The organism is Pseudomonas sp. KH_024_B2, from assembly GCF_057839965.1.
This window is the reverse complement of sequence record NZ_CM174502.1, coordinates 2544526-2601563: the sequence shown is the minus strand read 5'-3', so window position 1 is coordinate 2601563 and position 57038 is coordinate 2544526. Positions and strand designations below refer to the sequence as shown.

The 57038-nt window shown below is 56.0% G+C and carries 51 protein-coding genes and 2 pseudogenes (1 of these 53 running past the window's edge); 27 read left to right on the top strand and 26 right to left on the bottom strand.

Features of this window, described 5'->3' with window-relative positions; genetic code table 11:
• Nucleotides 1-126: 126 nt before the first annotated feature.
• Together AC3I0A_RS12205 and miaE are read right to left on the bottom strand one after the other, a co-directional pair.
• A complete protein-coding gene (locus AC3I0A_RS12205) occupies nucleotides 127-732 on the bottom strand; it encodes a MiaE family protein (RefSeq protein ID WP_489378051.1) in 606 nt (201 codons plus the stop codon).
• Entirely contained in the window at nucleotides 722-883 is a 162-nt protein-coding gene (miaE, locus tag AC3I0A_RS12200; protein WP_489378050.1) for a tRNA isopentenyl-2-thiomethyl-A-37 hydroxylase MiaE, read from the bottom strand. Before miaE ends, AC3I0A_RS12205 begins: the two co-directional genes overlap by 11 nt.
• Before the next feature lie 227 nt (nucleotides 884-1110).
• Between miaE and AC3I0A_RS12195 the strand changes: the two genes are divergently transcribed.
• Complete coding sequence (locus AC3I0A_RS12195; RefSeq protein WP_489378049.1) at nucleotides 1111-1974, top strand: universal stress protein; 864 nt, start codon at nucleotides 1111-1113, stop codon at nucleotides 1972-1974.
• A 158-nt stretch (nucleotides 1975-2132) separates the two neighbouring features.
• Here the strand turns inward: AC3I0A_RS12195 and AC3I0A_RS12190 are convergent, their stop codons facing one another.
• Nucleotides 2133-2603: a DUF1289 domain-containing protein gene (locus AC3I0A_RS12190; RefSeq protein WP_489378048.1), complete on the bottom strand. Its 471-nt coding sequence runs from the start codon at nucleotides 2601-2603 to the stop codon at nucleotides 2133-2135.
• Nucleotides 2604-3009: 406 nt separating this feature from the next.
• On the opposite strand from AC3I0A_RS12190, the gene acnB reads away from it, so the two are divergent.
• A complete protein-coding gene (gene acnB, locus AC3I0A_RS12185; protein WP_489378486.1) occupies nucleotides 3010-5610 on the top strand; it encodes a bifunctional aconitate hydratase 2/2-methylisocitrate dehydratase in 2601 nt (866 codons plus the stop codon).
• A 312-nt stretch (nucleotides 5611-5922) separates the two neighbouring features.
• On the opposite strand, the gene AC3I0A_RS12180 is transcribed toward acnB, so the two are convergent.
• Nucleotides 5923-7203, bottom strand: a complete 1281-nt coding sequence (locus AC3I0A_RS12180; protein WP_489378047.1) for an HAAAP family serine/threonine permease — start codon at nucleotides 7201-7203, stop codon at nucleotides 5923-5925.
• Nucleotides 7204-7684: 481 nt separating this feature from the next.
• Here AC3I0A_RS12180 and AC3I0A_RS12175 point away from each other — a divergent pair, with 481 nt between their 5' ends.
• From AC3I0A_RS12175 to AC3I0A_RS12160, 4 genes and pseudogenes are all read left to right on the top strand, one after another.
• Nucleotides 7685-8635, top strand: a complete 951-nt coding sequence (locus tag AC3I0A_RS12175) for a 2-hydroxyacid dehydrogenase (protein WP_489378046.1) — start codon at nucleotides 7685-7687, stop codon at nucleotides 8633-8635.
• Between the two features lie 248 nt (nucleotides 8636-8883).
• Nucleotides 8884-9951 (top strand): phosphotransferase family protein, encoded by a 1068-nt coding sequence (locus AC3I0A_RS12170; protein WP_489378045.1) that lies wholly within the window; start codon nucleotides 8884-8886, stop codon nucleotides 9949-9951.
• Between the two features lie 38 nt (nucleotides 9952-9989).
• Nucleotides 9990-10757 carry an SDR family oxidoreductase gene (locus tag AC3I0A_RS12165; RefSeq protein ID WP_489378044.1) on the top strand — a complete coding sequence of 256 codons (768 nt, stop codon included), beginning with the start codon at nucleotides 9990-9992 and terminating at the stop codon, nucleotides 10755-10757.
• 281 nt (nucleotides 10758-11038) lie between these two features.
• Nucleotides 11039-11248, top strand: a pseudogene (locus tag AC3I0A_RS12160) (gfo/Idh/MocA family oxidoreductase); the annotation flags it as partial.
• Between the two features lie 70 nt (nucleotides 11249-11318).
• Here AC3I0A_RS12160 and AC3I0A_RS12155 read toward each other — a convergent pair.
• Nucleotides 11319-12602, bottom strand: a complete 1284-nt coding sequence (locus tag AC3I0A_RS12155; RefSeq protein ID WP_489378043.1) for a Zn-dependent hydrolase — start codon at nucleotides 12600-12602, stop codon at nucleotides 11319-11321.
• A gap of 141 nt (nucleotides 12603-12743) precedes the next feature.
• Nucleotides 12744-14228, bottom strand: coding sequence for an NCS1 family nucleobase:cation symporter-1 (locus AC3I0A_RS12150; protein WP_489378042.1), 1485 nt, complete (start codon nucleotides 14226-14228; stop codon nucleotides 12744-12746).
• 621 nt (nucleotides 14229-14849) lie between these two features.
• Here AC3I0A_RS12150 and hydA point away from each other — a divergent pair.
• From hydA to preA, 3 genes are all read left to right on the top strand, one after another.
• On the top strand, nucleotides 14850-16289 hold the full coding sequence (gene hydA / locus AC3I0A_RS12145) for a dihydropyrimidinase (RefSeq protein WP_489378041.1): 1440 nt from the start codon (nucleotides 14850-14852) through the stop codon (nucleotides 16287-16289).
• A gap of 153 nt (nucleotides 16290-16442) precedes the next feature.
• Entirely contained in the window at nucleotides 16443-17810 is a 1368-nt protein-coding gene (locus AC3I0A_RS12140; RefSeq protein ID WP_489378039.1) for an NAD(P)-dependent oxidoreductase, read from the top strand.
• On the top strand, nucleotides 17811-19085 hold the full coding sequence (gene preA, locus AC3I0A_RS12135) for an NAD-dependent dihydropyrimidine dehydrogenase subunit PreA (protein ID WP_489378038.1): 1275 nt from the start codon (nucleotides 17811-17813) through the stop codon (nucleotides 19083-19085). It begins immediately after the preceding gene.
• A gap of 155 nt (nucleotides 19086-19240) precedes the next feature.
• On the opposite strand, the gene AC3I0A_RS12130 is transcribed toward preA, so the two are convergent.
• The 10 genes from AC3I0A_RS12130 to AC3I0A_RS12085 all read right to left on the bottom strand — a co-directional run bounded on the left by AC3I0A_RS12130 (nucleotide 19241) and on the right by AC3I0A_RS12085 (nucleotide 31470).
• On the bottom strand, nucleotides 19241-19861 hold the full coding sequence (locus AC3I0A_RS12130) for a TetR/AcrR family transcriptional regulator (RefSeq protein WP_489378037.1): 621 nt from the start codon (nucleotides 19859-19861) through the stop codon (nucleotides 19241-19243).
• Between the two features lie 47 nt (nucleotides 19862-19908).
• The gene (locus AC3I0A_RS12125; protein ID WP_489378036.1) at nucleotides 19909-20619 is read right to left on the bottom strand and encodes a GntR family transcriptional regulator; all 711 of its coding nucleotides are present in this window, start codon (nucleotides 20617-20619) and stop codon (nucleotides 19909-19911) included.
• Between the two features lie 45 nt (nucleotides 20620-20664).
• Nucleotides 20665-21369, bottom strand: coding sequence for a FadR/GntR family transcriptional regulator (locus AC3I0A_RS12120; RefSeq protein WP_489378035.1), 705 nt, complete (start codon nucleotides 21367-21369; stop codon nucleotides 20665-20667).
• Nucleotides 21370-21433: 64 nt separating this feature from the next.
• Entirely contained in the window at nucleotides 21434-22747 is a 1314-nt protein-coding gene (locus AC3I0A_RS12115) for a C4-dicarboxylate transporter DctA (RefSeq protein ID WP_489378034.1), read from the bottom strand.
• A gap of 479 nt (nucleotides 22748-23226) precedes the next feature.
• On the bottom strand, nucleotides 23227-23574 hold the full coding sequence (locus AC3I0A_RS12110) for an ATP-binding cassette domain-containing protein (RefSeq protein WP_489378032.1): 348 nt from the start codon (nucleotides 23572-23574) through the stop codon (nucleotides 23227-23229).
• Between the two features lie 296 nt (nucleotides 23575-23870).
• A complete protein-coding gene (locus tag AC3I0A_RS12105) occupies nucleotides 23871-25004 on the bottom strand; it encodes an SGNH/GDSL hydrolase family protein (protein ID WP_489378031.1) in 1134 nt (377 codons plus the stop codon).
• Nucleotides 24991-26823, bottom strand: a complete 1833-nt coding sequence (locus tag AC3I0A_RS12100; RefSeq protein ID WP_489378030.1) for a carbamoyltransferase family protein — start codon at nucleotides 26821-26823, stop codon at nucleotides 24991-24993. The genes AC3I0A_RS12105 and AC3I0A_RS12100 overlap by 14 nt, the downstream gene beginning before the upstream one ends.
• Entirely contained in the window at nucleotides 26820-27437 is a 618-nt protein-coding gene (locus AC3I0A_RS12095; protein WP_489378029.1) for a LysE family translocator, read from the bottom strand. Before AC3I0A_RS12095 ends, AC3I0A_RS12100 begins: the two co-directional genes overlap by 4 nt.
• Entirely contained in the window at nucleotides 27434-29641 is a 2208-nt protein-coding gene (locus AC3I0A_RS12090) for an iron-containing redox enzyme family protein (RefSeq protein WP_489378027.1), read from the bottom strand. The genes AC3I0A_RS12095 and AC3I0A_RS12090 overlap by 4 nt, the downstream gene beginning before the upstream one ends.
• A gap of 1028 nt (nucleotides 29642-30669) precedes the next feature.
• Entirely contained in the window at nucleotides 30670-31470 is an 801-nt protein-coding gene (locus AC3I0A_RS12085; protein ID WP_489378026.1) for a sulfite exporter TauE/SafE family protein, read from the bottom strand.
• A 165-nt stretch (nucleotides 31471-31635) separates the two neighbouring features.
• Here AC3I0A_RS12085 and AC3I0A_RS12080 point away from each other — a divergent pair, with 165 nt between their 5' ends.
• Nucleotides 31636-32499, top strand: coding sequence for an MBL fold metallo-hydrolase (locus tag AC3I0A_RS12080; RefSeq protein WP_489378025.1), 864 nt, complete (start codon nucleotides 31636-31638; stop codon nucleotides 32497-32499).
• Between the two features lie 155 nt (nucleotides 32500-32654).
• Here the strand turns inward: AC3I0A_RS12080 and bkdR are convergent, their stop codons facing one another.
• Nucleotides 32655-33143, bottom strand: coding sequence for a Bkd operon transcriptional regulator BkdR (bkdR, locus tag AC3I0A_RS12075; protein ID WP_007895124.1), 489 nt, complete (start codon nucleotides 33141-33143; stop codon nucleotides 32655-32657).
• 185 nt (nucleotides 33144-33328) lie between these two features.
• On the opposite strand from bkdR, the gene AC3I0A_RS12070 reads away from it, so the two are divergent.
• The 5 genes from AC3I0A_RS12070 (at nucleotide 33329) to AC3I0A_RS12050 (ending at nucleotide 39536) form a co-directional block, all read left to right on the top strand.
• Nucleotides 33329-34564 carry a 3-methyl-2-oxobutanoate dehydrogenase (2-methylpropanoyl-transferring) subunit alpha gene (locus AC3I0A_RS12070; protein ID WP_489378024.1) on the top strand — a complete coding sequence of 412 codons (1236 nt, stop codon included), beginning with the start codon at nucleotides 33329-33331 and terminating at the stop codon, nucleotides 34562-34564.
• Nucleotide 34565: 1 nt separating this feature from the next.
• Entirely contained in the window at nucleotides 34566-35624 is a 1059-nt protein-coding gene (locus tag AC3I0A_RS12065; RefSeq protein WP_489378023.1) for an alpha-ketoacid dehydrogenase subunit beta, read from the top strand.
• The gene (locus tag AC3I0A_RS12060) at nucleotides 35625-36896 is read left to right on the top strand and encodes a dihydrolipoamide acetyltransferase family protein (RefSeq protein WP_489378022.1); all 1272 of its coding nucleotides are present in this window, start codon (nucleotides 35625-35627) and stop codon (nucleotides 36894-36896) included.
• 3 nt (nucleotides 36897-36899) lie between these two features.
• The gene (gene lpdA, locus AC3I0A_RS12055; protein WP_489378021.1) at nucleotides 36900-38282 is read left to right on the top strand and encodes a dihydrolipoyl dehydrogenase; all 1383 of its coding nucleotides are present in this window, start codon (nucleotides 36900-36902) and stop codon (nucleotides 38280-38282) included.
• A 234-nt stretch (nucleotides 38283-38516) separates the two neighbouring features.
• Nucleotides 38517-39536, top strand: coding sequence for a branched-chain amino acid aminotransferase (locus AC3I0A_RS12050; protein ID WP_489378020.1), 1020 nt, complete (start codon nucleotides 38517-38519; stop codon nucleotides 39534-39536).
• Between the two features lie 94 nt (nucleotides 39537-39630).
• Here AC3I0A_RS12050 and AC3I0A_RS12045 read toward each other — a convergent pair whose 3' ends face one another.
• The gene (locus AC3I0A_RS12045; RefSeq protein ID WP_489378019.1) at nucleotides 39631-40545 is read right to left on the bottom strand and encodes a WaaS/CpsH family glycosyltransferase; all 915 of its coding nucleotides are present in this window, start codon (nucleotides 40543-40545) and stop codon (nucleotides 39631-39633) included.
• Nucleotides 40546-40646: 101 nt separating this feature from the next.
• Nucleotides 40647-41561, bottom strand: coding sequence for a LysR substrate-binding domain-containing protein (locus AC3I0A_RS12040; protein WP_489378018.1), 915 nt, complete (start codon nucleotides 41559-41561; stop codon nucleotides 40647-40649).
• A 104-nt stretch (nucleotides 41562-41665) separates the two neighbouring features.
• Here AC3I0A_RS12040 and AC3I0A_RS12035 point away from each other — a divergent pair, with 104 nt between their 5' ends.
• The 3 genes from AC3I0A_RS12035 to AC3I0A_RS12025 all read left to right on the top strand — a co-directional run bounded on the left by AC3I0A_RS12035 (nucleotide 41666) and on the right by AC3I0A_RS12025 (nucleotide 43540).
• Nucleotides 41666-42274: a LysE family translocator gene (locus tag AC3I0A_RS12035; protein ID WP_489378017.1), complete on the top strand. Its 609-nt coding sequence runs from the start codon at nucleotides 41666-41668 to the stop codon at nucleotides 42272-42274.
• Nucleotides 42275-42428: 154 nt separating this feature from the next.
• Nucleotides 42429-42968, top strand: a complete 540-nt coding sequence (locus AC3I0A_RS12030) for a cytochrome b (RefSeq protein ID WP_489378016.1) — start codon at nucleotides 42429-42431, stop codon at nucleotides 42966-42968.
• Nucleotides 42969-42976: 8 nt separating this feature from the next.
• Complete coding sequence (locus AC3I0A_RS12025) at nucleotides 42977-43540, top strand: YceI family protein (RefSeq protein WP_489378015.1); 564 nt, start codon at nucleotides 42977-42979, stop codon at nucleotides 43538-43540.
• Between the two features lie 7 nt (nucleotides 43541-43547).
• Here AC3I0A_RS12025 and AC3I0A_RS12020 read toward each other — a convergent pair.
• Both AC3I0A_RS12020 and AC3I0A_RS12015 read right to left on the bottom strand, forming a co-directional pair.
• Nucleotides 43548-43724 (bottom strand): annotated as a pseudogene (locus AC3I0A_RS12020) (FKBP-type peptidyl-prolyl cis-trans isomerase); the annotation flags it as partial.
• A complete protein-coding gene (locus tag AC3I0A_RS12015) occupies nucleotides 43715-44260 on the bottom strand; it encodes a hypothetical protein (RefSeq protein ID WP_489378013.1) in 546 nt (181 codons plus the stop codon). The gene AC3I0A_RS12015 and the pseudogene AC3I0A_RS12020, both read right to left, overlap by 10 nt.
• Nucleotides 44261-44767: 507 nt before the next feature.
• On the opposite strand from AC3I0A_RS12015, the gene AC3I0A_RS12010 reads away from it, so the two are divergent.
• From AC3I0A_RS12010 to AC3I0A_RS11995, 4 genes are all read left to right on the top strand, one after another.
• The gene (locus AC3I0A_RS12010; protein WP_489377235.1) at nucleotides 44768-45745 is read left to right on the top strand and encodes an IS5 family transposase; all 978 of its coding nucleotides are present in this window, start codon (nucleotides 44768-44770) and stop codon (nucleotides 45743-45745) included.
• 923 nt (nucleotides 45746-46668) lie between these two features.
• Nucleotides 46669-46806 carry a hypothetical protein gene (locus AC3I0A_RS12005; protein WP_489378012.1) on the top strand — a complete coding sequence of 46 codons (138 nt, stop codon included), beginning with the start codon at nucleotides 46669-46671 and terminating at the stop codon, nucleotides 46804-46806.
• Nucleotides 46806-47279 (top strand): hypothetical protein, encoded by a 474-nt coding sequence (locus tag AC3I0A_RS12000; RefSeq protein WP_489378011.1) that lies wholly within the window; start codon nucleotides 46806-46808, stop codon nucleotides 47277-47279. The genes AC3I0A_RS12005 and AC3I0A_RS12000 overlap by 1 nt, the downstream gene beginning before the upstream one ends.
• A 440-nt stretch (nucleotides 47280-47719) precedes the next feature.
• The gene (locus tag AC3I0A_RS11995) at nucleotides 47720-48922 is read left to right on the top strand and encodes a hypothetical protein (RefSeq protein ID WP_489378010.1); all 1203 of its coding nucleotides are present in this window, start codon (nucleotides 47720-47722) and stop codon (nucleotides 48920-48922) included.
• Nucleotides 48923-49023: 101 nt separating this feature from the next.
• Here AC3I0A_RS11995 and AC3I0A_RS11990 read toward each other — a convergent pair whose 3' ends face one another.
• Nucleotides 49024-49395 carry a hypothetical protein gene (locus AC3I0A_RS11990; protein ID WP_489378009.1) on the bottom strand — a complete coding sequence of 124 codons (372 nt, stop codon included), beginning with the start codon at nucleotides 49393-49395 and terminating at the stop codon, nucleotides 49024-49026.
• A gap of 514 nt (nucleotides 49396-49909) precedes the next feature.
• Here AC3I0A_RS11990 and AC3I0A_RS11985 point away from each other — a divergent pair.
• On the top strand, nucleotides 49910-50479 hold the full coding sequence (locus tag AC3I0A_RS11985; RefSeq protein ID WP_489378008.1) for a recombinase family protein: 570 nt from the start codon (nucleotides 49910-49912) through the stop codon (nucleotides 50477-50479).
• A gap of 312 nt (nucleotides 50480-50791) precedes the next feature.
• Nucleotides 50792-51244: a hypothetical protein gene (locus tag AC3I0A_RS11980; protein ID WP_489378007.1), complete on the top strand. Its 453-nt coding sequence runs from the start codon at nucleotides 50792-50794 to the stop codon at nucleotides 51242-51244.
• A 136-nt stretch (nucleotides 51245-51380) separates the two neighbouring features.
• Here the strand turns inward: AC3I0A_RS11980 and AC3I0A_RS11975 are convergent, their stop codons facing one another.
• From AC3I0A_RS11975 to AC3I0A_RS11965, 3 genes are read right to left on the bottom strand one after another with little or no spacing between them, the layout of a single operon-like run.
• On the bottom strand, nucleotides 51381-52313 hold the full coding sequence (locus tag AC3I0A_RS11975) for a hypothetical protein (protein ID WP_489378006.1): 933 nt from the start codon (nucleotides 52311-52313) through the stop codon (nucleotides 51381-51383).
• Nucleotides 52314-52356: 43 nt separating this feature from the next.
• Complete coding sequence (locus AC3I0A_RS11970; protein ID WP_489378005.1) at nucleotides 52357-52545, bottom strand: hypothetical protein; 189 nt, start codon at nucleotides 52543-52545, stop codon at nucleotides 52357-52359.
• Nucleotides 52546-52560: 15 nt separating this feature from the next.
• Nucleotides 52561-53595 (bottom strand): hypothetical protein, encoded by a 1035-nt coding sequence (locus tag AC3I0A_RS11965; protein ID WP_489378003.1) that lies wholly within the window; start codon nucleotides 53593-53595, stop codon nucleotides 52561-52563.
• A 132-nt stretch (nucleotides 53596-53727) separates the two neighbouring features.
• Between AC3I0A_RS11965 and AC3I0A_RS11960 the strand changes: the two genes are divergently transcribed.
• The 3 genes from AC3I0A_RS11960 to AC3I0A_RS11950 all read left to right on the top strand — a co-directional run bounded on the left by AC3I0A_RS11960 (nucleotide 53728) and on the right by AC3I0A_RS11950 (nucleotide 55515).
• On the top strand, nucleotides 53728-53952 hold the full coding sequence (locus tag AC3I0A_RS11960; RefSeq protein WP_489378002.1) for a hypothetical protein: 225 nt from the start codon (nucleotides 53728-53730) through the stop codon (nucleotides 53950-53952).
• A gap of 75 nt (nucleotides 53953-54027) precedes the next feature.
• Nucleotides 54028-54777, top strand: a complete 750-nt coding sequence (locus AC3I0A_RS11955; RefSeq protein WP_489378001.1) for a hypothetical protein — start codon at nucleotides 54028-54030, stop codon at nucleotides 54775-54777.
• A gap of 6 nt (nucleotides 54778-54783) precedes the next feature.
• Nucleotides 54784-55515 (top strand): hypothetical protein, encoded by a 732-nt coding sequence (locus AC3I0A_RS11950; RefSeq protein WP_489378000.1) that lies wholly within the window; start codon nucleotides 54784-54786, stop codon nucleotides 55513-55515.
• A gap of 271 nt (nucleotides 55516-55786) precedes the next feature.
• Here AC3I0A_RS11950 and AC3I0A_RS11945 read toward each other — a convergent pair whose 3' ends face one another.
• Nucleotides 55787-57038, bottom strand: the 3' portion of a protein-coding gene (locus AC3I0A_RS11945) for a recombinase family protein (protein ID WP_489377999.1). It continues 380 nt past the right edge of the window; 1252 of the gene's 1632 nt are visible here — the last part of the coding sequence; the start codon falls outside the window, past its right edge; its stop codon occupies nucleotides 55787-55789.

The window sequence follows — 57038 nt, the reverse complement described above, 5'->3', positions numbered from 1 at the left end:
CTAAATAATTTCCCAGTGAAAATTACGTACAACGTCTACGTACAATGAAAAAACAAAAAAACCGCGTAGAGCTTAATCTACGGGGCTTTCATTTGTATGGCGGAGAGATACTGGCTTATACCCAGATCATACCATTGTCGGAACACCACTATGAAATCTGAATTCGCTATCCGGGCTGTCAATCAAATCAGCCTCAACCGCCCTAACCTTTTCGATCACACGGTCCACGTCCGCTGGGTCCCCGTACTGATAAGCAAGCTTCAGATAGCCTTGGAAATGCCGTGCTTCGCTTTTCAGCAACCCGTAGTAGAACCGTCCCAACTCCTCGTCCAAATGCGGCACAAGAGCTTCGAAGCGCTCACAGCTACGAGCCTCGATAATGGCCCCCACCACCAACGTATCAACGAGCTTCACTGGTTCGTGACTGCGTACAACCGCTCGTAGCCCAGACGCATACCGACTAGCTGACAAAGGCCGCCATTCGATTTTGCGCTTCTTCATCAACCTCAAAACCTGCTCATGATGCACAAGCTCTTCACGGGCCAGCCGAGACATCATGATTACCAGATCAGAATATGCACCGTACTTAGCAATCATGCTCAGTGCAGTGCTAGCGGCCTTGAATTCACAATTCTTGTGATCAATCAGCATCACATCTTGCTGGCTCAGAGCTGCTTCGACCCATGCGTCGGGGGTCCGGCACCCTAGGAATTCATGGACTTCAGGCAGCATTGAGATTTCTCGCATTTCGTAGTTGTATTGCCGACTTTTTCTCGCAGTTCTTGTGGTCGATCAGCAGGGTTTCCTGATCCGCCAGTGCGGCCTGGACCCAGCCGTCCGGGGTGCGGCAACCCAAAAACTCATGAATTTCGGGAAGAATCATCGGGACACTTCCGCACGTTCAGGAGCGTGGCAAGGCAGGACGGCAGCGACTTCAGGGATCAGTAACATGAGGCTCACGAGAGAAAGGTTCACAGCGAAGGGCGACGATTATACCGGCCGGGCCGCAGACCACCAGTCGGCCGACTTGATGCGCATCAACATCACGGTCTGCCCGCAGCAACTATAGTTGTCCAACGCAGCGTCTTTCACTCTCTGGAGATCCCGATCATGCAAGCCATTCGCAGCCTTCTGGTGGTCATCGAGCCCGAGCATTCGGAAAGCCTCGCACTCAAACGCGCCAAGTTGATCGCCGGGGTCACCCAGGCGCACCTGCATTTGCTGGTGTGCGACAAAAAACATGATCATGCAGGCCTGCTCAGCGGGCTCAAGAGCGCCTTGCTGGAGGAAGGCTACAGCGTCACCACCGAACAGGCCTGGAATGAAAGCCTGCACGAAACCATCATCGACGTGCAGCAGGCCGAAGGCTGCGGGCTGGTGATCAAGCAGCATGTCCCGGACAACCCGCTGAAAAAGGCCTTGCTCACACCCGCAGATTGGAAACTGCTGCGTTATTGCCCCACGCCAGTGTTGCTGGTCAAGACCTCCAAACCCTGGACCGGCGGCGTCATTCTGGCCGCCATCGATGTCGGCAACACCGATGGCGAACACCGCACCCTGCACGCCGCTATCGTCGATCACGGTTTCGACATCGCCAGCCTGGCCAAGGCGCAGCTGCATGTGATCAGCGCCCACCCGTCACCGATGCTGTCGGCGGCCGACCCGGTGTTCCAGCTCAGGGAAACCATCGAAGCCCGCTACCGCGAGCAGTGCAAGGCGTTTCAGGCCGAATTCGACATTGATGACGACCATCTGCATATCGAGGAAGGCCCGGCAGACGTATTGATTCCACACATCGCCCACACATTGCAGGCATCTGTCACCGTCATCGGCACGGTGGCGCGTACCGGATTGTCAGGTGCGTTGATCGGCAATACCGCGGAAGTGGTGCTCGATTCGCTGGAAAGCGACGTGCTGGTGCTCAAGCCGGACGTGATCATGGACCATCTGGAGGAGATTGTTACGCAGCATTGAGGTAGTGATCACCTGTGGCGAGGGAGCTTGCTCCCGCTGGAGCGCGAAGCGGTCCCAAAATCGGCAAACACGGTTTTTCAGATAAAACACATTCGCCGGATTTACGACTGCTGCGCAGCCGAGCGGGAGCAAGCTCCCTCGCCACAAGGTCTCAAGAATCAGGCGCCAAAGGCATCCTTGAGAAACCCCGGCGCGATGTAACGCTGATAATGCGCTTCGGACAGCAGGAAAAATTCCCGATCAATGGCGTCCCGCAGCTCCGGCAGGTTCCAGTCGCGAAACTCCGGCAACAACACCATCCCGTAGGCATCCAGATTGTTGATGACCCGCGCGCCACGGGCGATCAACTGGTACGCCCAGCAATATTCAGACTGATGGGGCACGAAGCGGATTTTTCGCTGCTCCAGCTGCTGGCGCAGCCGTTTTGGGTCGAAAATCTCCAGTTTGCCGGCCATCACCTGCACCAACAGCTGCTCCAGGCGCAGCCAGACCGCACGTTTTTCTTCCTCGTTGTAGCCGTTCCAGCGAATCACTTCATGGTGAAAACGCTTGCAGCCACGGCACACCAAATCACCGTAAACAGTGGAGCAGAGGCCGATGCAGGGGGTCTTGATAGTCTGATTGGGCATAGGTAAGCAGAACGTGAGAAGCAAAACAGGTCGGCATGTTAGTCCTTTGTCTAACATTCATCACCCCCTCAAAATTCGGGGGCTAACTTACCTTTAAATTTTTTTTGCCGTAGAATCAGCCAGCCTTTTAAGGCGCCAATGTCCGTTAGAAGCTGTTTTCAAAGCGTCACGAGCACAGTCGTTCCTTCAGAGCGGTGTTGGCGAAGGGTTTTTCCAGCGGGGAAAAACTCAGCGCCAACCCTCATCAGCTCCGTTCTGCAGGCGTAAAACTTTGAAAGCAGCTTCTGTAAGGAATTGTCGGTAATTCTGGCTAAGCGGCCCACAACGCCACGCAGCGCATGAGTACGGCAATTTCGGGATGAGCGTCCCGGACACCCATTTGGGACCACTGATGAGGGTAATAACTGTGCTTGAAGCCTACCGCAAACATATCGAAGAGCGCGCAGCACTGGGTATCGTTCCCCAGCCGCTTAACGCCGAACAAACTGCAGGCCTGGTCGAGCTGCTGAAGAATCCCCCGGCTGGCGAAGAAGCTTTCCTCGTTGACCTGATCACCAATCGCGTGCCGCCTGGCGTCGACGAAGCTGCCTATGTAAAGGCCGGTTTCCTCTCCGCACTGGCCAAAGGCGAAGCCAACTCCCCTCTGATCGACAAGAAACGCGCGGTTGAACTGCTCGGCACCATGCAGGGCGGCTACAACATCGTCACTCTGGTCGACCTGCTGGACAGCGCCGAACTGGCGCCAGTCGCTGCCAAGGAACTCAAGCACACTCTGCTGATGTTCGACGCCTTCCACGACGTCGCGGAAAAAGCCAAGAACGGCAACGTTCACGCTCAAGGCGTACTGCAATCCTGGGCTGACGGCGAGTGGTTCCAGAAGCGCCCGGTGCTGGCCGACAAGATCAGCCTGCGCGTATTCAAGGTCACCGGCGAAACCAACACCGACGACCTGTCCCCTGCTCCTGATGCCTGGTCCCGTCCGGACATCCCGCTGCACGCCCTGGCCATGCTGAAAATGGCCCGTGACGGCATCGTTCCGGATGAGCAAGGCGTCACCGGCCCGATGAAGCAAATCGAAACCATGCGCGGCGAAGGCTTCCCGATCGCCTACGTCGGCGACGTGGTCGGTACCGGTTCTTCGCGTAAATCGGCGACCAACTCGGTGCTGTGGTTCTTCGGCGACGACGTTCCTTACGTGCCGAACAAGCGTGCCGGCGGTTTCTGCTTCGGCAACAAGATCGCTCCAATCTTCTACAACACCATGGAAGATGCCGGCGCACTGCCGATCGAATTCGACGTTACCAACATGAACATGGGCGACGTGATCGACCTGTACCCGCATGCTGGCAAAGTCTGCAAACACGGTACCGACGAAGTCCTGACCACCTTCGAAATGAAGACCCCGGTTCTGTTGGACGAAGTCCGTGCTGGCGGTCGTATTCCGCTGATCATTGGCCGTGGCCTGACCGAGAAGGCTCGCGCCGAGCTGGGTCTGCCACCTTCGACTTTGTTCAAGCTGCCTGAAGCACCGGCTGAAAGCACCAAGGGTTACACCCTGGCGCAGAAAATGGTCGGCAAGGCGTGCGGCGTAGCTGGCGTTCGTCCAGGTACCTACTGCGAACCGAAAATGACCACCGTCGGTTCCCAGGACACCACCGGTCCTATGACCCGTGACGAACTGAAAGACCTGGCGTGCCTGGGCTTCTCGACCGATCTGGTAATGCAGTCCTTCTGCCACACCGCGGCCTATCCAAAGCCGATCGACGTGACCACCCACCACACCCTGCCAGACTTCATCATGACCCGCGGCGGCGTTTCCCTGCGTCCGGGCGACGGCATCATCCACAGCTGGCTGAACCGCATGCTGCTGCCGGACACCGTCGGCACCGGTGGTGACTCCCACACCCGTTTCCCGATGGGGATCTCCTTCCCGGCCGGTTCCGGCCTGGTGGCTTTCGCCGCCGCCACTGGCGTCATGCCGCTGGACATGCCGGAATCGATCCTCGTGCGCTTCAAAGGCAAGATGCAACCGGGCGTCACCCTGCGTGACCTGGTTCACGCCATTCCTTACTACGCGATCCAGGCTGGCCTGTTGACCGTAGAGAAGAAAGGCAAGAAGAACGCATTCTCCGGTCGCATCCTGGAAATCGAAGGCCTCGATAACCTGAGCATCGAGCAAGCGTTCGAACTGTCCGACGCCTCCGCCGAACGTTCCGCTGCCGGCTGCACCATCAAGCTGTCGAAAGAGTCGATCACCGAGTACCTGAGCTCCAACATCACCCTGCTGCGCTGGATGATCGGCGAAGGCTACGGCGATGCACGGACTCTGGAACGCCGCGCTCAAGCGATGGAAGCCTGGATCGCCAACCCTGAGCTGATGGTTGCCGATGCTGACGCCGAATACGCTGAAACCATCGAAATCGACCTGGCCGACATCAAAGAGCCGGTGCTCTGCGCGCCGAACGACCCGGACGACGCCCGTCTGCTCTCCAGTGTTGCTGGCGAGAAGATCGACGAAGTGTTCATCGGTTCGTGCATGACCAACATCGGTCACTTCCGCGCTGCCGGTAAACTGCTGGAAAAAGTCGAAGGTTCGCTGCCAACGCGTCTGTGGCTGTCGCCGCCGACCAAGATGGACGCTCACCAGTTGACCGAAGAAGGCTACTACGGCATCTACGGCAAGGCTGGCGCGCGCATGGAAATGCCGGGCTGCTCGCTGTGCATGGGTAACCAGGCTCGCGTTGAACCGAACGCCACCGTGGTGTCGACTTCGACCCGTAACTTCCCGAACCGTCTGGGCGATGGCGCGAACGTTTACCTGGCTTCGGCCGAGTTGGCGTCGGTTGCTTCGATCCTGGGTCGCCTGCCGACCGTCGAGGAGTACATGGCCTACGCGAAAGAAATCGACACCATGGCCAGCGATGTTTATCGCTACCTGAGTTTCGACCAGATCGCCGAGTTCCGTGAAGCTGCAGCGAATGCCAACATTCCGGTCATTCAAGCCTAAGGCCTGTGGCGAGGGAGCTTGCTCCCGCTCGGCTGCGGAGCAGTCGTAAAATCAGCCCTCGCATTCTATCTGAATACTCGCGGTGGCTGATTTTTGGGCCGCTTCGCGACCCAGCGGGAGCAAGCTCCCTCGCCACAAAAAAACGCCGCCCATCGTGAGATGAGCGGCGTTTTTTTATGCCTGGATAAAGATCAAATGTGGGAGCGAGCTTGCTCGCGAAGAGGTCAGCACATTCAACATAGATGTTGGCTGAGTGACCGCTATCGCGAGCAAGCTCGCTCCCACAGGATCTTAGGATTGGCTGACCTGTGCTCAGGCTGTCAACGAATAAATCAACGCCGATATCGCCACCAGCCCCACCAGCGTCACAAAAACGTTGGAGGCCTGCCCACGATAGCGCGCCATGGCCGGAACCTTGCGAATCGCATACATCGGCATCAGGAACAGAATCGCCGCGATGATCGGGCCACCGAGGGTCTCGATCATGCCGAGGATGCTCGGATTGAGGGTCGCGACGATCCAGCACACCACCAGCATGAAGGCTGCGGTCATGCGATCCAGAGCCTTCGGCGTCGGGCGACGACCGCTCTTGACGATCAAGCCCTTCAGGCCTTCGCTGGCGCCAATGTAATGCCCCAGGAACGACTTGGAGATGGCCACAAAGGCAATCAGCGGTGCGGCGAACGCGATCGTCGGGTTGCTGAAATGGTTGGCCAGGTAAGACAGGATCGACAGGTTCTGCGCCTTGGCTTCAGCCAGTTGCGCCGGCGACAAGGTCAACACACAGCTGAAGACGAAGAACAGCACCATCACCACCATCAAACCGTGGGCGCGCGACAGGATCTGCGAGCTGCGCTCTTCGGCGTGGACGCCATAACGGCGCTTCTGGTCCACCGCAAACGCCGAGATGATCGGCGAGTGGTTGAACGAGAACACCATCACCGGAATCGCCAGCCACAGAGTGTGCAGCAGGGCCGAAGGTTCAGGCAGCGTGGTCGCGGTCGCGAGAATGCCGCCGTTCCAGTGCGGAACCAGAAACACCGCCAAAAACAGCAAAGCGACGATGAACGGATAGACCATCAGGCTCATGGCCTTGACGATCGCCTGCTCTCCGCAACGCACCACTGCCAGCAGACCGACAATCAGTATCAACGACAGAATCGCCCGTGGCGGCGGCACGATGTGCAGCTGGTGCTCGAGGAAACTGCCCACGGTGTTGGTCAGGGCTACGCTGTAGATCAGCAGGATCGGGAAGATCGCGAAGAAATACAGCAAGGTGATCAGCGCGCCGGCCTTGATCCCGAAGTGCTCTTCGACCACTTCCGTGATGTCCGCACCCGCGCGACCGGAAAGCACGAAGCGAGTCAGCCCGCGGTGCGCATAAAAAGTCATCGGGAACGCCAGCAGCGCCAGGATCAACAACGGCCAGAAACCGCCGATGCCGGCGTTGATTGGTAAAAACAGCGTTCCCGCACCGATCGCCGTGCCGAACAGGCCCAGCATCCAGGTGGTGTCATGGCGATTCCAGCTACTGAGGCTGGCTGGTGGAGCCGCTTCATAGCGTTCGTCGACGCTATTGGCTTGATCATTCATCCGGTCGGATCTCCGCATTCCGGTCATTTGCCACACAGCCGGAACGAGTCAGAAAAAGCTGACAGGCAGCGCCCCGGCCGTAACAGGGGCGCGATTGTCCGGGATTAAGTAACAGAAGCAAAGACTTAGCTGAGGAGTGGTTATGCGGACCAGCGTTCTCGCCGCAGATTTTGCGTGACAGTTCAGTCCTCTTCGCGGGCAAGCCACGCTCCCACAGTTGATCGCGTTCCCCTGTAGGAGCGTGGCTTGCCCCAATGCCAGTCAGTCAGGAAAAAATGCGCCGAACGCAAAACTTGTGGCGAGGGGGCCCGACACAGCCTGCGATCTTTTGATCTTGCTCCTGCGATCGTCGGGGCCAGCTACCATTGCTAAACACCTGCGCAGCCAGCAATCTTGAGTTTTTTCAGATTTGACCAAGGAATGGGCAAATCACTATTTCCAGCATCGGCATATCCACCCTTTGAGTCCTCAGGAGCGCAGCATGCCCATCACCGTTCTGGTACTGGTTGAAACCATCAACGACTATCTGCCGATTCTTGAAAGCCAGGGGTTTCACCTGATTCTTGCGCCAACACCCGCCGAGCGGGCCCAGGCCATTCAGACCCACGCCGGCCAGATCCAGGCGGTACTGACGCGCGGTCCGCTCGGGTTGTATGCCGACGAAATCGCCGCTCTGCCGCTATTGGAAATCATCTGCGTGATCGGCGCAGGCTATGAACATGTCGACCTGCAGGCCGCCAGTAATCGGGGCATTACCGTGACCAACGGCGCGGGGGTCAACGCTTCTTCGGTGGCCGATCACGCCATGGCGCTCTTGCTGTCGCTGGTACGGGGCATCCCTCAGGCCGATGCAGCCGTCCGGCGAGGCGAGTGGCCGAAAATCATGCGGCCCTCGCTGACTGGCAAACGCCTGGGCATCCTCGGCCTGGGCGCGGTGGGTCTGGCCATCGCCAAACGCGCCGCCCAGGGCTTCGATATGTCGGTGTATTACCATAGCCGCAGGGCGCTCAGCGACATCCCTTATAACTACTGTGTTTCGGCGACCGAACTGGCACGAGCGTCAGACTTCCTGATCATCGCCACGCCCGGCGGGGACGGCACTCGCCATCTGATCGACAAAAAAGCCCTCGATGCCCTCGGACCGAACGGTTTCATCGTCAACATCGCCCGGGGCAGCGTGATCGTCACCGACGAGCTGATCAATGCCCTGGAACATCGGCGCATCGCCGGCGCGGCGCTGGATGTCTTTGATCACGAACCACAGGTACCGAACGCCCTCAAGGTCTTGAGCAATGTGGTACTGACACCCCATGTCGCCGGACTATCGCCGGAGGCGACGCAAGCGACCGTGCAATTGGTGGGCGAAAACCTGCTGGCGTTTTTCTCCGGCAAAGCGGTCCTTACTCCGATCCCGTTGCCAGCCCCTCTCTAATTAAGACCCTGACACTAATTGGCTCCGCGCATTCCCTCATAGCAGCTGCCGAAGGCTGCGTTCGGCAGCTGCTATGCGCAATATGCGTCGCACGGCCTGCACGGCTGAACGCCAATCAGCACATCAAGAACACTGATTATCCGGCAACACGCTAACCTATAAGACCTTGCGGCACTTGTGAGCACAGCACCGCGCGAATTAGATTAGCCAATAATGTCGGGCCTCCAAAATAAGCAGAAGGGATAAGCATGGCGCTTACTGACCAGTCCACCCGTATCCGCTCCGGCGAAGAACTCGATGTCAGTCGCATCGATCCATACCTCAAGGCGCATATTCCTGGCCTCAGCGGAACGCCGCAGATCAGCCAGTTTCCGGGCGGCGCTTCGAACCTGACTTACCTGCTGGAATACCCCGGGCAAGAGTTCGTCCTGCGTCGACCACCGTTCGGCCACAAGGCCAAATCCGCCCACGACATGGGCCGTGAATACCGGATTCTCAATCAGCTTAAAGACGGCTTCCCGTATTGCCCTAAGGCTTATGTGCATTGCACCGACGAGTCGGTGATCGGCGCCGAGTTCTATGTGATGGAGCGGGTCAACGGCATCATCCTGCGTTCCGACCTGCCGCCGGAACTGGGCCTCGATGCGCAGAAAACCGAAGCCCTGTGCAAGAGCTTCATCGACAAATTCGTCGAACTGCATCGGGTCGATTACAAGGCCTGCGGCCTGGCTGATCTGGGCAAGCCCGAAGGCTATGTCCAGCGGCAGATTCGCGGCTGGAGCGATCGCTACGACAAGGCCCTGACCCCCGATGCCCCGAGCTGGGAAGCGGTCAAAGCCTGGCTCAACGACAAGATGCCCGCCGATCACCCGACCTCGAGCATCGTGCACAACGACTATCGCTTCGACAACGTGATCCTCGACCCCAACAACCCGATGCAGATCATCGGCGTGCTGGACTGGGAACTGACCACCCTCGGCGATCCGCTGATGGACCTGGGCAACACCCTAGCCTACTGGATCGAAGCCGCCGACCCGGCGCCGGTGCAACTGATGCGCCGCCAGCCGAGCCATGCACCCGGCATGTTGACCCGCCGCCAGTTCGTCGATTACTACGCCGAACGCGCAGGCATCCAGATCGACAACTTCGACTTCTACTACACCTACGGGCTGTTCCGCCTGGCCGGTATCGTGCAGCAGATCTACTACCGCTTCTTCCATGGCCAGACCCAGGACAAACGCTTCGCGCAGTTCATTCAGATGAACAAACTGCTGGAGCAGATGAGCCTGCAAGTCATCCACACATCCAGCCTCTGACTGCGCGCCCGGCGCCTGGCATACAACAAGGAAAAACCATGTCCAAGACTCAGTTGTTCGACCTCGACGGCAAGATCGCTTTCGTTTCCGGCGCCAGCCGCGGTATCGGTGAAGCCATTGCCAAACTGCTCGCGCAGCAAGGCGCCCACGTGATCGTCTCGAGCCGCAAGCTCGACGGTTGCCAGCATGTTGCCGACGCGATCATTGCCGACGGCGGCAAGGCCACAGCGGTCGCCTGCCACATCGGTGAAATGGAGCAGATCAGCCAGGTCTTCGCCGGGATTCGCGAGCAGTTCGGGCGTCTGGATATTCTGGTCAACAACGCCGCGACCAACCCGCAGTTCTGCAACGTGCTGGATACCGACCTCGGCGCCTTCCAGAAAACCGTCGACGTGAACATTCGCGGCTATTTTTTCATGTCGGTGGAAGCCGGCAAGCTGATGCGCGAGACCGGTGGCGGCAGCATCATCAACGTCGCGTCGATCAACGGCATCTCGCCGGGCATCTTCCAGGGCATCTACTCGGTGACCAAGGCTGCGGTGATCAACATGACCAAGGTCTTCGCCAAGGAATGCGCGCAGTTCGGTATTCGCTGCAATGCCTTGCTGCCGGGGCTGACCGACACCAAGTTTGCTTCGGCGCTGGTGAAGAATGACGCGATTCTCAATACCGCGTTGCAGCAGATCCCGCTCAAGCGGGTGGCTGCACCGAGTGAAATGGCCGGGGCGGTGTTGTATCTGGCCAGTGATGCTTCGAGCTATACCACTGGGGTTTCGTTGAATGTGGATGGTGGGTTTTTGTCCTGATTTCAGTGGGTTTTGGGTGAACACGAGGCAGCCTTCTGGCTGCCTTTTTTGGTTTTGCGCGAGCCATTTCTGCGGTGCCATCCGAATCCCTGGAGCGAGCTTGCTCGCGATATAGGACGTTAACGATAACGCGTGTTTTCTGAATAAACGCGTCGCCCTTGAGTCCATCGCGAGCAAGCTCGCTCCTACAATGGATCGGTGCACATCCCCAAGAGATAGGCCGGCTGTCAGGCCGCCATCGCGGGCAAGCCTCGCTCCTACAAAGGGAATGGTGATCACAACCAGAAAATGCGGCCTTCAGCCCGGCGCCGGGGCATCAGTTGGGGTACAACGAGTTGAAGACGCTGGAGGTGCACGGGCTGCTCATGGCGCTGGCCGGGCAAGGTTCGGAAGGGACCGACTTTGAAGAAGCCTGGGAGGTGGAACGACTGGCAACGGCCATTCGCCTGGCTGCGCTCGAACAGCGTTGGGTCAGGGTGGATGAGGTGTAACTGAGCGCTCTGGCGCGGTGGGCTGCAAATCCCACCCGCCAATCGCTTCAGATTCTGCTAATGACGCCTGTCACACCGCCAACTTGCCGCTGGCAATCGCAGCCGACGCCGCCAACATCGCCCGCAGCAACACCGCGCAACCGGCCGCCAGATCGTCTGGCGCGGCGTTTTCGATTTCGTTGTGGCTGATGCCGCCTTCACAGGGCACGAAGATCATCCCGGCCGGGCCGAGCTCGGCAAGGAAGATCGCGTCATGCCCGGCGCCGCTGACGATGTCCATGTGCGACAGCCCCAGCCCCTGAGCGGCACTGCGTACAGCATCGACGCAGCCCTTGTCGAAATACAGCGGCGGGAAATCGGCGGTCGGCGTCAGTTCGAAGCTCAGGCCGTGTTCGTCGCAGGTGGTGTCGATCACCTGTTTGACCTCGGCGATCATCGAGTCCAGGCGGGCCGGTTCCAGATGACGGAAATCCAGGGTCATGCGCACTTCGCCGGGGATCACGTTGCGCGAGCCGGGGTAGGCTTGCAGGCAACCGACGGTGCCACAGGCGTGAGGTTGATGGCCAAGAGCGGCGCGATTGACCGCACCGACGATCACTGACGCGCCGACCAGAGCATCCTTGCGCAGGTGCATCGGGGTCGGGCCGGCGTGGGCTTCGACGCCGCGCAGTTTCAGGTCGAACCATTTCTGCCCGAGGGCACCCATCACCACACCGATGGTTTTGCGCTCATCCTCGAGAATCGGCCCTTGCTCGATATGCGCCTCAAAATAGGCGCCCACCGCATGACCGCTGACCTTGCGACTGCCGGCATAACCAATGGTGTTCAACGCTTCGCCGACCGTCACGCCGTCGGCATCGGTCTTGGCCAGGGTTTCTTCCAGAGTGAATTTCTCGGCGAATACCCCGGAGCCCATCATGCAGGGGGCAAATCGCGAGCCTTCTTCGTTGGTCCAGACCACCACTTCCAGCGGTGCTTCGGTTTCGATGCCCAGGTCATTTAGGGTGCGCAGCACTTCCAGACCGGCCAACACGCCGAAGCAGCCGTCGAATTTGCCACCCGTGGGTTGGGTGTCGATATGGCTGCCGGTCATCACCGGCGGCAGTTCCGGATTGCGCCCGGCGCGACGGGCAAAAATATTGCCGACCGCGTCGATGCTCACGGTGCAGCCAGCCTCCTCGCACCATTGCACGAAGATGTCGCGAGCCTGGCGATCGAGGTCGGTCAGGGCCAGGCGACAAACGCCGCCCTTGACCGTGGCGCCGAGTTTGGCCAACTCCATTAACGACTGCCACAGACGGTCGCGGTCGATGTGCTGATGGGTGGACTGCAGAACGTCTTGGGCTGCGTTCATGATGATCTCCTCAGGCTGTTTTTATGGGTTTCTTCAGGCAGCTCTTTGGTTTTTTTTAAGCCGTCATCGCGAGCAAGCTCGCTCCCACAGGGGAATGCATTTTAAATGTGGGAGCGAGCTTGCTCGCGATGGGGCCCTCCCTCACACCGCTGTTTTCGCAACAGACGGGCTGGGACGCATCGAGCACAACCCGTAATAAATCAGCCCACCAAGGGCCGAGCCGGTAAACCAACCGTAGCTGTAAAACCAGCTGAATACGTCACTGCCCAACGACAGCACGGTCAGCGCCACCGGGATGCCGAAGGCGATAAAGCCGTTCCAGTTCCACGCCGGGTACACGTCATCGCGATACAAGCCCGCCAGGTCGAGCTGCTGTTTCTTGATCAGGAAATAGTCCACCACCATGATCCCGGCGATCGGTCCGAGCAGGCTGGAATAGCCCAGCAACCAGTTGGAGTAGACGGTTTCCAGGCTGATATCAGAGACCAGCAAACCGAGTTTTTTCAGCAGTTCGTGGGCCATCAATGCCAGGCCCACCAGTCCGGTCAACATCACGGCTTTGGTTCTACTGATCAGTTTGGGCGCGAGGTTCTGGAAGTCGTTGGTCGGCGAAACAATGTTCGCCGCAGTGTTGGTCGACAACGTCGCAATGATGATCACCGCCATGGCCAACGCCACCCAGACCGGGCTTTGAATATGACCGATCAGGGTCACCGGATCGGAGACAGTCACCCCCACCAGCCTGGCCGAGGCCGCCGTCATCACCACTCCCAGCGAAGCGAACAGGAACATGGTCAGCGGCAGTCCGATGATCTGCCCGACGATCTGGTCCTTCTGGCTTTTCGCATAGCGGCTGAAGTCCGGGATGTTCAGCGACAGCGTCGCCCAGAAACCGACCATGGCGGTCAGCCCGGCCATGAAATAGCTGGTCACTCCAGCGCCTTCCGGGCGTTTCGGCGGTTGCGCCATCAATTCGCTCAACGAGACGTTCGGCAGGGCCCAGAACAGCAAGCCCGCACCCACCAGCACCAGCAGCGGCGCGGACAGGGTTTCCAGCCACTTGATCGAATCCGCGCCGCGCAGCACCACCCACAGGTTGAGCGCCCAGAACAGCATGAACCCGATCACCTCACCGGTACCGCCGAGCGCCTTCCAGCCCTCGAATACCGAACCGAGAAACAAATGGATGGCCAGGCCGCCGAACATTGTCTGGATGCCAAACCAGCCGCACGCCACCAGCGCCCGAATCAGACACGGCACGTTGGAGCCGATTACCCCGAACGACGAGCGCAGCAGCACCGGAAACGGAATGCCGTACTTGGTGCCGGCGAAGGCGTTGAGGGTCAGAGGGATCAGAACGATGATATTGGCGAACAGAATCGCCAGCAGCGCCTCACCGACCGACAGCCCGAAATAAGCGGTGAGCACCCCGCCGAGGGTGTAGGTCGGCACACAGATCGCCATGCCGACCCAGAGCGCCGTGATATGCCATTTGTTCCAGGTGCGTTCATGCACTTTGGTCGGCGCGATGTCGTGGTTGTAACGGGGACTGTCGAGTACGTCGCTGCCGGCATCCAGCTCGTACAAGCCGTCGCGTTCGGTCACTTGCGATCTATTCTGTTGCATGGCCGCTCCACTGTTCTTTTGATTATTGTGCTCATCGGCTGGCTGGCGGTTAAGCCGCGAACCGGGCGATGGCCGGAGTACTGACGACTTCTACGGACCGGCCAGCGTGTCAGCGGCGGCACTCAATAAACGTGCCGGGTATCCCTCTGACTCACCTGTCGCTCCGTACAATCCATGTAAACAACTGATGTTTATCAGTTTTATTTAATAGGTTCATTGAGCCTGTGACTACTTGCTCCACCACTCAGGCCGAATGCCAGGCAAGTTGTCCGAACAGTCAGGGCTCAATCTGGTGCATCACTATTTTTTCAAATGATTCCATACGCACATAGGCATAGCTCAAGCAGCTGATTTCACATAGGAAATCTTGACCATATTTGGATCCTGTCAAGTGCGTCAAAATGGTGAGAGGCCTCACCATTTTGGTGATTTTCATATTTAATCGTTTAATTTCAATAAGTTAATGTAGATATAAGCTTATAAAAAATATTCTTGCCGATTCAAAGAACACCAGCTAGCGTTTAATCCTGACAGCGATGACAGGAATCTAACCTCCTCCAGTTGCCGCAACGACAACACCAAGAACTGGCATCAGCCGGTCAAGCCTGTGAGGAAATCGGAATGTCTCTGTTGATCCGTGGCGCCACCGTTGTTACCCATGATGAAAGTTACCGCGCGGATGTGCTTTGCGCTGATGGTCTGATCCAGGCAATCGGCAACAATCTGGGCATACCGGCGGACTGCGAAGTGCTCGATGGCAGCGGCCAATACCTGATGCCCGGCGGCATCGATCCTCACACCCACATGCAACTGCCCTTCATGGGCACCGTTGCCAGTGAGGACTTTTTCAGCGGCACGGCAGCCGGACTCGCCGGCGGCACCACCTCGATCATCGACTTCGTGATTCCCAACCCGCAGCAATCATTGCTGGAGGCTTTTCATCAGTGGCGCAGCTGGGCCGAGAAATCCGCCGCAGACTACGGTTTTCACGTCGCCATCACCTGGTGGAGCGAACAGGTTCGCGAGGAAATGGCCGAACTGGTCAGCAACCATGGGGTGAACAGCTTCAAGCATTTCATGGCTTACAAGAATGCGATCATGGCCGCCGACGATACCTTGGTGGCGAGTTTCGAACGCTGCCTGGAGCTGGGTGCAATACCGACTGTGCACGCGGAAAACGGCGAACTGGTCTATCACCTGCAACGCAAACTGATGGCCCAGGGCATGACCGGCCCCGAAGCGCATCCGTTGTCGCGGCCCTCCCAGGTTGAAGGCGAAGCCGCCAGCCGCGCTATCCGGATCGCCGAAACCCTCGGTACGCCACTGTATCTGGTCCACGTTTCGACCCGCGAGGCACTGGATGAAATCACCTATGCCCGCAGCAAAGGCCAGCCGGTCTATGGCGAGGTCCTGGCCGGGCATCTGTTGCTGGACGACAGTGTTTACCAGCACCCGGATTGGCAAACCGCCGCCGGTTATGTGATGAGCCCGCCCTTCCGTCCTCGCGGCCACCAGGAAGCGCTTTGGCACGGTCTGCAATCGGGCAACCTGCACACCACCGCCACCGACCATTGCTGTTTCTGCGCCGAGCAGAAAGCCGCCGGCCGCGACGACTTCAGCAAGATCCCCAACGGCACCGCCGGTATCGAAGACCGCATGGCCGTGCTCTGGCATGAAGGCGTAAACAGCGGACGGCTGTCGATGCAGGACTTCGTTGGCCTGACCTCCACCAACACCGCGAAGATCTTCAACCTCTACCCACGTAAAGGTTCGATCCGCGTCGGTGCCGATGCCGACCTGGTGCTCTGGGATCCGCAAGGGACCCGGACCATCTCCGCCAAGACCCATCACCAGCAGGTCGACTTCAACATCTTCGAAGGCAAGACCGTGCGCGGCGTGCCCAGCCATACCATCAGCCAGGGCCGGCTGGTCTGGGTCGACGGCGACCTGCGGGCCGAACGCGGCGCCGGGCGTTACATCGAGCGCCCGGCTTATCCGGCGGTGTTCGATCTGCTGAGCAAGCGGGCTGAGTTGCATAAGCCAACTCCTGTGAAACGCTGAAATCGAGGCCTTCGGCCTTCGCGAGCAAGCTCGCTCCCACAGGGGAACGCTTTCAAATGTGGGAGCGAGCTTGCTCGCGAAGGGGCCGGCACAGGCAATACAAAAAACAATGCCCATCAGAGGCAGTACCTCAATAACCGTGAGGCCGACACCGTGATCAAGACCCTGAACCACCTCCCGCATCCCCATGAGGACGCGGCCGCCCTTGCCGGCCATTTCACCGATCTGGCGCCGCCGCTCAACGCCCGTCAGGCCACGCTTGAAGCCTCGCGCTGTCTGTATTGCTACGATGCGCCGTGCGTCAATGCCTGCCCCAGCGAGATCGACATCCCGTCGTTCATCCGCAATATCCATCAGGAAAATGTTCAGGGCGCCGCGCAGAAAATCCTTTCGGCGAACATCCTCGGCGGCAGTTGCGCACGGGTCTGTCCGACCGAAATCCTCTGTCAGCAAGCCTGCGTGCGCAACAACGCTGAGGAATGTGCGCCGGTGTTGATCGGTCTGTTGCAACGTTATGCCGTGGACAACGCGCAGTTCAGCGAACACCCGTTCACACGCGCAGCGTCGACCGGCAAGCGCATCGCAGTGGTCGGTGCCGGCCCGGCGGGTTTGTCCTGCGCTCATCGCCTGGCGATGCACGGCCATGAGGTGGTGATTTTCGAGGCCCGGGAGAAAGCCGGCGGCCTCAATGAATACGGGATCGCCAAGTACAAACTGGTAGACGATTTCGCGCAACGGGAGTTGGAGTTCCTGCTGGGCATCGGCGGGATCGAGATCCGTCACGGGCAAAAACTTGGCGACAACCTCAGCCTGACCGAACTGCATCAGCAGTTCGATTCGGTGTTCCTCGGCCTCGGTCTGGCCGCCAGCAAGCAACTCGGCCTGGCCCACGAAGATGCACCCGGCATGCTCGCTGCCACCGACTACATCCGCGAACTGCGCCAGGCCGATGACCTGACTCAATTACCTCTGGCCGATCGTTGCATCGTCCTTGGCGCCGGCAATACCGCCATCGACATGGCGGTGCAAATGGCCCGCCTCGGCGCACGCGATGTGAACCTGGTGTACCGCCGTGGCCTGGAGGAAATGGGCGCCACCGGGCACGAGCAGGATATCGCCAAGGCCAATCAGGTCCGCCTGTTGACCTGGGCCCGCCCCGAAGAAGTGCTGCTCAACAACAAGGGCCAGGTACGCGGCATGCGCTTTGCCCGCACACGACTGGAGAACGGTCGCCTGCAAAGCACTGGCGAGACCTTCGAGCTGGCCGCCGATGCGATCTTCAAAGCCATCGGCCAGGCCTTCGACGACGTAGCGCTGAGCGATCCACTGGCCCGTGAGCTGAAGCGCCAGGGCGAGCGCATTCTGGTGGACGAACAACTGCGCACCAGCATCCCCGGCGTTTATGCCGGCGGCGACTGCACCAGCCTCGACCAGGACCTCACCGTCCAGGCCGTGCAGCACGGCAAACTGGCCGCTGAAGCCATCAATGTCCAACTCATGCTCAATGTGGAGGCTGCGTAAATGGCCGATCTTTCGATTGTCTTCGCCGGTATCAAAGCTCCCAATCCGTTCTGGCTGGCCTCCGCGCCGCCCACCGACAAAGCCTACAACGTGGTTCGCGCCTTCGAGGCCGGCTGGGGTGGCGTGGTCTGGAAAACCCTTGGTGAAGACCCGGCGGCGGTCAACGTCTCGTCACGCTACTCCGCACACTTCGGCGCCAACCGCGAAGTCATGGGCTTCAACAATATCGAGCTGATCACCGATCGCTCGCTGGAAATCAATCTGCGGGAAATTACCCAGGTCAAAAAGGACTGGCCGGACCGCGCGCTGATCGTGTCGTTGATGGTGCCCTGCGTCGAAGAGTCGTGGAAAGCCATCCTGCCGCTGGTGGAAGCCACTGGTGCCGATGGTGTCGAGCTGAACTTCGGCTGCCCCCACGGCATGCCCGAGCGCGGCATGGGCGCAGCAGTCGGTCAGGTGCCGGAATACGTCGAGCAAGTGACCCGCTGGTGCAAGACTTACTGCTCGCTGCCGGTGATCGTCAAACTGACGCCGAACATCACCGACATCCGCCTGGCTGCCCGCGCCGCCCATCGTGGTGGTGCCGATGCGGTGTCACTGATCAACACCATCAACTCCATCACCAGCATCGACCTGGAGCGCATGGTTGCTCATCCGATGGTCGGCAGTAAAAGCACCCACGGCGGTTACTGCGGCTCGGCGGTCAAACCGATTGCGCTGAACATGGTTGCCGAGATTGCCCGTGACCCACAAACCCATGGCCTGCCGATTTGCGGCATTGGCGGGATTGGCAGTTGGCGTGATGCGGCAGAATTCATCGCCCTGGGCAGCGGCGCGGTGCAGGTGTGTACGGCGGCGATGCTGCATGGCTTTCGCATCGTCGAGGACATGAAGGACGGTCTGTCGCGCTGGATGGACAGTCAAGGCTACGCCAACCTGCAGGAATTTTCGGGACGCGCGGTGAGCAACACCACGGACTGGAAGTACCTGGACATGAACTACCAGGTCATCGCCAAAATCGATCAGGACGCCTGCATCGGCTGCGGCCGCTGTCACATTGCTTGCGAAGACACCGCGCACCAGGCCATCGCCAGCCTCAAGCAACCTGACGGCACCCATAAATATCAAGTGATCGACGACGAGTGCGTGGGCTGCAACCTGTGTCAGATCACCTGCCCGGTTCAGGACTGTATCGAGATGGTGCCCATCGACACCGGCAAGCCGTTCCTGGACTGGAATCATGATCCGAGGAATCCATATTGCGTGGCGGGTTAAATAGACCTGAGGATATGCATCGTCTGTTCCGCCGCTATCGCGAGCAAGCTCGCTCCCACATTTTGATCTAAGTCGTACACAAATTATGTGTTCGCTGAAGATCTAATGTGGGAGCGAGCTTGCTCGCGATGGGGCCCTTAAGCACACCACAACCCTCAAGGCTCCAACCCAATCCCCCTGAGAATCACACTGGTCACCGTCTGCACCGCCCGCTCGAACTGCATGTCCGACAGCGGCTGGTGATCGTTGAGGATCATTATCTGGTGATCGAAGTCGGCGTAATGCTGGGTCGAGGCCCAGATCATGTACAGCAGAGTCGAGGGTTCCACCGCCAGGATGCGTTTGTCTTCCACCCATTGGCGAATTTTCGCTTCCTTCATCTTCGCCCAGTCATACAGGCTGGCATCCAGCGCCACACCCAGGGTCGGAGCGCCGTGGATGATTTCATTGGCCCAGACTTTCGAACCATAAGGCCGGCTGCGGGAGTGGTTCATCTTGGCGCGGATATAGCTGCTGAGCACCACCCGCGGATCATCGAACAGCTCGAAGCACAAGGCGTCCTGCTTCCACACCTCCAGCAGGTCGAACAGCACCGCGCTGTACAGTTCGCTTTTGGTGCTGAAGTAGTAATGCAGATTGGAGCGCGGCAGTTGCACTTCCTTGGCAATATCGGCCATCGCCGTGCTGCCATAACCCTTCTCGGCGAAGATTTTTTCGGCCGCCAGAAGAATTTTCTCGACGTTGCTGCGACGAATTTCGATCTTGTGATTGCCCATGAGGGCTCCCTGACTACAGCGATTGCCAAGACTAGCATCCGCTCCAGTTACCCCGATACGGTGTTCGCCCTGCGCAACCTCTCCTCCAGGTGATCCAGATGCTCGGTCATCAGGCGTACGGCTGTCACGACGTCGTCGCTTTCCACTGCATCGACAATCGCCGCATGTTCCTGCCAGGCGCAATAGCTGCAGGCCTGCTCTTCATATTGGGCGATCACCAATGAGGTCAGCGGCACCAGGCTGCCCAGAAATTGTGCCAGCGGTGCGTTACCCGCCACTTGTGCCAGCAGCAGGTGGAACTCGCCAGACAGGCGAATGGCCGGGCCCCGTTGGTTCTGCTCGATGCAGCGGCGTTCGCGGTCGATCAATTCGCGCAACTGTGGCAGGTGCCGTGAAGTCGGCTGTTGGCAGGCCAGTCGCACCAGGGTGGTTTCAGTCAGCCTTCGGGCGTGGAGTATCTGCAGGGTTTGCCCGGCATCGGGCGCCGCGACTTGCGGGCGATGATTGGGCCGCAGAATGACCACCTGCTGATGGGACAATCGCGCCAGTACCTGGCGGATGATACTGCGGCTGACACCGAATACCTTGCCGAGACTTTCTTCGGTAAAGCGGCTGGCCGGTGCGATACGTTGCTCGAGAATCGCGTCGAAAATCTGCGGGTAGATATCATCGACGCGACGCTTTTTTTTGTTCTGGTGGCGTAATGGCAGGGAGGTAGAAATCGAGAAAGCGGGATTCTTCAAGACGCAGGAATTCATGGCCTGTCTCCAGTCCGGTTGCCAATAGGTTGTTGTCTACATCCACTATTTGCCCAGATTGTCGTCCGGGATGTTCAGCTCGATGCCCATGCGCTGCCCTTCCTGAAGGATGTGCCGGCGCATTTCGGCGCTGGCCAGGGCGCTGTTCTTGTTGCGGATCGCACGAACCACCGCTTCGTTTTCTTCCAGGCGCTCGGCCAGGTGTTCCGGTGAGTTGCGCAGCACTTCGGCGCTCTGCTTGAGGGCGTTGCTGGTTTGTTGCACGACGTTCTGGAAGATCGGGTTCGAGGTCAGGGTGAACAGCTCTTCGTGGAACGCGATGTAAGCGTTCATTCCGGCTTCGCTGTCATTGGCCTCAAGGGCTTCGCGCATGTCCATCAGCGTCAGGCGCAGTTGCCCGATCTCCTTGCTGCTGATGGATTGGGCAACCAGCCCGACAATGAACGGCTCGAGGGTGTAACGCAGTTGCAGTACATCCTCGAGGCTGGCTCCGGCCACACCGCTGTCGGTGGCTGGAGCATCATTGAGGTTGGCTTCCAGCACCACCACACCTTTGCCGGGCATGGAGCGCACCAGACCGAGGGTTTCCAGCACGATCACCGCTTCGCGCAGGCTCGGCCGGCTGATACCCAGTTGCTCAGCCAGTTCGCGTTGCCCCGGCAACATCTCGCCGGAGCGCCACTGGCCACGCGCCAACGCGGCGCGAAGCTTTTCAACCACTGAATTTACAACTGTCGACGAGGTGATCACTGTTCGCTCCATGAGAGTCGGTAACGCGGTGATTGTGCCTGCCGGTGACAGGCACAAGGTTCGGTCAAAAATCTTGCTGATGGGCCGGGGCCGGGGTTTTACGTGTCTGGAAGGTGTAGCCCTGCTGGCCGGTCAATACCTTGTTGGCGCGCTCGATGTCGATGTCTTTTTCCCAGCGAGCGATGGCCACGGTAGCGACGCAGTTACCGATCAGGTTGGTCAGCGCACGGCCGATCCCCATGAACCAGTCCACCGCCAACACCAGCACCAGACCCACCACCGGAATCGCCGGGATCGCCGTCAGTGTTGCCGCCAGAATCACCAGTGCCGAACCGGGAATACCGTGGGCACCTTTGGAGGTGATCAGCGAGACTAGCAGGATCGTTATCAAATCGCTCATGGCCAGTGGCGTACCGGTGGCATTGGCGATGAACACGATGGCCAGGGTCAGGTAGATCGAAAAACCGTCGAGGTTGAATGAGTAGCCGGTGGGAATCACCAGGCCGACGGTCGAGCTGCCAATGCCCAGATGTTCGAGCTTGCGCATGATTTGCGGGAGCACAGCGTCGGAGGACGCCGTGCCCATGACGATCAGCAACTCTTCGCGCAGGTACTTGAGAAACGGCAGCATCCGCAGACCGGAAAGACGCATGACCAAGCCGAGGATCAGCGACACGAACGCCGCACACGTCAGGTAAAACAGACCAATCAGACTGCCCAGGTGTTGCAGGGAATCCACGCCATATTTGCTGGTAGTGAAGGCAATGGCGCCAAACACGCCAATCGGCGCCAGACGCACGATCATGCCCATGATGCGGAAAATCACATGGCTCAGTTCGTTGATCAGTCGGGAGATACCCGACGCTGCTTCACCCACCAGGTTCAGCGCGCTGCCGAACAACACCGAGAACAGCAGCACTTGCAGGATGTTGTTCTCGGCAAAGGCGCCAATCACCGAAGTCGGGATCAGACCCATCAGGAACTGCGTGGTGCTGTGCATCTGTTGGCCACGCTGGGCCAGATCACCCATATCCGCTGCTGCGAGCTGATCCAGATGAATATTGGCGCCACTGCCGATACCGGTCGTGAAGGCGAACACCAGACCAATCACCAGTGCGATGGTGGTCAGGATCTCGAAGTAGATCACTGACTTGAGGCCGATGCGGCCGACTTTCTTCAAGTCACCTGCGCCAGATATGCCACTGACCACCACGCAGAACACGATCAGGCCGATGAGCATTTTGATCAGTTTGATGAAGCCGTCGCCGAGGGGTTTTAGCTGGGCGGAGTATTCGGGAAGGGTCAGTCCGCAGACGATGCCGAGCACCAGTCCAAGGACAACTTGAAGGAAGATCGAACGTGAGCACCATCTGAGCATGGGAGGAATCCTGGTGAGTGTCCTGGTGCCGTGCGCAAGGCGCATCAGATTCAGAACTTAATTATTGTGGTCTTACCGGTATGTCCAGTGCAGGCGCAGTTTAGGCGCTGTTTTCAGGCTTTCGCAAGCAGAAAGTGAGAATATGGCTTTACCGGTCTGACCAGTTGAGTGGCGAGGGCCGGGCTTGAGCGGTTTTTTCAGGTGAAAAAAAATGGCCATCACTGGTTAATGCCAGGCAATCTTTAGTCTGGTGGGCGCTTTTTGTGGCGAGGGGGCTTGGCCCAATGCCATTCAGTTAAGGAGTTTCAGGTTCGCCACATTCCTCGTAGCAGCTGCCGAAGGCTGCGTTCGAGTGCGCAGCGCTCGCAATATGGCAAGCTTCGACCTTTCTGAAAGACCGCATACCGGCTATTTACGACTGCTTCGCAGCCGAACGCAGGCTTCGCCAGCTCTTATCAAACATCCCTAAACCATTGTTTCTAAAGGGTCGAAAAGGCCATCTTTTGGCTATCATGCCGCAACCAAGGGGCGATACGGGCCAACGCCGCGAGGATATGATCGACACCGGCCAGCGCGGCAACGCAGGGATAACGCTCGGGTTCGAGCAACTGGGCCACATGGTAGAAACAGCCCTCGCGACGGACGTTACCGCTGGTGGGCCGCTGCTCTCCTGCCAGAAGCCGGCCAAGCAATGATTTACCGCAGCCATTGGCTCCGACAATGCCTGTAGTCCGAGCACTGAAGGCGTAGTTCAAGTCCTCGAACAGTACACGCCCATCGGGCAGGCTGAATGATAGGTGATCGAGCTGTAGCAACCGATGGGTCATGGCGTTTCCTGAAACTGGCGGGCTGATGAGCAATTGACGGTTGTCTGAAGTGCCGGCTCGGCGGTGGCCAGACGAGATTAATCATTTGATCGGCTCCGCATACCGGGTCGTTCCGAGGTTGGACAGACTCGTCCATGGTTTCAGGGCGTCAAATCGGGCGTCAGTTGAGTTCGCCAGCTGCTTACGCAAAGGTGCGATGCCTGGTCGGATTAGTGCTGCATTTCCGGTCAGGCACCTGATGCCGAGACGATTAACGCAGGGGGTAGATGGAGCCGCGCTTTTTCTTTTTTTTACGTTTAAACAGACTCAAGAGTCTTTGAATGATGCTCATTGTATTGCTCCCGGGAAAGGCCTGGTTGGGCGCTGATGAGGTTGGCAAGTTGTTCATTGCCAAGGTCGTTGAAGTGAACGCGGTCGACAAATAAGGTGTCGTTGAACACCGGAGACTGTTTCAGCAGGGCATTCATGTCCAGGCAAGTAATGTCACCTGCCTTTTCCTGAATGTGCTGGAAGAAAGGGGCATGGACTTCTTTACCGAGTACACCGCTGAATAGCCGGTAAAAATTATTCGGGCAACTGTCGATGGCATGGAAAACGGCTTCCTCGGCGGGCGTCAGAGCATCTCGGCACCAATGGGACAGGGGCTGAAGAACAAAGGTTAAAGTCGCGCTGGTGCCGGATAGCAGCAACTTCCATTGTTTTAATGCGCCAGTAATCGAATCGGCTGCCCGTTCCAGCCGCTCGTCCAAGGATGCATCGGCGTCGGTGATCACCTCGTCGGCCGGGTTCTGGTAGAAAAGCGTGTTTTTCCAGCGCTGGAGCAAGGAATTGCCTCTGGCCGCGCCAAACGAACTCTTCTTGCGCTTCATATCCTCGTTGAACTTGTTCATGTAATGCTGAAACTCATAGGAGTAGTAGTAGCGTCCGTGCTCACTGGCGAACTCGTCAGGGATCCCCTCTAGCGCTAGCGTGTTGATGCCGCTGAAAACCACCACATGACCGATGTCGCCGATCCGTTGCTGATGCATCAGGTACATCAACAGCTCTTGGGTGGCGTTGTAGCCACGTCCAGCGAAGTTCAACCAGACCTCCCCGGTGAGCTCGCTAAGGTGGGATGCCACGGTGTTCTCGTCGCTGGTCGCGCCCACACCCAGCGCTGTGGAACCGCCAACCAGCAGGTTCACTTTTCCGGTGGGAGGGCGTTCGGCCACGGAGTAGCGTTTGCCATTCAGCTGACTGTAGCGAAAGCCTAAAGCGTCGGTATTGACCGTTGCCGAGCGGAAGTTCTTTTCATGGAAATACATGGTGTACGGTACCCAGCGCGCACCGATGTGCATGAAGCTGTCGTAGTCACGAATTTGTGGAGTCCACTTGTAGACCTCCTGCAACGCCTGGTGATGATCCAGAACAGGTTTTTCAATCGAGCGCATATTGCTTCCTCCAGTCAGTATCCTCTTGCCATTCGGGCTGGTCGGACTTGCTTAAAAAGAACTCGCCAATGACCAGGCAATCCATTTCCGTGCGCATAAAACAGCGGTAGGCATCGTCGGGGCTCTCGACTATCGGTTCGCCGCGCACATTGAAGGAGGTATTGATCAGGACAGGACAACCGGTCAGCTGGGCGAAGCCAGACAGCAGTTGCCGGAACAGCGGGTTGTGCTGCCCGTCTACTGTTTGGACCCGCGCCGAGCAGTCAACATGAGTCACCGCCGGTATTTGCGAACGCTTGAGTTTGAGCTTCTCCATGCCGACGTAACCCAGCTCGTCGGGCGCGGGCTCACGCTTTTCCAGCTGCACTGGTGCAACGATCAACATGTAGGGTGAGGGTTGGTCTAGATCGAACCAATGCTCGGCAAATTCGGCCAGCACGGCCGGCGCAAAGGGACGGAATGATTCACGATTTTTGATCTTGAGATTCATGACACTTTGCATTGTCTCGGATTGCGGGTTGCCGAGGATCGAGCGTGCGCCAAGCGACCGGGGACCGAACTCCATGCGTCCCTGAAACCAGCCGACGACCTTGTTTTCGGCCAGCTGGTGTGCGGTCGTTTGGATCAATGCCGTTTGGTCAAGCTTCTGAAAACGGGCGCCGAATCGCGTCAATGCCTGCTCAATCGCGGCGGTCTGATATTCATTGCCCAGATAGCCGCCCTGCATGGCGTCTTCACTGCCATTTACCTTGCGTGAGGCTTGGGTCTTTTCGTAATAACAATGCAGCGCCGCGCCGAGGGAACCTCCCGAGTCGCCGGAGGCCGGTTGGATGAAGATGCTTTTGAAAAGCCCCGATCGAGCCAGCTTGCCGTTTGCGACACAGTTGAGTGCCACGCCACCAGCCAGGCAAAGATGTTCGGCCTGGGTCAGCTCTTTGACTTTACGCGCGAGCCCGAGCATGACTTGCTCGGTTACCATCTGGATTGAAGCCGCAAGGTCCATCTCTCGCTGGGTAATCAGGCTCTCCGCCTCCCGCGCAGGGCCACCAAAGAGCATTTCGAAGGCATCGCTGATCATCCGCTCGCCGACTTCATAGTCGAAGTATTTGCGATTGAGCGTAAAGCTGCCGTCGGCCTCGACCTCGATCAGGTGCTGCACGATGATGTCGACGTAACGTGGGGTTCCATAGGGGGCCAACCCCATCAGCTTGTACTCGCCCGAGTCGACCTTGAATCCGCAGTAATAGGTGAACGCCGAATACAGCAGGCCGAGCGAGTGCGGGAAGCGTATATCAAACAAGGGCTGCAGGCTGGAACCTTGGCCGTACCAAGCGGTGGTAGTCGACCATTCGCCGACGCCATCAACACAAAGCACGGCGGCATTCTGGTAAGGCGAGGGATAAAACGCCGACGCCGCATGGCTCAGGTGGTGCTGGTAAAGGTAGAGTGCTGGGATACTTGCTTCAGGAAACAGCGCGTCGAGTTCTTTCTCGATGATGCTTTTCACATCTTTGCGGGCCAGGAAACGCTTGTACTGTTGCGCGAAACCCAGCGCGCCCTTGGGGAAGTTGTCCTTGTAGGTTTTACAAATGCGCTCGAACTTTATTTCGGGATCTTCATAGTAGGCAATATACGACAGATCGCTGAGCTTGATACCGGCGTGTGCAAGGCAGGCACGCAGGGCATGGCGTGGAAATCCTTTGTCCTGTTTGATCCGCGAAAAACGCTCTTCCTGGAGCGCGCAGACAATCTGACCGTCTTTGATCAGCGTGACAGCACTGTCATGGTAAAAGGCTGAAATTCCGAGGATATAGGTCATGCAACACCCCGAAAAATGGTAAATACAGCAATAGTAAAAAACAGCACTGGCGGAACATAGTCAAACCAGGAGGCGCGCTGGATCGCCGGTTTAAGTGCATGGGCGGTGAGCCCGACGGTCATGTTGACGAGAATGCCACCGATATTAAAAATCAGTCCGTACAGCAAAAAATACAGCCAGGTTGGACTGGCATCGGTTGGTACGAACTGGGGCAACAAGCTGATGAAGAACAACCCGATTTTCGGGTTGGACAAGTTGATCAACATGCCTTTACTGAAAGCGTACTTGGCAGGTTCCACTGTGCGATCGAGAGACGCAGAGTCCTCGCCGGCTTTTCGCCGAGGCCAGGACAGGTAGGCCAGGTACAGTAAATACAAGGCGCCAGCGACCTGGACGGTTTTGTACAGCAGCGGGATTTCCTTGAATATCAGCATCAAGCCAAATGCCGCCAGCAGTACGTAGAAGAACACACCGAACTCAACACCGGCCGCCGCTTTCAATCCCGTGCGAACACCGTGCCGCAGCGACTGGTTCATGACATAGAGCATGGCTGGCCCGGGTGAGAGATTGATGACCAGCACTGCCAATATGAAAGACAAAAAACCGTAGCTCATGATGCGTCCTGCTGTTGAGTGAGTTTATTGAAGGTACGCTGCAAGACGGTGCTCATTGCCGCAAACCACGACTCATCTGGTGGTGTCAGCGAGCGATAACCCACCCACACCCGCTCCCAGTGCTTGGCAAGCTCCTGTTTGCCGCCCTTTTGTAGAATGTCGTCAAGGTGTTGCTTGATTGCCTCTATGGCCCAGGCAGTGTGTCCACTCACAACATTGTCAATGGTGTTATGTAGGTCGGTGAACATTGAACTGAAGCCGTAGTGACGAAGCACATCCGCTGATCTCCGGTATTCGCCGCCTACCCCGGAAAGCTCCATGGCCAGGTTCAAGCCCAATGTTTCAGACTGAAAAGATTGAGGAAACAACGAGACCGCCAGCCAGAACACCGGGACTTTAAGACAGTCTTCGTCAAACAGTTCGGAAGCGGCAAACTGGCTTTCAGTAAAGTTGCCGACTCTCACGCCCATGCTCGCCAGCAACCCTTGATAGATGTTCCCGTGGTGAAGCTCGCAATCGCCCCGACCGAGTTCGTCAATCAGGGTTCGATACTGCAATGCGCCGATATGAGTAGTGACCATGGAGGGTATTGATACATTCCTCAGCCAGGCACCGTCGATCAGCGTCAGGGGCGCCAGTTTCACGGCATCGGCAATGATCTCCTCACGGCTTTCTTGCGGTGCATCAGTCAGTGGCCGGTAGCTGCTCACTTGACGAGCGTGTTGAAAGGCGAGCCAGTGGTCGAGTTTTTCATGGCTGTAAGGGCTGAATGGCAAGCCTGCGCGAAGCACGGAGCGACGATGCGTGGCGATCCACCTGACGGCAAATTGCCTGGCTGCTGGCAGCACGTCAGGCGTTCTGTCGGCGCTCAAAAGCAATGGATACAGCTGTTTCAGCGTATGACCGGCATACTTGTTCAAGGCCTGTTTGTTCACCATGGTCAGCAGCTTTTCGCAGAGTGCGGGGCGATCCTGATCCACAGGTTCTTTCAGCGGATCCTGGATGGCCTGGGGGCTTGCTCTGGTGCTCTCCAGTTCTGCAATCCAGGCCTGAACAACCTCAATGTCCTGTTCCGAAAACACGCCGAACATTGAGCCTTTAGGGTGGCTGATTATCTTCAGCAGTGCGCTCTTGTCCGGCTGACCAGCGCTGACGTAGCGCGAGTCGGCTAGCGCCCTGACGGTCGACTTTGCACAGAATGTCTTGGGGTCCAGCCATTGGTCGATGGATCTGTCAGCCAGCACTCCTCGCCGGTGATAACCGCAGCCGTGGCGGCCAAGTTTGTCTATCAGAGCGATCATGGCAGCCTCGCTGCTGAAGCGATCATCCTCGGCCAGCTCGGTTGCCAACCTGCGTTCAAAGGCATCTATTAGGGTAATCGTGCTGGCATAACCCGTGGTGATCGCGGCTTTTTCCGAGGGGCCGGCCTGACCGATGTATTGATGGATAGCATCGACGGCCAAGTCGCGATAGGAGTCTGGCGACCGCAGGCCGAACACGGCTGTTTCAGTGTGACGCGTGGCATTAAGCGCATCGACGTAAAGTGACATGGCCAAGTTGACGCCTAAGGTCTCAGCGTATAGCGAGCCAGGGAACCGGGCGATGCTCAGCAGAAAAACTGGCAGTGCAAAGGCATACTCCTGGATTTGGCGATTGTTGCTAAAGCTACTGGCAAAGACCTCGGTGAAGTTAACGTCGACTTGCCTTGCTGCCTGCTCGAACAAGTGTCCCTGGCTGCATGACGGGTAGCCGTGACCAACCATTTGTGCATGGGCTTGCAGCAATACGCCGCCCTCCTTGCGCCAGGCATATGTAATAGAGGTGGTGCCCGTCAGCCAGCAGCCGAGTACTTTGAACAATGGTCCGTACTGGTGATAGAAGTAGCGCCAGTGTTTGTCCGTCGTCAGCAGCGCAGGATCGCTCAGCGAGGTCAGTGGCCGTAACATCGCGCCGCCTCCCATGGTCCCTGCCAACAAAGCATCAAAAGCCTGATTGGTAACGAAAGTTTGCACGCCAGCCTGCTTGCCCAGGAATGTGATCACACGCTTCCAGACGGACTCCAGCAGCGGATAACACTCTTCCAGATTGATGAGTTTGAAAAACCACTGACGGTCTCCCAGGCACAAGCGCTCCAGATCTCCCGGGGGAACTGGCAGGAACACTGGTGCGCCAAGAACCGACAGTTTATGGGTGGTGCTCGCCATCACACGTTCTCCCTATTCGATGGTGTTCGTCTGGCGTGCGGTGCAAACGATTCGGTTTAAATGCCCGATTGAAGGTGATCGCATAGATAATGGGAATGCATCATGCGGCTCAACTCAATAACCGTATTGCACTCAGCTCCTGCGGCCGCCCCTTCCAGACAACCCACCGAGACTTGAACTCGACACTTGAACTAATTTATCCGGATTTCTTGGGCATATTCAGCGTACCGCTGGAACATCGAGCTACTCGCCATAAGTGCTGGCACTGCAAACCTAGTGGAGATTGAGACAACTCGTCAAGAATCTATAATATTTTCAGAAATTACTTACAGAAACTTCACACACCACTCCTAAAATCAGGAAAACACCCTTCCCAACAACCTGTAAACCCATTCCTACAATCCAGCTGATTACTCTCCATCTTTTAACTAGTCACGGCACACCTCACTAGTAGCCACCCCTTAAGGTCCAAGTGAGCACTGGACGACAGAGAGAAGTGTAAGTCGTCACTTTATCGGTTCGACTGAAGTTAAAGCGAACCAACGCAGCAAACAACCAGAAAAACAATCGCCGCTGTCATGACTGAAAAAACCGAATTCTCAAAAGCCAAGCGTGCCTTTCGATTTTTTTGTATACGACTCAATCGGCAATACAAACCTAATGCGAACTGAAACAGTTCGTCAAGAGCTCATGGGATTTTCAGAAGTTACTTACAAGCACTGAAAGACAAAGCCCATACAAGGGAAATACTCGTCCTGAAATCATGTAAGCTTTTTCCTACAAGGCATCACATCTGGAAAACGTTCAATACCTTTATTCACCGTAACCATAAAACGCGTTGAGCTGGTTTGAATAATGACCGCGACCTCAACGGCACGACGGGACTTCCCCCCCCAAAACTGCGCTCATGCAGAGCGCACATAAAAAACGAGGAACCAAAGCTCCTCGTTTTGTACCCCGCCAGACTAAGCATGATCATCATGCTCAGCGAAATCCAGCTCCACTGACTGCAAACGCACATCCCGAGCTTATGCCTTAAGCAACATATAACCCGCCACGACCACGCAAATACTGGCGAATCCCAGCTGCAACCCTCTGGCTGGAACATGAGAAGACATCCGCCGGCCAATCAGCATCCCGACGATGCTCGCGACTATGAACACGGCGCCGGTGGCGTTGATGGACACTCCCGCATGGAGCGCGCCGATGACGCCTGTCGCCGAGATCAGACTGATCACCATCAACGAGGTGGCGACGATTCCGCGCATTTGCACGTCGGTCAGTTGCTTGAAGGCCGGGACGATCAGAAAACCGCCGCCGACGCCGAGCAGCCCGGAAACGACGCCCGTGACAGCGCCCAATGCCGCCAGGGTCGCCGAGCATTTCGCAGTCCAGGAAAAGCGTCCGGTCTGCTGATCGAGCATGCAGTTTTTCTGCCCCCACGAAGCGCTGCCATGATCACTCGGCCCGGGATCTCGCGACTCGCGGCGCAGCATCCGCCACGCCACGATCACCATGAGCAGGCTGAACAGAATCATCAGGATTTTTTCTGGCAAACGATGGGCAAAGTAAATGCCTACCGGCGAGAACAGAGCGCCGAGCAACGCGATCAACAATGCTGCGCGGTAACGCACCAGGCCATGTCGCAGGCCGTCGATGGCGCCGACCGCCGCGGCGCTGCCCACCGCAAACAGCGCCACCGGCGCCGCCTGGGTCATGCTCCAGCCCAAACCCAGCACCAAAGCCGGCACTGCGAGAATGCCGCCACCGGCCCCCGTCAAGCCGAGGATCAACCCCATTACCACACCAAAAAATGTTGCCAGCAGCATAAAACGCTCTTGATCTGCTTTAAATAAATCCGGAACAGACCCGGTCCTGGAATGGCGCTCACCATACAGCCCACAATGAGTTACATCACTTAAATCAAATCAAGACTAGTCAGTGTGCGGATAAAGTACCTAACCTTTGAGAACATCCCGAAAGGATCCGCCCTCATGCCTGCCCTGATCGAAGCCTTCCTGGACAAAGCGTCGTCGACCTACACCTATGTGATTTTTGAACAGGATGGCGGGCACTGCGCAATCGTCGACCCGGTGCTCGATTACCACCCGGCATCCGGGCGAACCGGCACCACCGAGGCCGACCGAGTGATCGCCTTCGTCCGCGAACACCGCTTGCAGGTGCAATGGCTGCTGGAAACCCACGCCCACGCCGATCACCTGTCCGCCGCTGCCTATCTACGCAAGGAGCTGGGCGGAAAAATTGCCATCGGTCAGTCGATCAACAAGGTTCAGGAGGTGTTCAAAACCCTGTTCAACCTTGAGCCGGAATTCAAAATCGACGGCTCGCAGTTCGACCACCTGTTTGAGCCGGACGAGGAGTTCGCCATCGGCAACCTCAAGGCCAAGGCATTGCATGTCCCGGGACACACCCCGATGGACATGGCTTACCTGATAGAGGATGAGCTGATTCTGCTGGGCGATACACTGTTCATGCCCGACGTGGGCACCGCGCGTTGCGACTTTCCCGGCGGCAATGCGAACCAGATGTTCGCCTCGATCGGTAAATTGCTGGCCTTCCCTCCCGAAACCCGACTCTATGTCTGCCACGACTACCCCTGCGCCGGCCGCGCCGCGCAGTACCAGACCACGGTCGCCGAACAACGCCAAGGCAATATTCATGTGCGCGACGGCATAGACGAAGCTGCATTCGTCGCCATGCGCACCCAACGCGACGCCGGGCTGGGCATGCCGACGCTGTTGCTGCCGGCGATTCAGGTGAATGTGCGGGCCGGGAATCTGCCGCCAGCCGAAGATAATGGCGTTACTTATCTGAAGATCCCACTCAACCAGCTCTGACCCTGTAGCAGCTGACGAGCTCCGCGAGGCTGCGTTCGGCGGCGCAGCCGTCGTAAAACCTGCAACCGCGTTCTACCAGACACACCGCGTCAGCCGGATTACGACGGCTTCGCCGCCGAACGCTGCCTCGCGCGGCTCGACAGCTGCTACGGGGGTCAGTTAGCGAGCGTCAACCCATTGGCCGGCAACGGCAGCGCGGTTTTGTAGCGCACCTGCTTGAGCGCAAAGCTCGAGCGGATATTGGCCACGCCCGGCACTTTGGTCAGAAAATCCATCATGAAACGCTCCAGCGACTGGATGGTCGGCACCAGTACGCGGATCAGGTAATCCGGATCACCGGCCATCAGGTAGCACTCCATGACTTCCGGCCGATCGGAGATCGCTTCTTCGAAATGCTGCAGGGCTTCCTCCACCTGTTTCTCCAGGCTGACGTGGATGAACACGTTGACGTGCAGCCCCAGCAGCTCAGCGTCGAGCAGCGTGACTTGCTCGCGAATCAGTCCCAGTTCTTCCATCGCCTTGACCCGGTTAAAACACGGCGTCGGCGACAGGTTAACCGAGCGTGCGAGGTCGGCGTTGGTGATGCGGGCGTTCTCCTGAAGGCTGTTGAGAATCCCGATATCGGTACGATCCAGCTTGCGCATGAGACAAAACCACCTGTTTTTTGTGCTTATACAGATTTTTTATCCTGAAACAGCCTAAAGCGCAACGAAACAGAGAGAAATATTCTTCTCGGCGAGGCCTATGATTGTTGTAGGACAAGATTTCTTTTACCAAAGAATGACTGCCAGCTCACTACAAGAAATTCACAAGATCGAGCGTAGAAGCCATGAATCAAGCGTACGAACCGCTGCGCCTGCACGTTCCCGAACCCTCGGGCCGTCCCGGCTGCAAAACCGACTTCTCCTACCTGCGTCTGACGGACGCCGGTACGGTGCGCAAACCCCCTATCGACGTTGAACCCGCCGACACCGCAGACCTGGCCAAGGGCCTGATCCGCGTGCTCGACGACCAGGGCAATGCCCTCGGTCCGTGGGCCGAAGGCGTGCCGGTGGAGATCCTGCGTAAAGGCATGCGCGCCATGCTCAAGACGCGGATTTTCGACAACCGCATGGTGGTCGCCCAGCGTCAGAAGAAAATGTCGTTCTACATGCAAAGCCTTGGCGAAGAAGCCATCGGCAGCGCTCAGGCCCTGGCCTTGAACATCGACGACATGTGCTTCCCGACCTACCGTCAGCAAAGCATCCTGATGGCGCGGGAAGTGCCGCTGGTGGACCTGATTTGCCAACTGCTGTCCAACGAGCGCGATCCGCTCAAGGGCCGTCAGCTGCCGATCATGTACTCGGTTAAAGACGCCGGGTTCTTCACCATTTCCGGCAACCTCGCCACCCAATTCGTACAAGGCGTGGGCTGGGGCATGGCCTCGGCGATCAAGGGCGACACCAAAATCGCCTCGGCCTGGATCGGCGACGGCGCCACCGCTGAATCCGACTTTCACACCGCCCTCACCTTCGCCCACGTTTACCGTGCGCCGGTGATCCTCAACGTGGTCAACAACCAGTGGGCGATCTCGACGTTCCAGGCGATTGCCGGTGGTGAAGCCACGACGTTCGCCGGTCGTGGCGTCGGTTGCGGCATCGCCTCCTTGCGGGTCGATGGCAACGATTTCGTCGCGGTCTACGCCGCCTCTGCCTGGGCCGCCGAACGCGCCCGCCGCAACCTCGGCCCGACCATGATCGAATGGGTCACCTACCGCGCCGGCCCGCACTCGACGTCCGATGATCCGTCCAAATACCGTCCTGCCGACGACTGGAGCTATTTCCCGTTGGGCGACCCGATTGCGCGCCTCAAGCAGCATCTGGTGAACATCGGTCAGTGGTCCGAAGAGGAACACGCTGCTGTCAGCGCCGAACTGGAAGCCGAAGTGATCGCCGCGCAGAAAGAAGCCGAGCAGTACGGCACCCTCGCCGGCGGCCAGATTCCGAGCGCCGCGACCATGTTCGAAGACGTCTATAAAGAGATGCCGGAGCACTTGAAGCGCCAGCGTCAAGAGTTGGGGATCTGACATGAACGATCACAACAATAAAATCGAGTTGGAAACCGCCATGACCACGACCACCATGACCATGATCCAGGCCCTGCGCTCGGCCATGGATGTGATGCTTGAGCGTGACGACAACGTCGTGGTCTTCGGCCAGGACGTAGGCTACTTCGGTGGTGTGTTCCGTTGCACCGAAGGTCTGCAGAACAAGTACGGCACCTCCCGCGTATTCGACGCACCGATCTCCGAAAGCGGCATCGTCGGCGTCGCCGTGGGCATGGGCGCTTACGGTTTGCGGCCGGTGGCCGAGATCCAGTTCGCCGATTATGTTTACCCGGCGTCGGACCAGATCATTTCCGAAGCCGCCCGCCTGCGTTATCGCTCGGCCGGTGAGTTCACCGCACCGATGACCCTGCGCATGCCATGCGGCGGCGGCATCTACGGTGGCCAGACCCACAGCCAGAGCATCGAGGCGATGTTCACCCAAGTCTGCGGTTTGCGCACGGTGATGCCATCCAACCCCTATGACGCCAAAGGCCTGTTGATCGCCTCCATCGAAAACGATGACCCGGTGATCTTTCTCGAGCCCAAGCGCCTGTACAACGGCCCGTTCGACGGCCACCACGACCGCCCGGTAACCCCTTGGTCGAAACACCCGGCAGCACAAGTGCCGGACGGCTACTACACCGTGCCGCTGGACGTGGCGGCCATTGCCCGTCCGGGCAAGGATGTCACCATCCTCACCTACGGCACCACGGTCTATGTGTCGCAAGTCGCGGCGGAAGAAACCGGCGTCGATGCTGAAGTGATCGACCTGCGCAGCCTGTGGCCGCTGGACCTGGAAACCATCGTCAAGTCGGTGAAGAAAACCGGACGCTGCGTGATCGTTCACGAAGCGACCCGCACTTGCGGCTTCGGCGCCGAACTGGTCGCCCTGGTGCAAGAGCACTGCTTCCACTACCTGGAAGCGCCGATCGAGCGCGTCACCGGCTGGGACACTCCCTACCCGCACGCGCAAGAGTGGGCGTATTTCCCTGGTCCGTCCCGTGTGGGCGCGGCTTTGAAACGGGTTATGGAGGTCTGAATGGGCACGCACGTTATTAAAATGCCGGACATTGGCGAAGGCATTGCAGAAGTTGAATTGTCGGTGTGGCACGTCAAAGTCGGCGACATGGTCGTCGAAGATCAGGTGCTGGCCGATGTGATGACCGACAAGGCGATGGTCGACATCCCTTCGCCGGTGAATGGCAAGGTCATCGCCTTGGGCGGTGTGCCAGGCGAAGTCATGGCAGTTGGCAGCATTCTGATCAGCATTGAAGTCGAAGGCGCGGGCAACGTTAAAGAGTCGGCTCAGCCTGCGGCCGTTGCTGTTAAAGAAGCGCCGGTTGCAGCACCGAAAGTTGAAGCTGTTGTGCAAAGCAAACCGGTTGCGGCTCCGCGCCCAGCCGTGTGCCAGGGCCCGATGGTCGCGCGCGAAGCCGATGAGCGTCCGCTGGCCTCCCCGGCCGTGCGCAAACATGCGCTTGATCTCGGCATCCAGTTGCGTCTAGTCCGTGGCACCGGCCCTGCCGGGCGGGTTCTGCACGAAGACCTCGACGCCTTTCTGGCTCAGGGTCAGTCGAATGCGTCGACCGCCACGGCCGCTTACGCCGAGCGTAACGACGAAGAGCAAATCCCGGTCATCGGCATGCGCCGCAAGATCGCCCAGCGTATGCAGGAAGCCACCCAGCGCGCCGCCCACTTCAGTTACGTCGAGGAAATCGATGTCACTGCAGTGGAAGAACTGCGCGCGCACCTGAACGAAAAACACGGCGCCACTCGCGGCAAGCTGACCTTGCTGCCGTTCCTGGTCCGTGCGCTGGTCGTGGCCCTGCGGGACTTCCCGCAGATCAACGCCCGTTACGACGACGAAGCCCAGGTCATCACCCGCCTCGGCGCGGTGCATGTCGGCGTCGCCACCCAAAGCAACATTGGCTTGATGGTACCGGTGGTCCGCCACGCCGAAGCCCGCAGCCTGTGGGACAGCGCCACGGAAATCTCGCGTCTGGCCACTGCTGCACGCAACGGCAAGGCCAGCCGCGATGAACTGTCCGGCTCGAGCATTACCCTGACCAGCCTCGGTGCCTTGGGCGGGATCGTCAGCACTCCGGTGCTGAACCTTCCGGAAGTGGCGATCGTCGGCGTCAACAAGATCGTCGAACGGCCGATGGTGATCAAAGGCCAGATCGTGGTGCGCAAGATGATGAACCTCTCCAGCTCCTTCGACCATCGCGTGGTCGATGGCATGGACGCGGCGCTATTCATCCAGGCCATTCGCGGCCTGCTCGAACAACCCGCAACCCTGTTTGTGGAGTAAGACATGCAGAATTTGAACACCACGCTGCTGATCATCGGCGGCGGCCCCGGCGGCTATGTAGCGGCGATCCGCGCCGGGCAACTGGGTATTCCAACCATTCTGGTGGAAGGCCAGGCGCTGGGCGGCACATGCCTGAACATCGGCTGCATTCCATCCAAAGCGCTGATCCATGTCGCTGAACAGTTCCACCAGACCCGGCACCACAGCCAAGGCTCGGCGCTGGGGATCAGGGTTTCGGCGCCGACTCTCGACATCGGCAAAAGCGTCGAGTGGAAGGACGGCATCGTCGATCGCCTGACCACTGGCGTTGCCGCGTTGCTGAAGAAACACAAGGTCCAGGTCATTCAAGGCTGGGCGAAAGTGATCGACGGCAAGACCGTTGAAGTCGGCGACACCCGCATCCAGTGCGAGCACCTGCTGCTGGCCACAGGTTCAAAAAGCGTCAACCTGCCGATGCTGCCGATTGGCGGGCCGATCATCTCGTCCACCGAAGCCCTCGCACCAACCTCAGTCCCGAAACGGCTGATCGTGGTCGGTGGCGGCTATATCGGGCTGGAACTGGGGATCGCTTATCGCAAGCTCGGCGCTGAAGTCAGCGTGGTCGAGGCGCAGGATCGCATTCTGCCGGCCTACGATCAGGAATTGACTCAACCGGTCGCTGAAGCGCTGAAACAGCTGGGCGTGAAGCTGCATCTCAAGCACAGCGTCGAAGGCTTCGATGCACATGCCAACACTCTGCAAGTGCGCGATCCGGACGGCGAAATCCTTAACCTGGAAACCGATCAGGTGCTGGTCGCTGTCGGCCGTCGCGCCAACACCCAAGGCTGGAATCTCGAGGCCCTGAACCTGGACATGAACGGTTCGGCGATCAAGATCGACAACCGTTGCCAGACCAGCATGCGCAATGTCTGGGCCATTGGCGACCTGAGCGGCGAACCGATGCTCGCCCATCGGGCCATGGCTCAGGGCGAGATGGTTGCGGAACTGATCTCGGGCAAACACCGCGAGTTCAACCCCACCGCCATCGCCGCCGTGTGCTTTACCGACCCGGAACTGGTGGTGGTCGGCAAGACTCCGGATGAAGCCAAGGCTGCCGGCCTGGACTGCATCGTTTCGAGTTTCCCGTTCGCCGCCAATGGCCGGGCGATGACCCTGGAGTCGAAAAGCGGCTTCGTGCGGGTTGTAGCGCGGCGGGACAACCATGTGATTGTCGGCTGGCAAGCCGTCGGTGTGGGCGTATCGGAATTGTCGACGGCGTTCGGTCAGAGCCTGGAAATGGGCGCCCGGCTGGAAGACATCGCCGGCACCATCCATGCCCACCCGACTTTGGGTGAAGCGGTGCAGGAAGCGGCGCTGCGTGCCTTGGGGCATGCGCTGCACATGTGATTCAGGGCGGTGATCGTTCCCACGCTCCGCGTGGGAATGCCTCAATGGACGCTCTGCGTCCGCTTCTGGGACGCGGAGCGTCCCGGGCTGCATTCCCACGCAGAGCGTGGGAACGATCAGTAACCGCATTCCGGGCTGCGATTTAGGCCCGGAATGAAGTATTGTTGTCCCCATCCAGAAAAAATGTCAGAAGCCTTTAACCGTTCCGACGGTTGTTAAGTGATAGAGGGTGTCATGGGTAACGAAAGCATCAATTGGGACAAGCTGGGTTTTGACTACATCAAGACCGACAAGCGCTATCTGTCGCACTGGCGTAATGGCGAGTGGGACAAAGGCACCTTAACCTCTGACAACGTGCTGCACATCAGCGAAGGCTCCACCGCCCTTCACTATGGCCAGCAGTGCTTCGAAGGCCTGAAGGCCTACCGCTGCAAGGACGGTTCGATCAACCTGTTCCGCCCGGACCAGAACGCCGCGCGCATGCAACGCAGCTGCGGTCGCCTGCTGATGCCACAGGTGTCCACCGAACAGTTCGTCGAAGCGTGCAAGGACGTGGTCCGCGCCAACGAGCGTTTCATTCCGCCTTACGGCACTGGCGGCGCGCTGTACCTGCGCCCGTTCGTGATCGGCGTGGGTGACAACATCGGCGTGCGCACGGCTCCCGAGTTCATCTTCTCGATCTTCTGCATCCCGGTCGGCGCCTACTTCAAGGGCGGCCTGACGCCGCACAACTTCCTGATCTCCAGCTACGACCGCGCCGCGCCACAAGGCACCGGCGCCGCCAAGGTCGGTGGTAACTACGCCGCCAGCCTGATGCCGGGCTCCCAGGCCAAGAAGGCGCACTTCGCCGACTGCATCTACCTGGACCCGCTGACCCACACGAAAATCGAAGAAGTCGGCTCGGCCAACTTCTTCGGGATCACCCACGACAACAAGTTCGTCACGCCGAATTCCCCTTCGGTATTGCCGGGCATCACCCGTCTGTCGTTGATCGAGCTGGCCAAAACCCGTCTGGGCCTGGAAGTGATCGAAGGTGACGTGTTCATCGACAAGCTGTCCGACTTCAAGGAAGCCGGCGCTTGCGGTACTGCCGCAGTGATCACCCCGATCGGTGGCATCAGCTACAACGACAAGCTGCACGTATTCCACAGCGAAACCGAAGTCGGCCCGATCACCCAGAAGCTCTACAAAGAGCTGACCGGTGTACAGACCGGCGAGATCGAAGCGCCAGCGGGTTGGATCGTCAAGGTCTGATTTGACGGGGCCTGGCCCCAGGCGGCACAGAGCCCATCCATCGCTTCGGCGGTGGGTGGGTTTTTTATTGCGCAGAGAATGACTACCTGTGCTCTTAACTGTACCTGCTGGAACCTTGCGGTTCTCGTATATGTTCAAGCATGGTCTCTGGGCAATGTTTTTTCAGGGCTTTCAAGTCAATCGGCTTTGAGGGTGAAGCTAAAAACCGAGAAATAGCCTCCTTGTCAAATCCTTCAAAAATATAGAAGCGACTAGGATCGTAAAAGGACAAGTCCCTGACTGCTGTGTTGGTGGTAATTAGTTTCTTGTCAAAAAAAGCAGCCTCCAAGGTTCGAAGAGTGAGGCCAGATTGCCCTGGCTGGTTGATCTCTATTAGCACGTCTGCATTAATTACCAGCTGGAGGTTTTCCTCGTACGATAATACTGAATCAGTATGATATTTCGAGATTGAGGTAGATGTCTCATCCTTCACGATTTGAAACTTCATGCTACACCCCAAGGTTTCAAGGTCATTAGCAATGCTTTCTATCAGGTGAGCGCGACCTTTATCCCTGCCAAGAAAAAAACAAGTGATACGGCTGGTAGGCTCCAGCCTTTTTGTATTCAGTTTTTTTGCTGCTTCTGCATTGAAAGGAAAGAACTGCTCCAGGTAGTCAATACCAAACAAGCTGCACTGGTCCGGGTCGAAGCTGTAGATTCTGTCGAAAATTTTTCTCATTTCATCTACAAAGGGCGCATCAACCAAATCTCTGATCAGAAGGACCTTCACGCCTCTGAAAGTGCTAATAACACTAAGGTTTAATCCACGCTTAGCTTGCCCCTCATTACAAACTAATATGTCTTCAGCACTTACAAATTTACCCGCATTGACCAACTTTCCAAGCCAAGACGTTGAAAAATTTAGTGGGATTCGCTTTTGAAGCGATCTTATAGTTCGGTTGATTTTTTTGGCGTAAGCCGGGATGTGGAATTTATGAACATTATGTTTTTCAGCAAGACCATCGATCATGATTTGCTCATATCGAGCTTTCCAACCTAAAAAAAACACTCTCATACACTATTTCCCAGATATTAAATTGTGTCCGCGGAACCTACATAGCACATAGCCACTCAACAAGGAGTTTGACACAACGGCCTCCAATTGATGAAGTCTATCTGGGCAAACAACCAGTCAATAAAGACCTGAGTGTCCGGCGCCGCATCCTGCGAGACGCCGTAGTAATAAGGTATCAACGGAAGGCGCAGGTCAGGCAACGGGCAGATCAGACGCCCGCTCGACAGGTCTTTTCCCAGCAGCGAAGCAGGACACAAGGCAATGCCCAGTCCATCCACGGCAGCCTGAAGCACCAGATGCATATGATCGAATTGCAGCGTCGCCTGAGTCGGTCGCTGCGCTATCGCGAAATGTTCGGCCCATTGTTGCCAATCCGAACTTCTGGTCTTGCCTGCCAGGAGCGTATGTCGACTCAAATCGTTGACGTCGTCCAGCGGCAAGGTCTGGATCAGGGACGGTGCCGCGACCATCAGGATTTCATCTTCAAGCAACAGGTGCGCGAGCACATTCGCAGACCAGCCGGCCTGACCGCGGCGAATGACGATGTCGAACACTTCACGGGACTGATCAGGCGCCTGAGTACTGGTGATCACTTGGGGCTGAATATCCGGGTGCAGCGCCATGAAATTCGGCAGCCTGGGAATCAACCAGCGCACGGCGAAGGATGGGCGGACATTGATTTTCACTTTACGCAACGAGGCACGCTGGGTGAGCGCCGCTGCTGCGTTGGCGATTTGCGTGAGGGCTGCGCTGACCTGCTCATAGAAGGTCAGGCCCGCGGGAGTCAGTACCGACTGTCGCGTCCGGCGCTCGAAAAGCAGCACGCCGAGGTGCTCCTCGAGCAGTTTTATGTGGCGACTGACGGCGCTGTGGCTGACGTGCAGTTCTTCGGCGGCACGGCTGAAGCTCTGATGGCGAGCGGCTGCGGCAAACGCGCGGACGGCATTCAAGGGCGGAAGGTTATTTATCATGTGTCTAATTTAGTCACATATGCGGGGTAATTAAAGCGTTTGTCAGTCTCCCCTTCCTCACGCCAACCTGCATGCCACCTGCGGCGTGACCTTTTGGAGTGAGTATGACCAGCTATGGATTGTTCCTGTTATTGGCAACGTTAACGGTGCTGAGCCCCGGCCCGGGTGTGGTATTAACGCTCTCGAATTCACTTCGCCATGGCTGGACCGGTGCATTGCCAGGCATCGTCGGCATTGCGCTGGGCGCCTTTGTCGTTGCCGGTCTTTGTGCCAGCAGCGTCGGATTGATTCTGGCCACTTCCGCGAGCGCATTTACCGCGTTGAAGTACGTTGGCGCACTGTATCTTTTATATCTGGGTTTTAAAATGTGGCGCGCTGACAGCTTCATCCCCGAACTTGAAGTGACGGCTTCCAGGCCTTGGCGCCGCTTCATCGAAGCGTTGTCGATACAGTTACTGAACCCGAAAGCCGGGTTCTTTTTCCTGGCGGTATTTCCACAGTTCATCAGGTCTTCCGAGAACTATTATGCGCAGTTCCTGGTGCTGGTTTCGTCTTACAGTCTGCTGGTCATCCTGGTGCATACTGCCTATGCACTTCTGGCCAGCAGCGCCAGAGGCTGGCTCTCCACGAAAAAAGGTTCCTGGCTGGCAGGAAAGCTGTCAGGTATCAGCTTTTTCTGTTTTGGGGTGCTCATGGCCTCGTCCACTAAATAGAAAGAAGCCGTATGAATAGAAAGAAGGCGTCTGACTGGCCGCTGCGCCTCTTTGTGCCTCGCGTGACCGACATCGAACTCATCTACACTTAAAAATCCATGGGAACGCAGCCTTGGTCGTCCCAGCCACTCCAGCCGGTCGAGGCTGAGCACTGATGAATCATCGTTACACGCGCACGGCGATTTTCCTCCACTGGCTAATGGCGCTGGGGTTGATCGGCACCTTCGTGATCGGTTTCTACATGCCCGACCTTGCGCTTTCACCGACCAAGCTGAAGCTGTACTCATGGCACAAATGGGCAGGCGTAACCCTGTTTCTTCTGGTACTGATACGCCTCGGCTGGCGCCTGTTTTATCCCGCACCACCTCTGCCGACGACGATACCGGCCGTGTCGCGTTTCATGTCCCATGTCATGCATTGGCTGCTGTATGCACTGATGATCGCGATTCCGCTCAGCGGCTGGCTGATGAGTTCGGCGCAAGGCTTCCAGACGGCATGGTTCGGTGTACTGCCGCTGCCGGATCTGCTGGCCAAGGATGCCGCGTTGGGTGAGCGCTTGAAAGACCTGCATGAGGCGCTCAATTACATCTTGCTTGGCCTCGTGATCATTCATACAGTCGCTGCACTGAAGCACCACTTCATCGATCGCGACGACGTACTCACACGCATACTGCCGCGCAAGAACAAAGGCTGACTCAATTCATGAATCGAAGTTCTGCCGGGTTGGCCACCGCACTGACGCTGAGCGCCTTGACCTGCGCCCACGCCGCTGAATACAAGCAAGTGAACGCGGCTGCCAGCCAAATCTCCTTCACCTATACCCAGATGGGCGCGAGGGTGTACGGCACTTTCGGCAAATTCGACGCCAGGCTCGACTTTGACTCGGCAAACCCCACAGCGGCCCATGCCGAGCTCACCATCCAGCTCGACAGCATCGACGCTGGCGCCAGCGACGCCAACAGCGAACTGCAAAAGCCCGCCTGGTTCAACACGGCGGTGTATCCCGTGGCGAAATTCGAATCGAACAGCGTCAAGGCCCTCGACAACAACCGCTACGAGATCGCCGGCAAGCTCGCACTCAAGGGCCGCACTCGCGACGTCAAGGCGCAAGTCATTTTGAAGCCACAACACTCCATCGGCGTATTCAGTGGCGAATTCATCCTCAAACGCGCCGACTTCAGCATCGGTGAAGGCGAGTGGGCCGATTACGGCATCATTTCCAACGATATCCACATCAGATTCCGCGTGGTCGCGCCTGCGCAATAGCGCGCGATCAATCATCCCGCGTCAGCACTTCCAGCAACTCGATCTCGAAGGTCAGGTCTGAATGGGGTGTGATCGCGCCCATCGATCGTTCACCGTAGGCCAGATGCGCCGGCACCCAAAGCTTGCGCTTGCCGCCGACTTTCATGCCCATCAGCCCCTGATCGCAACCTTTTTCTATATGACCCTGAACAGTCTGGGCTTACCACGCGCCTCTAGCTCAAGAAAATATTCCCGGCCTAGCGGAGTGAGTTCGGCATAGTGCCCCCCGTAATAGGCCGGGACGGGAAGAATCAGTCTCACACTTGCAAGGTGCTCTAGGGCATTCTGCGTTGCGATTCTGGACAGACCAGAGCTCTCAAGCACTTCGTTGAATCCAAACTGATAACCCTGTTGGATCGCATTCCCCACAACACGGAATACAAGGTTTTGGTCATCCGTTAAAGGCACACCTTCCACAGCAGCGGGCTCAACCGTCTCATACCGGGCATATACCAGTGCTGCAACGGGCAACAGAAGCAGCACAATCAATACAACCACGAGCATCACTACCCAGAACGGGAAAGAAACATCTCTTGCCAGCCAACTGCCTACACTCTTTATCCAGCTCCACAGCCCTGAAATTGCTGGACTGAAAAACGACAAGTTCAATTGAGACTCGACCCATTTCGTTATCGGCACTGCCGCCACTGTACCGAGCACCCACCCCAAGATTTTCTTCAACGTCTTCGCCCTGTCGCCAACTGATATGCCGGATGTTACCAGAGCCTCCAAAACGACGGCAGACCGCGTATAGCCACTAGCCAGCACGAACTGCACAGCCCTAGAGGTGTTTTGTTCCCGCCTCGATCCTTACCCTGCCCTATCGCCCCTTGTTGATCGTCTGTTTGAGCAATCCAAGGGCGGGAATCTGGTGCCGTCTGACAGCAAAAAAAAATTCGGAATCCGATCAGACGCTCTCTCCAAGGCATTTGGTAGACTCAAGACAACGCACGGCTATGGTAACCGGCAATTCTTTCACTCTATCCGCAAGACTGTCGTCACGCAGCTTCATAGAGCCTCCGTGCAAGCTCCACTGATCGCTGAAATTGTTTGTCATGAAATGGGCTCCGTCACTTTCGATATATACAGCCAAGGCGCGACAGCAGCTCAGAACCTAGGGAAACTCTGAAAAAGACTTCCAGATTTGGTGAAATACGCACCTCACACGAACAGAACGGTTGAGCCCCGATGAAACAGATGTCCTTCGCCGATGCCGAATACGCCGGCAAACGTAAGCAAACCCGACGTGAGCGCTTCCTGATCGAGATGGATCAGGTCGTGCCCTGGAAGGGTTTGATTGCCTTGATCGAGCCGTATTATCCGAAGGGTGAAGGCGGTCGTCCGGCGTATCCGTTGCTGGCGATGTTACGGGTTCATCTGATGCAAAACTGGTTCGGCTACAGCGACCCGGCGATGGAAGAATCGCTGTATGAAACGACGATCCTGCGCCAGTTCGCGGGGCTGCATCTGGATCGAATTCCTGACGAAACCACGATCCTCAACTTCCGCCGCTTGCTGGAAAAACATGAGCTGGCGGGTGGGATTTTGCAGGTTATCAACGGTTATCTGGGCGACCGTGGATTGATGTTGCGCCACGGAACGATTGTGGATGCGACGATCATTCATGCGCCCAGTTCAACCAAGAACAAAGACAAAAAACGTGACCCCGAGATGCATCAGACCAAGAAAGGAAATCAGTACTTTTTTGGAATGAAGTCTCACATTGGCGTGGACGCTGATTCGGGGTTGGTTCATAGCGTTGTCGGTACGCCTGCCAACGTGGCGGACGTGACGCAAGTGGATCAACTGCTTCACGGGGAAGAAGTTCACGTCTGTGGCGATGCTGGTTACACCGGCGTGCAGAAGCGCCCAGAACATCAGGATCGCAAGATGATCTGGTCGATTTCTGCGCGGCCCAGTTCGTACAAAGAGCATGGCAAAGACACGGTGATCGGTAGTGTGCTACGCGGGATTGAGTATGCGAAAGCGCAAGTCAGAGCCAAGGTTGAGCATCCGTTTCGAGTGATCAAGCGCCAGTTTGGCTATACGAAAGTGCGCTTTCGTGGTCTGACGAAAAACATCGCTCAACAGACGACGTTGTTCGCCTTGTCGAACCTGTGGATGGTGCGAAAACGATTGTTGAATGCAGGAGAGGTGCGTCTGTAATGCGGGCTAATCGCCCTGAAACAGCGCGATTAGAGGAAAAAACATGAATTAAAGACAGGAAAGGTCTGGTTTTCGACCGAATAAGCGTTTTTTGAACCTCAAGCAGAGAGGGCATCAAAAATCGCTGGGTACTTCAGACCTTCCCTAGAGGCAATTTCCAAACTCCCCCTACTACCAGCCATCCCTTCCTTTATCAAAGATGAACCTGAGTAAAGTTGTTTTGGCGGCACGCCCTGCAATCCGGAGAGTGCCGGGCACCGATAAAAAACCCCTACACCACTTAAACAAACCAAGCAAGTAAAACTTGACAAAACAGCACTTGCGTGAGAAAATTATAAAAAGGTAGAGAAGAAATTTTTCAACTTCCGCATCAACAGATTTCCAATCTACCATGTAGGAATGGGTTCGCTTCTGTTGTCTGGTGGTAGCTTTCTGTTACCGCCTTCTAACTCATATTTCACCATCATTATTTAATTCCTTCGATATGATGGCGGGCGAGCTGCGTTCAATGTAGCTCACCTATACCCCCTCAATATCTTGAGATGCCACCAATGGACTGTTTCCCCGTTGGTTCCTTGCGCTCTATCCAGTAGCGTTGGCAAAACTGGCACATCGGTTCAGGCGGGTTTGCTCCGTTCGCTCAATAGGCCGCTCGCTGTCGGCGATGGAAACAGCAAATATCTTGAGAGAAACAGGAGAAACTTTGGGCCGTCAGGCCCTTTGTTTTCTCCGTCTTTCGTTATTCTCACACCCAATTGCCAAATAAGGAGGCCGAATGGCTTTGATCCTAGTACGTCCCTGCGTGATCTGTGGAAACTCCATGAAAACGCAACGCGCTTCAAAACAAACATGCTCGCACCGCTGTTACATGCAGTTATACCGAGCCAAACAAGATAAACAAAACACCGATACGGGAGAACCAAATGGAGTTCAATGAAGAGACAGACCAACTCGAATGGCCGAACCAATCAACAACGGAATTTTTTGACGAAAGCAAAGCAATCGTTGAGCAATACCTTGCCCCACTAATCCAACTCAAACAATACAAGGAAACCAACTGATGTCCGTACTGAAGACCTTTAACAAAACAGATCTGCAATTCCTGAAAGACAACGCTACTCGATTTTATGATGGTGGGTTTTGTGATGAACAAGCTCTTCCCTCGACACGCGCCACAGTAAGCCAATTGGCCGTAATGGCTTTGGGTCTTCCAGCTGCATTCAAACGTCGTGATGAGCTTCTAGCTACCGGATACATGCACAGTGATGTTACTCCACTACAGCACGGTGCCTATATCACCTTTTACGTAAAGAAATCCCAAACAGAGCAGAAAGCCGACCTGAAAGCGATCCATACTCAAGTTGAGCAAGATTACCGTGCAAGCATTGAACGTGAAAACGAAAAGATCATTGCTAGACAAGTAGAATTGGAAGAAGCCGCAATTGATCGTCAAGTCGAACGGGAACTGACAGCCGAACGTCAAGCCCAACGAGCTGTAATCGAGACTCGCATTCGTGCCGAGCTGTCGAAGTGATCCCCACCAGCACACAAGGAGCATGCCTATGTACATCGGCAAAACGACACTCGCCTTCTGTTTGACTTTGGCACTGATTGCAGTATCGCACTTTAGCCAATCAACACAGATTGAATCTGTCAGCCAACACGCAATTGACTTGAATCGACAAACATACAACAGACTTCAACTAGAGCGCTCGCAAGACAGAACGATAAACAACGAGCAAATACGAAAGATAGTATCCGTTGAAATAATGCGAGCCATACCCAACAACCCAAACATCAACCCCAACTAGGAGAATTACTCGATGAACAAGACTTGTACCTGCAACTACTGCGGTCATGTTTTCTCAGCCCAGAAGCGTCGCCGCTATTGCAATGCGTTCTGCTTCCACTCTGACCCATGTAACCCCAAAGCCCAAAGCCCTATCAACGCCACCCATAATGGAGCCAACACAAATGACCGCAACATCCAGAGTAACAGCTAAACGTCAACCAACGTGCCTCCAGTGCAAAAAGCGATTCCGCACCAAATGCAAAACAGCGAAGTTCTGCGGTACAACTTGCCGCATCAATTTCAATAATGAAGCACGCCGAGTCACATATCTGTTCAACGCCACGAACTCCCCTTTCTTTCAAGAGCTGGCCCGCCAAGCTATTCGTGCGAGAACACTTCTGATCTACAAGGATTTCTCGCAGGAGCAACTGGAAGCACTCTATGACGTGTACGCCGCCTGCCAGAAAATGAATGGCTATGGCCTACGCAAAGAATACGGCGAAGCTCAGTTTGAAATCAGTCACATTGCACCAGTCCGCGGAAAAGCCTCTGTCGGCCTGTTCCGTGCTGACAATCTGGTGGTTGCCCCAATGGCATTGAACCGTGCTCACGGCACCAAACACTTCGCTGGCGGTGCGTCAATTCCTGTTGCTGATTTGCCTCCGCGTTTCGCCCTAGAGAAGGACGCAAACCACGCTGACGTGATTCAACGCATCATCAAGCTGATTGGTGAGAAGGTTGTTATGGCCGTGGTCAAGTCGAAGAGAATTCAACCGTCGAAACGACAGGCTCTGTACTCGTGGTTAGTCGATAACCTCGACCCAGCAAACCCCAACCATACAAAGCACCTGGCCACGATTGAAACGGCAACTGCTCGCGTCCTTGCGGGGATAAAACAAGAAGTGCAAGGAAAAGAAAAAGCGACTGACTTCCGAGTATTCCAGTGGTTTGATGATGACACTAGCGTTCTGATAAGCGAGTGGGAACGAGTAGGAAAAGCATATCGCCCTGAAATTCTGCCCGCCCTTGGGCGCCTGCAATTCCTCGATGCCAACACCAGCCCTCGTTTCCGTTTGGAGTTTGATGCAATCGACATGCAGTTGGTTTTCGACATGCTTCACGGCAAGCCAGCCTACACAGTCGATTCTGTTATCAACGCTCTGTACGCCAAAGCTCTTGCATCGCCAGTGATGTACCAACCAACCGAAGCACTACAGCAAACCGTGCAACCAGTCGTGCAGGCTCCAGCTGCTCGCAAGTCGATCACACTTTCCTTCGTTGAAGAACTGGATAGCCAAATGGAGTACGTAGCCCCTATCGTCCTTGTAGTCGCTAACTCGGTGCCAGTTGAAGAGCCTTGTTTCATAGTTCGATCATCTCACTAGGGATGTAATCCACACGGTGGAATCAGCCTGCAAGCCACGTAGGATAAGGCGTTGATGGGTATTTCAGTGTGCACCGGCGTGCAGGCAAATGAGCATTTTTGTCAAGCTTGCTTGGGCCGAAAGCCTCGATAAATCCAGCCGATAAGCCAGCCAGCGATGTATAGCCCCACGCTCAACCCAAGCCAAATGCCCAGCGCCGTAGTCAGATACTCGGTTCGTTCCTTGGGTAGTGCTGTGAGTGCTTTTGGGAAGTCTTCGTTTTCTTTTCGAATATCCTCTCTCAGGCTTGCGATGTATTCACTCGAATAGACAGAAGTCGTCGCTTCCTTCAGGTAGCCAGTCAACTGATTGATTCTTGTCTCATGGTAATACGTGGTTCTCGATTCGGTTGGCAGTATCAGTTGTGTGTACCACCCGATAATGATTGCCAGAATCAGGCAAATGACGACCCACAACCTTTGCCAACCGCTCATAAACATCCCCTGTTCGTTCAATTTGGGCTTCATCCGCAATGGATTTCAGTTTAGTCAGTGACTTCGAGAAACCTCCGAAAAACCTCGAATAACTGCCACAAAACCTCAGCGATTCGGTTCATCTGTTGAAGTCGTCGAACATGTCACATGCCTGCAACCCTGATTCCACGGGACTTCCAGTTTCTAGATGCGTAGCAAAACTCGTTCTCCCCACCGATTTTTAGTTTCTGCAAAAAATCCGCAAGGTTTTCGCTTGATCGGCATGGGAGCAATCCATGGGTGCCAAATCGCTGTGGAAGAATCAAAAACCATCTCGCCTTCGCAATTCCCCACCGCCTGCACTGAAAAGCCTCAACACCATCGACGATAGAACTCCGCCTCTGGCATCACAAAACGGTCGTTAAACGATCCCGTCCATTCGGCCTTAAATTGGAATCATCTAAATAGGCTTGATAGATTAGTGATACCCTGATAAGGTGATACCACGTTAAACGATCCCACTTGGAGAAGCCCGATGCCCCGCACTTTCCTTTATGCCCGTGTCTCAACATCAGGCCAGTTCACAGAGAATCAAGTGCAGGAAGTGAAAACCGCTGGCTTTGATGTGCAATCGAAACGAGTAGTCGAGGAAAAAATCTCTGGCAGTATTGCAGCCAAGGAGCGCCCCGGCTTCCAGAAGCTTTTGGAGCGCATGGAATCGTCTGACGTGCTGATCGTTACCAAGCTCGACCGTCTAGGCCGTAACGCTATGGATGTGCGTCAAACCGTTGAACATCTGGCTACTAACGGCATCCGTGTTCACTGCCTCGCCCTTGGTGGTGTAGACCTCACATCAGCAGCAGGCAAGATGACCATGCAGGTGTTGGGTGCAGTGGCTGAGTTTGAACGTGACTTACTGATTGAACGTACTCAGGCGGGATTGGCTCGTGCCAAGGCAGAAGGGAAAAAGCTGGGGCGCCCAGAGGCAACCGACACCACCACCGCAGTTCAACGTTTGAAGGCACAAGACAGGACACAGGCTCAGGTAGCGGCAGAGCTATCCATCGGCATCGCCACGGTCAAGCGTCACTGGAACAAGGCTTGATCCTCCCCCCGTGTTGTAGCCTCACTCAGCCCGCTTCGGCGGGCTTCGTCACATCTATGACCTGGAGATGGTTGCTTCAAGTTATTTTAGAAAAGCAGCGGCTCCCATTTGCCCCCCTCGTACTTGGCTAAGCACCCCGGACAGGTCGCCAGCTTATTTTTGCCAGTGACAAACCAAACCACTATCGAAATGCACGGGAAATTTTGGCGGCGGCTGGGATTGCGGCTGGACGGTGCATCACCAGAGTGCCACCATCGGAGCACTGCCTCTGAGGGGCAGACATCACGCATAGGTATTTAAGGGAGAGATTGGATGCAGTGGATATGTGATTCTTGTGGCGCTCGCATAAACGAAGCGAGTGATGGCTGGCTCGAATGGTTGAACCGCGAAGAAAATGGCAGGAGAGTGAATCACTCCCCTCGTATCGTCCATATTCGGCCTGCATCTCCTCGCCCGCATGGTTGCCAGTACGATCAACGGGCGGAATTCCAGAAAGAACAGAACCTCGTCAATGATCTGCCCTTGACCGAGTTCACTGGCGCTGATGGCCTGATAACACTCTTGAGCTTCGTTTCTGACGGATATTTCGGACAGGAACCAGCGCTGGAGATAATCAAAAGGCTTCAGGTGCCAGACTACGACCTAGTGCGGCGCCACTTTGATGCGGCAATTGGCGAAGGTGTTTTCGAGCCCAACACCAAACCTGGCTATTATGGTGTAGATGATATTCAAGCCGTGAAAAATTGGCTTGAGCGGCAAGATTGAGATTGGGGCGGACAGTGTCCGCCTTTTTCTAGCACCTGAATACGTGTGGCAGTGAATAGCAAACGCTTGAGCGTTTCTTCAGAAAAAGAGTCCTCACTTTTGAAGTATCTTCAAAAAGAGGAAGGGCAACCCTACATCATCTGTCAGGGGTGTAAAGCGCCATCCTTGAATCAGATATTGTTCTATCCCATCGCTCAATGAATACCAGAAACTTATCGTAGTCATTCGCATATGTCTGAAGCCACCTCCCTATCCCCTCGCATACAGCAAGATAGAATGGATGGAGATTGAAGTAATAGGTATCGCCTACACCTTGCGCTTCCTTTGGAACATCGCCTATCGACAGTGATATTCTTCGAGCGCTTTTCTTTACTACCTTCTGAGAATCGAGATTTGACATATGCAAGAGTCCATTTCTCAATTCCCAAAGCTCATCAGCGGTGACGCCTATAGGCTTTAAGTCAACGTATACGTCAAGCCATCGGCTGAACACTGCTCTTTCCGATCGTGTTTTTTCATATCCATATTCGACATGTCCAATGCTGTCGATACAGGACAGGAAGAGCTTTAATGCAGATGCGTAGTGTTTGTTGTTGAAGAGAAGCTTGTAGGCCAGAATAAAATCATCATTTATTAGTTCAGTAAAGAGAAATTCATCGCCTCGCATATACTTCACCAGCCAGTCATCCATGACACTTTTCTCCCCCATGATTTTATTCACATCGTCCATATCTAACGGAGACTGATCAGAGGTATAGTTTATCGCGGGCTTTCCATCCATGATGATAGTAATCCCAGACAATGGAGTTCGCGTGGCGTGCAACTCAAACGCATATTCGAATAGCTCAAGAGCTGTGCCCAACCGACAACGCGCGGTATATGCACCGATTGTCAAATCTGCTGGAGCCTTTGTGAATGTAGCCTTCTCGAAGTCTTGTTCTGCCGCTCCTTTCAAGAATGCCAATTTGTCTTCATCTGTACCGTCCACTTCATAGAGTATATGGCCAAGGAGGCTAACCCGCTCTTGTGCGTCCGCAAACAGGAAGAAGTTGTAGATTGTTTCTTTCATTTCATGCTCCATGCTGTGGTTCGTAGAGGCACACTTTTGCAGGTCAATCCTTTTGCACGTGCTTCTCATGCGTCTCTATGAGTTCTGCTGTCCAGTCTGTCGTCCCACTCCAACGTTTCAACTCTTCACCACAGACACTGCAATCTATAGAGCCTTGATCTCGAACAGGAAATTTCATTCCCGTGAGTTTGTAAATAGAGCCACATTTACCGCAAGTAATTTCACCACTCATACACACCTCCAGCCATTAGGCCGTCTTCGTCAACACATAGATTATATAGCCACCGATTACAGTGGTGGTGAGTGCCGACACCCAAGATAAAATAGATGCGCCCCATCGTGCAGCCCAAGTATCTTTGACGTCTGTGAGGCGAATGTACGCATTGGGAATGAATGCCATGTGTAGCCAACCTACAAGCTTAATCAACCCGAAGACCAAAGCACCAATCAGGATTTTCATCCAAAATTTTGGCACGTAGGTCATAGCCACTATCATCATGAACAGTGCAAGTTGATTCAGATTGAGCCCAAATCGCTTGAAGTTTGTGGCAAGGCCCTTTTCATTCTTCGCCAATTCACTGCGTAATGTTTGAGCTTTGCCCTCTACCCAAACTTCACGCACACCTTGTGCGACCACCCGATTGAAACCATGCTCTGCCAGCTCTGCATATGCAAATTTGTTAACACCGAACTCATCAGGCTCTTGCATGAACACTTTCAGATATGTCAGATTTTTATGTCCACCCATCTGTGCAATGAAATCTTTGCCGTGCTGTGTCACTTCAGCTCCTGCACTTCGATAAGTTACAATCAGCTTTGCTTCGGCGTTGAAGTCTTTCTTCACTGCTTCCATGAGCGATATTACATCGTCTTTAGCAAGCCTCAATGCTCCGAGCGTATACGCCTGCGTGTAAAACTGTTCAATGCCGAGGTCTGTCTTTTCGGTGTTAGCGGCTCCCACACCGTGAGGATGAGCTATGAACGGCCCTCCCGAACCTATAGAGGTTGACCATTCACCTTTCAAACTGCCTTCAGGAGTCAGTGCAGCTTTGACAGCAAGCTCACCGTATTCAACCCCTTCCGTTTGTGTTGTTGCGTTGCCAGTCAGCTTTATTTCATCGTCATACGTGCCATGAACTTCATAGGTTACAAGCCCGTACTGATCATCATGGAATCGAATAATGCCCTCCAGCTCTTCACCGTCCTTTTCAAACGTGATGGCTAGATTCCCGGTATTCGTTCCGAATGCTCTTCCCGCCCAAAGCTTACCTAGAGTCGCCACTGACCATCCCCCTCCATGCTTTCCGGTTACTCAACGAGTGTAGCGAAGCCGTGACTGTTCTTTTGCACACTGACTTCCGTGAGTGGCATGATGCCACCCTAGACTACGAAAACCACAACAGGAGCGACAGCAATGAAGGACATCGTGATCACAGTAGTAGATTTCTTTTCATGGTTGGGGATCATCATTGCAACGGTGACAGGGTATTACCTCATGAGAGGCAACCTTGAGTATCTTGGCGCCCTTTTCGGCTTCGCCCTCGGCTGCCTTGGGTCTGGCTTGTGGTTTGTACTGTCCGCGATCCACCGCAACCTCCAGACCATCCGCGATCTTGCTGTCAAACAAGCCAAGGGATGACTCTCGGCATACCTGAATGGCTATAAGCCATCCTTTATCTGGTAGAGTCATCATTTAGCTTGTAGGGAGAGCAGCATGGCGTTGTGGAAATGGGTGGCAGGTGTAGGGACTGCCACAGTGAGCATTATCGCCGCTCCAGTAGCTGATTCGCTGGTGAAGGAAGGCAAACTTCCTGATGGACTTGGTGCAGTGCTATCCACCCTATCGGCCTGGCTCTCTACTTCACTCACCACACAAGTTTCAGTTCCCCTGTGGTCAGCTCTTCTAGTTTTCCTGTCAATTGGTATCAGCTTGCGTGGCTTGATCATGACAAGGAGACAGCTCCTTCAAGGGATCAAGCCGATGCCCACGCCCCCAAAACTCGACCAAGAGATGCAGGCACTGTCCAGACACAATCAGGAACTCGCCTCCACTAATGCCCAACTTCAGCAACAGCTTGTTACGTTCACTGAAATTCGACGAGAGCAGCAGAATGAGAATGCAGCGCTTGAAGCTGAAATCGCCACCCAAAAGGAGGCTAGCGCTGACCTAAAGCAACAGCTCGCCACTATGTCGCAGACCGCGAAGGAAGCCGAGGTTGAGATTCCCGCCTATGCAATCAAGACGCTCAGCGCTATTGCCACGCTCACGAACAGAGGCTTTAAACCGAACTTGGTTCTCCTAAACAACGCAGTTGGGGGGCGAGTCGAGGTTGAAGGTGCAATTGATATCCTGTTTGAGCACAAAATGGCACAAACCACAGATACCTCCGGAACGCCATACTATAGCCTCACCCCGAAAGGTCGTGCGTACTACCTTGCACAGAATAGCAAGCAAGCAGGATAGATCTGTATGGACTCCCAGCACCCGTGGAAGCATTCCGTCATAGATGTTTACGCCAACAACAATGGCGACGTGGTGCAAGACTACCTGTCATTGGTTGTTGAACCTTCGATTGCAGCACTGGAGCGTAAACGAGAGGAATTGACCCATCATTCAGACCCATGTGTGACGGCGTTTGCAATGATGGATCATCTTGGCCTAGAGCGAAAAACCGCAATGGCTTTCTGTCTTGGTATCCAGTCTCTGTGGGAACAGCAGATTCGCACGTACACGGTTGGCTGCATACGCGAATTCTTCAAACCAGACATGCCACAAGATCAGGCGATCAAGGCAGTTGAAGAAGAGATCGAGAACGCTCAAAAGATTGGATGGGGCAAAGACTTCAACAAGCTGTTTTTCAAGGCTCGAGGGCTTCATCTTTCAGAATTTCAAACCTATGACTCGCTTGGCCTACTCATGCTGCTAGGCAACGTTTGCCGACATGGAGAAGGCAGTGCGGCAAGAACACTTCGGGAGAAGCACAAACACCTTTGGGCAGCGCCCGTGCCACTGCTTGAAGAGTTTTTCGGAACAAGTCCAGTCTCTGACATTCAGCTTCCGCTTGAACTGCTACGCTCGTTAGTGCATGCGGTTGTATTGTTCTGGCGTGACCTGGAGCGCCACGGGTTGAGAAGTTTCATGCACGACCGGTCGGCTGCAGAGATTGAAACCCGTCTGTCAAACCGTGTCCGTGCGGGATAGGCTACAGGCCACGCCCCACAAGGGTATATAAGTTTCTGTAACGATTGAGAGTTATAAACACTTGTATTGTGGTCGCATTATATAGAGAGCAAAGCGAACAACTACCGTAGTGCTCTGGTTTTGTTTACATGGTAGGGGTATCAAATCTGGCTGAAAGCCTCGTAGCCCAAGGCTTCCAGAGTTTTACAAGTGTCCAATTTCTTCTTCCCAGTCCTCCCACTAGGGGATAGCTCGACCTCATCGCGCGTGCAAAAACAGCGCCTGCATGGCGTCACTGATATTGTTGTCTCAGGTTCTCATAATCTGCTTCATTCCACATCGCCTCTCCTTCAATTTCTTGGAACGGTTCGAAGTATGGATAATCCACTTGAGCTTTATGCACCAACAACAGCTTGTCACCCTGCATCAGCTTATACATATCTGCTTTGCGATCTACACCAAGGTATTGATAGACAGTATCATTGTGGGACGACGTGATACGTCCATCCGGGTTTACAGTGATTGCATACCCGACTCCACGGAGCATTGCAGCAAGACGTTGGCTGTCTTCCTTTTCAAGAGTCCATAGCTTGCCCATCTCGTTCCAACCACTGGCAGGTGGAGCAACAACAGTTGAACGTAGTATCACCAAGGCGTTCTCTGCTGCCTCACGGGCTTGCTGAGCCTCTTTCAGCTTGGTGGCAAGCTCAGGCATGAAGCCAACAGCATCATGCGTCTGCAACAGGCTAGCCACCCTCTTGCTCAACTCATGTAGCTCTGCTTCACGGGTTACAATCTCTTTGTCATTCACGCCCATCTGTTGTTTGTTGATAGCTTCTAGAGCAGCAGTGACAGACGTGTATGAATAGATTGCATCGATTACAGCCTTTGGCACGATATGAGAGTTACTGCAATTCTGTTGGTTGGCCCTTGTGATACAACGCAATGTATGGGGCTTTCCTCCTTTGTTCTGGATGCTGTAATTCTTGCCACAGACACCACATTTCACCAATCCAACAATGAAGTGCTTGGTGGTTTTTGGAGCGCGCTTCTTTCTCTCCCCCATCTGCTCATGTCGAATTTGTGCTTTATAGAACAGTGCAGGCTCAATGACGATAGGATAGATATCATCAATCACGTGACGTTCTGGCGTCTCAACCAGCACTTCCCATTTGCCAATCACCGTTTTGTTAGTTAACCAGTGCCCTACACCAAATCCAGAAGCTTTAGCAAACTGTGGAACGCCAGTCTCACGCAATCGACGTGCAATAGTTGTTCTACCAATCCCCGAGACGTACCACTCGAACATTGTCTTGATCCAAGGGACAACCTCGTCAATCACCGTACCGTCACTGTTCAACCAAACGGGCGTTATGCGTTTTGGCGTAGTGCCGTTCTCTCTGGCTTGCTTCCTGCGTGATTCGTATGACGCAGACACGCGCTCGGATAGAAGTTTCGAATATCCATGAGCAGCCTGAATCTTCGCTATCAACAGGAAAATCTGTGGCCCTTCAAGACTCGCCTCGGTGTACTCGGTGTTGTCG

Excerpts from the sequence above, each read along its gene's own strand:
- AC3I0A_RS12205 (WP_489378051.1), bottom strand. The coding sequence starts at position 732 with ATGCTGCCTGAAGTCCATGAATTCCTAGGGTGCCGGACCCCCGACGCA.
- miaE (WP_489378050.1), bottom strand. The coding sequence starts at position 883 with ATGATTCTTCCCGAAATTCATGAGTTTTTGGGTTGCCGCACCCCGGAC.
- AC3I0A_RS12195 (WP_489378049.1), top strand. The coding sequence starts at position 1,111 with ATGCAAGCCATTCGCAGCCTTCTGGTGGTCATCGAGCCCGAGCATTCG.
- AC3I0A_RS12190 (WP_489378048.1), bottom strand. The coding sequence starts at position 2,603 with ATGCCCAATCAGACTATCAAGACCCCCTGCATCGGCCTCTGCTCCACT.
- AC3I0A_RS12180 (WP_489378047.1), bottom strand. The coding sequence starts at position 7,203 with ATGAATGATCAAGCCAATAGCGTCGACGAACGCTATGAAGCGGCTCCA.
- AC3I0A_RS12175 (WP_489378046.1), top strand. The coding sequence starts at position 7,685 with ATGCCCATCACCGTTCTGGTACTGGTTGAAACCATCAACGACTATCTG.
- AC3I0A_RS12170 (WP_489378045.1), top strand. The coding sequence starts at position 8,884 with ATGGCGCTTACTGACCAGTCCACCCGTATCCGCTCCGGCGAAGAACTC.
- AC3I0A_RS12165 (WP_489378044.1), top strand. The coding sequence starts at position 9,990 with ATGTCCAAGACTCAGTTGTTCGACCTCGACGGCAAGATCGCTTTCGTT.
- AC3I0A_RS12155 (WP_489378043.1), bottom strand. The coding sequence starts at position 12,602 with ATGAACGCAGCCCAAGACGTTCTGCAGTCCACCCATCAGCACATCGAC.
- AC3I0A_RS12150 (WP_489378042.1), bottom strand. The coding sequence starts at position 14,228 with ATGCAACAGAATAGATCGCAAGTGACCGAACGCGACGGCTTGTACGAG.
- hydA (WP_489378041.1), top strand. The coding sequence starts at position 14,850 with ATGTCTCTGTTGATCCGTGGCGCCACCGTTGTTACCCATGATGAAAGT.
- preA (WP_489378038.1), top strand. The coding sequence starts at position 17,811 with ATGGCCGATCTTTCGATTGTCTTCGCCGGTATCAAAGCTCCCAATCCG.
- AC3I0A_RS12130 (WP_489378037.1), bottom strand. The coding sequence starts at position 19,861 with ATGGGCAATCACAAGATCGAAATTCGTCGCAGCAACGTCGAGAAAATT.
- AC3I0A_RS12125 (WP_489378036.1), bottom strand. The coding sequence starts at position 20,619 with ATGAATTCCTGCGTCTTGAAGAATCCCGCTTTCTCGATTTCTACCTCC.
- AC3I0A_RS12115 (WP_489378034.1), bottom strand. The coding sequence starts at position 22,747 with ATGCTCAGATGGTGCTCACGTTCGATCTTCCTTCAAGTTGTCCTTGGA.
- AC3I0A_RS12110 (WP_489378032.1), bottom strand. The coding sequence starts at position 23,574 with ATGACCCATCGGTTGCTACAGCTCGATCACCTATCATTCAGCCTGCCC.
- AC3I0A_RS12105 (WP_489378031.1), bottom strand. The coding sequence starts at position 25,004 with ATGCGCTCGATTGAAAAACCTGTTCTGGATCATCACCAGGCGTTGCAG.
- AC3I0A_RS12100 (WP_489378030.1), bottom strand. The coding sequence starts at position 26,823 with ATGACCTATATCCTCGGAATTTCAGCCTTTTACCATGACAGTGCTGTC.
- AC3I0A_RS12095 (WP_489378029.1), bottom strand. The coding sequence starts at position 27,437 with ATGAGCTACGGTTTTTTGTCTTTCATATTGGCAGTGCTGGTCATCAAT.
- AC3I0A_RS12090 (WP_489378027.1), bottom strand. The coding sequence starts at position 29,641 with ATGGCGAGCACCACCCATAAACTGTCGGTTCTTGGCGCACCAGTGTTC.
- AC3I0A_RS12085 (WP_489378026.1), bottom strand. The coding sequence starts at position 31,470 with ATGCTGCTGGCAACATTTTTTGGTGTGGTAATGGGGTTGATCCTCGGC.
- AC3I0A_RS12080 (WP_489378025.1), top strand. The coding sequence starts at position 31,636 with ATGCCTGCCCTGATCGAAGCCTTCCTGGACAAAGCGTCGTCGACCTAC.
- bkdR (WP_007895124.1), bottom strand. The coding sequence starts at position 33,143 with ATGCGCAAGCTGGATCGTACCGATATCGGGATTCTCAACAGCCTTCAG.
- AC3I0A_RS12070 (WP_489378024.1), top strand. The coding sequence starts at position 33,329 with ATGAATCAAGCGTACGAACCGCTGCGCCTGCACGTTCCCGAACCCTCG.
- AC3I0A_RS12065 (WP_489378023.1), top strand. The coding sequence starts at position 34,566 with ATGAACGATCACAACAATAAAATCGAGTTGGAAACCGCCATGACCACG.
- AC3I0A_RS12060 (WP_489378022.1), top strand. The coding sequence starts at position 35,625 with ATGGGCACGCACGTTATTAAAATGCCGGACATTGGCGAAGGCATTGCA.
- lpdA (WP_489378021.1), top strand. The coding sequence starts at position 36,900 with ATGCAGAATTTGAACACCACGCTGCTGATCATCGGCGGCGGCCCCGGC.
- AC3I0A_RS12050 (WP_489378020.1), top strand. The coding sequence starts at position 38,517 with ATGGGTAACGAAAGCATCAATTGGGACAAGCTGGGTTTTGACTACATC.
- AC3I0A_RS12045 (WP_489378019.1), bottom strand. The coding sequence starts at position 40,545 with ATGATCGATGGTCTTGCTGAAAAACATAATGTTCATAAATTCCACATC.
- AC3I0A_RS12040 (WP_489378018.1), bottom strand. The coding sequence starts at position 41,561 with ATGATAAATAACCTTCCGCCCTTGAATGCCGTCCGCGCGTTTGCCGCA.
- AC3I0A_RS12035 (WP_489378017.1), top strand. The coding sequence starts at position 41,666 with ATGACCAGCTATGGATTGTTCCTGTTATTGGCAACGTTAACGGTGCTG.
- AC3I0A_RS12030 (WP_489378016.1), top strand. The coding sequence starts at position 42,429 with ATGAATCATCGTTACACGCGCACGGCGATTTTCCTCCACTGGCTAATG.
- AC3I0A_RS12025 (WP_489378015.1), top strand. The coding sequence starts at position 42,977 with ATGAATCGAAGTTCTGCCGGGTTGGCCACCGCACTGACGCTGAGCGCC.
- AC3I0A_RS12010 (WP_489377235.1), top strand. The coding sequence starts at position 44,768 with ATGAAACAGATGTCCTTCGCCGATGCCGAATACGCCGGCAAACGTAAG.
- AC3I0A_RS12005 (WP_489378012.1), top strand. The coding sequence starts at position 46,669 with ATGGAGTTCAATGAAGAGACAGACCAACTCGAATGGCCGAACCAATCA.
- AC3I0A_RS12000 (WP_489378011.1), top strand. The coding sequence starts at position 46,806 with ATGTCCGTACTGAAGACCTTTAACAAAACAGATCTGCAATTCCTGAAA.
- AC3I0A_RS11995 (WP_489378010.1), top strand. The coding sequence starts at position 47,720 with ATGACCGCAACATCCAGAGTAACAGCTAAACGTCAACCAACGTGCCTC.
- AC3I0A_RS11990 (WP_489378009.1), bottom strand. The coding sequence starts at position 49,395 with ATGAGCGGTTGGCAAAGGTTGTGGGTCGTCATTTGCCTGATTCTGGCA.
- AC3I0A_RS11985 (WP_489378008.1), top strand. The coding sequence starts at position 49,910 with ATGCCCCGCACTTTCCTTTATGCCCGTGTCTCAACATCAGGCCAGTTC.
- AC3I0A_RS11980 (WP_489378007.1), top strand. The coding sequence starts at position 50,792 with ATGCAGTGGATATGTGATTCTTGTGGCGCTCGCATAAACGAAGCGAGT.
- AC3I0A_RS11975 (WP_489378006.1), bottom strand. The coding sequence starts at position 52,313 with ATGAAAGAAACAATCTACAACTTCTTCCTGTTTGCGGACGCACAAGAG.
- AC3I0A_RS11970 (WP_489378005.1), bottom strand. The coding sequence starts at position 52,545 with ATGAGTGGTGAAATTACTTGCGGTAAATGTGGCTCTATTTACAAACTC.
- AC3I0A_RS11960 (WP_489378002.1), top strand. The coding sequence starts at position 53,728 with ATGAAGGACATCGTGATCACAGTAGTAGATTTCTTTTCATGGTTGGGG.
- AC3I0A_RS11955 (WP_489378001.1), top strand. The coding sequence starts at position 54,028 with ATGGCGTTGTGGAAATGGGTGGCAGGTGTAGGGACTGCCACAGTGAGC.
- AC3I0A_RS11950 (WP_489378000.1), top strand. The coding sequence starts at position 54,784 with ATGGACTCCCAGCACCCGTGGAAGCATTCCGTCATAGATGTTTACGCC.